This is a genomic window from Streptomyces sp. NPDC099050, assembly GCF_044759865.1.
Lineage (GTDB): Bacteria > Actinomycetota > Actinomycetes > Streptomycetales > Streptomycetaceae > Streptomyces.
In genome coordinates, this window is the sequence record NZ_JBIWAE010000014.1 from 57009 (window position 1) to 113468 (window position 56460).

At 72.5% G+C, this 56460-nt stretch carries 52 protein-coding genes and 1 pseudogene (2 of these 53 running past the window's edge); 29 read left to right on the forward strand and 24 right to left on the reverse strand.

The window, feature by feature from the left end; translation table 11 throughout:
• Positions 1 to 32, forward strand: the 3' end of a protein-coding gene (locus ACIQV3_RS23335; RefSeq protein ID WP_403714688.1) for a phytoene desaturase family protein. 1390 nt of this gene lie to the left of the window's left edge; 32 of the gene's 1422 nt are visible here — the last part of the coding sequence; the start codon falls outside the window, past its left edge; it ends in the stop codon at positions 30 to 32.
• 97 nt (positions 33 to 129) lie between these two features.
• On the opposite strand, the gene ACIQV3_RS23340 is transcribed toward ACIQV3_RS23335, so the two are convergent.
• From ACIQV3_RS23340 to ACIQV3_RS23350, 3 genes are all read right to left on the reverse strand, one after another.
• The gene (locus ACIQV3_RS23340) at positions 130 to 444 is read right to left on the reverse strand and encodes a hypothetical protein (protein WP_403714691.1); all 315 of its coding nucleotides are present in this window, start codon (positions 442 to 444) and stop codon (positions 130 to 132) included.
• A 129-nt stretch (positions 445 to 573) separates the two neighbouring features.
• Positions 574 to 1737, reverse strand: a complete 1164-nt coding sequence (locus tag ACIQV3_RS23345) for an aromatic acid exporter family protein (RefSeq protein ID WP_403714693.1) — start codon at positions 1735 to 1737, stop codon at positions 574 to 576.
• 10 nt (positions 1738 to 1747) lie between these two features.
• A complete protein-coding gene (locus tag ACIQV3_RS23350; protein ID WP_403714695.1) occupies positions 1748 to 2389 on the reverse strand; it encodes an anion permease in 642 nt (213 codons plus the stop codon).
• Positions 2390 to 2634: 245 nt separating this feature from the next.
• On the opposite strand from ACIQV3_RS23350, the gene ACIQV3_RS23355 reads away from it, so the two are divergent.
• From ACIQV3_RS23355 to ACIQV3_RS23380, 6 genes and pseudogenes are all read left to right on the forward strand, one after another.
• On the forward strand, positions 2635 to 3417 hold the full coding sequence (locus ACIQV3_RS23355; protein WP_403714697.1) for a MarR family winged helix-turn-helix transcriptional regulator: 783 nt from the start codon (positions 2635 to 2637) through the stop codon (positions 3415 to 3417).
• 347 nt (positions 3418 to 3764) lie between these two features.
• Positions 3765 to 3929, forward strand: a pseudogene (locus ACIQV3_RS23360) (cation/H(+) antiporter); the annotation flags it as partial.
• Between the two features lie 19 nt (positions 3930 to 3948).
• Entirely contained in the window at positions 3949 to 4479 is a 531-nt protein-coding gene (locus ACIQV3_RS23365) for a cation:proton antiporter (protein WP_403714699.1), read from the forward strand.
• Between the two features lie 41 nt (positions 4480 to 4520).
• Positions 4521 to 5030 (forward strand): O-acetyl-ADP-ribose deacetylase, encoded by a 510-nt coding sequence (locus tag ACIQV3_RS23370; protein WP_403714701.1) that lies wholly within the window; start codon positions 4521 to 4523, stop codon positions 5028 to 5030.
• Positions 5031 to 5383: 353 nt separating this feature from the next.
• The gene (locus ACIQV3_RS23375) at positions 5384 to 5710 is read left to right on the forward strand and encodes a hypothetical protein (RefSeq protein WP_403714703.1); all 327 of its coding nucleotides are present in this window, start codon (positions 5384 to 5386) and stop codon (positions 5708 to 5710) included.
• Between the two features lie 95 nt (positions 5711 to 5805).
• Complete coding sequence (locus ACIQV3_RS23380) at positions 5806 to 7068, forward strand: protein kinase (RefSeq protein WP_403714705.1); 1263 nt, start codon at positions 5806 to 5808, stop codon at positions 7066 to 7068.
• A gap of 468 nt (positions 7069 to 7536) precedes the next feature.
• On the opposite strand, the gene ACIQV3_RS23385 is transcribed toward ACIQV3_RS23380, so the two are convergent.
• Entirely contained in the window at positions 7537 to 7923 is a 387-nt protein-coding gene (locus ACIQV3_RS23385) for an ArsR/SmtB family transcription factor (protein WP_403714707.1), read from the reverse strand.
• Positions 7924 to 8016: 93 nt separating this feature from the next.
• Between ACIQV3_RS23385 and ACIQV3_RS23390 the strand changes: the two genes are divergently transcribed.
• From ACIQV3_RS23390 to ACIQV3_RS23415, 6 genes are all read left to right on the forward strand, one after another.
• Positions 8017 to 9990 carry a heavy metal translocating P-type ATPase gene (locus ACIQV3_RS23390; RefSeq protein WP_403714710.1) on the forward strand — a complete coding sequence of 658 codons (1974 nt, stop codon included), beginning with the start codon at positions 8017 to 8019 and terminating at the stop codon, positions 9988 to 9990.
• Positions 9987 to 10406, forward strand: coding sequence for a (2Fe-2S) ferredoxin domain-containing protein (locus tag ACIQV3_RS23395; protein WP_403714713.1), 420 nt, complete (start codon positions 9987 to 9989; stop codon positions 10404 to 10406). The genes ACIQV3_RS23390 and ACIQV3_RS23395 overlap by 4 nt, the downstream gene beginning before the upstream one ends.
• Positions 10407 to 10663: 257 nt before the next feature.
• The gene (locus tag ACIQV3_RS23400; protein ID WP_403714716.1) at positions 10664 to 11083 is read left to right on the forward strand and encodes a DUF6153 family protein; all 420 of its coding nucleotides are present in this window, start codon (positions 10664 to 10666) and stop codon (positions 11081 to 11083) included.
• A gap of 123 nt (positions 11084 to 11206) precedes the next feature.
• The gene (locus ACIQV3_RS23405) at positions 11207 to 11830 is read left to right on the forward strand and encodes a DUF305 domain-containing protein (RefSeq protein WP_403714718.1); all 624 of its coding nucleotides are present in this window, start codon (positions 11207 to 11209) and stop codon (positions 11828 to 11830) included.
• A gap of 156 nt (positions 11831 to 11986) precedes the next feature.
• Positions 11987 to 12508 carry a DUF4396 domain-containing protein gene (locus tag ACIQV3_RS23410; RefSeq protein ID WP_403714721.1) on the forward strand — a complete coding sequence of 174 codons (522 nt, stop codon included), beginning with the start codon at positions 11987 to 11989 and terminating at the stop codon, positions 12506 to 12508.
• A 415-nt stretch (positions 12509 to 12923) separates the two neighbouring features.
• Entirely contained in the window at positions 12924 to 13838 is a 915-nt protein-coding gene (locus tag ACIQV3_RS23415; RefSeq protein ID WP_403714723.1) for a CPBP family intramembrane glutamic endopeptidase, read from the forward strand.
• A gap of 4 nt (positions 13839 to 13842) precedes the next feature.
• Here the strand turns inward: ACIQV3_RS23415 and ACIQV3_RS23420 are convergent, their stop codons facing one another.
• The gene (locus ACIQV3_RS23420; protein ID WP_403714725.1) at positions 13843 to 14613 is read right to left on the reverse strand and encodes a maleate cis-trans isomerase; all 771 of its coding nucleotides are present in this window, start codon (positions 14611 to 14613) and stop codon (positions 13843 to 13845) included.
• Between the two features lie 171 nt (positions 14614 to 14784).
• On the opposite strand from ACIQV3_RS23420, the gene recQ reads away from it, so the two are divergent.
• Together recQ and ACIQV3_RS23430 are read left to right on the forward strand one after the other, a co-directional pair.
• The gene (gene recQ / locus ACIQV3_RS23425; RefSeq protein WP_403714728.1) at positions 14785 to 16872 is read left to right on the forward strand and encodes a DNA helicase RecQ; all 2088 of its coding nucleotides are present in this window, start codon (positions 14785 to 14787) and stop codon (positions 16870 to 16872) included.
• A gap of 210 nt (positions 16873 to 17082) precedes the next feature.
• Complete coding sequence (locus ACIQV3_RS23430; RefSeq protein ID WP_403714730.1) at positions 17083 to 19134, forward strand: SpoIIE family protein phosphatase; 2052 nt, start codon at positions 17083 to 17085, stop codon at positions 19132 to 19134.
• Between the two features lie 292 nt (positions 19135 to 19426).
• Here the strand turns inward: ACIQV3_RS23430 and ACIQV3_RS23435 are convergent, their stop codons facing one another.
• Both ACIQV3_RS23435 and ACIQV3_RS23440 read right to left on the reverse strand, forming a co-directional pair.
• On the reverse strand, positions 19427 to 22252 hold the full coding sequence (locus ACIQV3_RS23435) for a SpoIIE family protein phosphatase (protein WP_403714732.1): 2826 nt from the start codon (positions 22250 to 22252) through the stop codon (positions 19427 to 19429).
• Positions 22249 to 23253 carry a GlxA family transcriptional regulator gene (locus ACIQV3_RS23440; RefSeq protein ID WP_403714734.1) on the reverse strand — a complete coding sequence of 335 codons (1005 nt, stop codon included), beginning with the start codon at positions 23251 to 23253 and terminating at the stop codon, positions 22249 to 22251. The genes ACIQV3_RS23435 and ACIQV3_RS23440 overlap by 4 nt, the downstream gene beginning before the upstream one ends.
• Before the next feature lie 273 nt (positions 23254 to 23526).
• Between ACIQV3_RS23440 and ACIQV3_RS23445 the strand changes: the two genes are divergently transcribed.
• A complete protein-coding gene (locus ACIQV3_RS23445) occupies positions 23527 to 24114 on the forward strand; it encodes a cysteine hydrolase family protein (protein ID WP_403714957.1) in 588 nt (195 codons plus the stop codon).
• Between the two features lie 117 nt (positions 24115 to 24231).
• Here the strand turns inward: ACIQV3_RS23445 and ACIQV3_RS23450 are convergent, their stop codons facing one another.
• Positions 24232 to 25380 (reverse strand): glycerate kinase, encoded by a 1149-nt coding sequence (locus ACIQV3_RS23450; protein ID WP_403714736.1) that lies wholly within the window; start codon positions 25378 to 25380, stop codon positions 24232 to 24234.
• 144 nt (positions 25381 to 25524) lie between these two features.
• Between ACIQV3_RS23450 and ACIQV3_RS23455 the strand changes: the two genes are divergently transcribed.
• Genes ACIQV3_RS23455 through ACIQV3_RS23470 form a run of 4 tightly spaced genes read left to right on the forward strand, consistent with a single transcriptional unit; the run spans position 25525 to position 29047 of the window.
• Complete coding sequence (locus ACIQV3_RS23455) at positions 25525 to 27351, forward strand: BCCT family transporter (RefSeq protein WP_403714738.1); 1827 nt, start codon at positions 25525 to 25527, stop codon at positions 27349 to 27351.
• 37 nt (positions 27352 to 27388) lie between these two features.
• Positions 27389 to 27889, forward strand: coding sequence for an NUDIX domain-containing protein (locus ACIQV3_RS23460; protein ID WP_403714740.1), 501 nt, complete (start codon positions 27389 to 27391; stop codon positions 27887 to 27889).
• Between the two features lie 52 nt (positions 27890 to 27941).
• Positions 27942 to 28370 carry a hypothetical protein gene (locus ACIQV3_RS23465; RefSeq protein WP_403714742.1) on the forward strand — a complete coding sequence of 143 codons (429 nt, stop codon included), beginning with the start codon at positions 27942 to 27944 and terminating at the stop codon, positions 28368 to 28370.
• A gap of 2 nt (positions 28371 to 28372) precedes the next feature.
• Positions 28373 to 29047 (forward strand): CatB-related O-acetyltransferase, encoded by a 675-nt coding sequence (locus tag ACIQV3_RS23470; RefSeq protein ID WP_403714744.1) that lies wholly within the window; start codon positions 28373 to 28375, stop codon positions 29045 to 29047.
• On the opposite strand, the gene ACIQV3_RS23475 is transcribed toward ACIQV3_RS23470, so the two are convergent.
• The 11 genes from ACIQV3_RS23475 to ACIQV3_RS23525 form a co-directional block, all read right to left on the reverse strand.
• Positions 29044 to 29547: a methylated-DNA--[protein]-cysteine S-methyltransferase gene (locus tag ACIQV3_RS23475; protein WP_403714746.1), complete on the reverse strand. Its 504-nt coding sequence runs from the start codon at positions 29545 to 29547 to the stop codon at positions 29044 to 29046. The two genes, ACIQV3_RS23470 and ACIQV3_RS23475, sit on opposite strands and share 4 nt — an antisense overlap.
• A gap of 54 nt (positions 29548 to 29601) precedes the next feature.
• Complete coding sequence (locus ACIQV3_RS23480; protein WP_403714748.1) at positions 29602 to 31107, reverse strand: AlkA N-terminal domain-containing protein; 1506 nt, start codon at positions 31105 to 31107, stop codon at positions 29602 to 29604.
• Between the two features lie 225 nt (positions 31108 to 31332).
• Positions 31333 to 32115: a CDP-diacylglycerol--serine O-phosphatidyltransferase gene (pssA, locus tag ACIQV3_RS23485; protein WP_266912559.1), complete on the reverse strand. Its 783-nt coding sequence runs from the start codon at positions 32113 to 32115 to the stop codon at positions 31333 to 31335.
• Between the two features lie 73 nt (positions 32116 to 32188).
• Positions 32189 to 32845 carry a phosphatidylserine decarboxylase gene (locus ACIQV3_RS23490; RefSeq protein WP_266885018.1) on the reverse strand — a complete coding sequence of 219 codons (657 nt, stop codon included), beginning with the start codon at positions 32843 to 32845 and terminating at the stop codon, positions 32189 to 32191.
• Between the two features lie 185 nt (positions 32846 to 33030).
• Entirely contained in the window at positions 33031 to 34236 is a 1206-nt protein-coding gene (locus ACIQV3_RS23495) for an acyl-CoA dehydrogenase family protein (protein ID WP_403714750.1), read from the reverse strand.
• A gap of 4 nt (positions 34237 to 34240) precedes the next feature.
• On the reverse strand, positions 34241 to 34753 hold the full coding sequence (locus tag ACIQV3_RS23500) for a MaoC family dehydratase (RefSeq protein ID WP_266885014.1): 513 nt from the start codon (positions 34751 to 34753) through the stop codon (positions 34241 to 34243).
• Between the two features lie 79 nt (positions 34754 to 34832).
• Positions 34833 to 35807 carry an HpcH/HpaI aldolase/citrate lyase family protein gene (locus tag ACIQV3_RS23505; RefSeq protein ID WP_403714752.1) on the reverse strand — a complete coding sequence of 325 codons (975 nt, stop codon included), beginning with the start codon at positions 35805 to 35807 and terminating at the stop codon, positions 34833 to 34835.
• Positions 35804 to 37909: a protein meaA gene (locus ACIQV3_RS23510; RefSeq protein ID WP_403714754.1), complete on the reverse strand. Its 2106-nt coding sequence runs from the start codon at positions 37907 to 37909 to the stop codon at positions 35804 to 35806. Before ACIQV3_RS23510 ends, ACIQV3_RS23505 begins: the two co-directional genes overlap by 4 nt.
• Positions 37910 to 37940: 31 nt before the next feature.
• Positions 37941 to 39278, reverse strand: coding sequence for a crotonyl-CoA carboxylase/reductase (gene ccrA, locus ACIQV3_RS23515; protein WP_266885008.1), 1338 nt, complete (start codon positions 39276 to 39278; stop codon positions 37941 to 37943).
• A gap of 390 nt (positions 39279 to 39668) precedes the next feature.
• Positions 39669 to 40499, reverse strand: coding sequence for a TetR family transcriptional regulator (locus ACIQV3_RS23520; RefSeq protein ID WP_403714757.1), 831 nt, complete (start codon positions 40497 to 40499; stop codon positions 39669 to 39671).
• 187 nt (positions 40500 to 40686) lie between these two features.
• Positions 40687 to 42519 (reverse strand): 3-hydroxyacyl-CoA dehydrogenase family protein, encoded by a 1833-nt coding sequence (locus tag ACIQV3_RS23525; RefSeq protein ID WP_403714759.1) that lies wholly within the window; start codon positions 42517 to 42519, stop codon positions 40687 to 40689.
• A gap of 489 nt (positions 42520 to 43008) precedes the next feature.
• Between ACIQV3_RS23525 and ACIQV3_RS23530 the strand changes: the two genes are divergently transcribed.
• Complete coding sequence (locus ACIQV3_RS23530) at positions 43009 to 43578, forward strand: HEAT repeat domain-containing protein (protein WP_403714761.1); 570 nt, start codon at positions 43009 to 43011, stop codon at positions 43576 to 43578.
• 17 nt (positions 43579 to 43595) lie between these two features.
• Here the strand turns inward: ACIQV3_RS23530 and ACIQV3_RS23535 are convergent, their stop codons facing one another.
• From ACIQV3_RS23535 to ACIQV3_RS23545, 3 genes are all read right to left on the reverse strand, one after another.
• Entirely contained in the window at positions 43596 to 44111 is a 516-nt protein-coding gene (locus ACIQV3_RS23535; protein WP_403714763.1) for a RidA family protein, read from the reverse strand.
• A gap of 24 nt (positions 44112 to 44135) precedes the next feature.
• Positions 44136 to 45746 (reverse strand): alpha/beta hydrolase, encoded by a 1611-nt coding sequence (locus ACIQV3_RS23540; RefSeq protein WP_403714765.1) that lies wholly within the window; start codon positions 45744 to 45746, stop codon positions 44136 to 44138.
• Between the two features lie 123 nt (positions 45747 to 45869).
• Complete coding sequence (locus ACIQV3_RS23545) at positions 45870 to 46967, reverse strand: Rv2578c family radical SAM protein (RefSeq protein ID WP_403714767.1); 1098 nt, start codon at positions 46965 to 46967, stop codon at positions 45870 to 45872.
• Positions 46968 to 47076: 109 nt separating this feature from the next.
• Between ACIQV3_RS23545 and ACIQV3_RS23550 the strand changes: the two genes are divergently transcribed.
• From ACIQV3_RS23550 to ACIQV3_RS23575, 6 genes are all read left to right on the forward strand, one after another.
• On the forward strand, positions 47077 to 47907 hold the full coding sequence (locus ACIQV3_RS23550; RefSeq protein ID WP_403714769.1) for a hypothetical protein: 831 nt from the start codon (positions 47077 to 47079) through the stop codon (positions 47905 to 47907).
• Positions 47908 to 47981: 74 nt separating this feature from the next.
• Positions 47982 to 48425 carry an SRPBCC family protein gene (locus tag ACIQV3_RS23555; RefSeq protein ID WP_403714770.1) on the forward strand — a complete coding sequence of 148 codons (444 nt, stop codon included), beginning with the start codon at positions 47982 to 47984 and terminating at the stop codon, positions 48423 to 48425.
• A 171-nt stretch (positions 48426 to 48596) separates the two neighbouring features.
• On the forward strand, positions 48597 to 49430 hold the full coding sequence (locus ACIQV3_RS23560) for a M55 family metallopeptidase (RefSeq protein ID WP_403714772.1): 834 nt from the start codon (positions 48597 to 48599) through the stop codon (positions 49428 to 49430).
• A 25-nt stretch (positions 49431 to 49455) separates the two neighbouring features.
• Positions 49456 to 50841, forward strand: coding sequence for a M20/M25/M40 family metallo-hydrolase (locus ACIQV3_RS23565; protein WP_403714960.1), 1386 nt, complete (start codon positions 49456 to 49458; stop codon positions 50839 to 50841).
• Positions 50838 to 52976 carry a prolyl oligopeptidase family serine peptidase gene (locus ACIQV3_RS23570; protein WP_403714774.1) on the forward strand — a complete coding sequence of 713 codons (2139 nt, stop codon included), beginning with the start codon at positions 50838 to 50840 and terminating at the stop codon, positions 52974 to 52976. The genes ACIQV3_RS23565 and ACIQV3_RS23570 overlap by 4 nt, the downstream gene beginning before the upstream one ends.
• 33 nt (positions 52977 to 53009) lie before the next feature.
• Positions 53010 to 53249: a DUF1049 domain-containing protein gene (locus ACIQV3_RS23575; protein WP_403714776.1), complete on the forward strand. Its 240-nt coding sequence runs from the start codon at positions 53010 to 53012 to the stop codon at positions 53247 to 53249.
• A 47-nt stretch (positions 53250 to 53296) separates the two neighbouring features.
• On the opposite strand, the gene ACIQV3_RS23580 is transcribed toward ACIQV3_RS23575, so the two are convergent.
• Positions 53297 to 54049, reverse strand: a complete 753-nt coding sequence (locus tag ACIQV3_RS23580; RefSeq protein WP_403714961.1) for a hypothetical protein — start codon at positions 54047 to 54049, stop codon at positions 53297 to 53299.
• Positions 54050 to 54440: 391 nt separating this feature from the next.
• Here ACIQV3_RS23580 and ACIQV3_RS23585 point away from each other — a divergent pair, with 391 nt between their 5' ends.
• Positions 54441 to 55340, forward strand: a complete 900-nt coding sequence (locus ACIQV3_RS23585) for an arginase family protein (RefSeq protein WP_403714778.1) — start codon at positions 54441 to 54443, stop codon at positions 55338 to 55340.
• Positions 55341 to 55616: 276 nt separating this feature from the next.
• Here ACIQV3_RS23585 and ACIQV3_RS23590 read toward each other — a convergent pair whose 3' ends face one another.
• On the reverse strand, positions 55617 to 56168 hold the full coding sequence (locus ACIQV3_RS23590) for a DinB family protein (RefSeq protein WP_403714780.1): 552 nt from the start codon (positions 56166 to 56168) through the stop codon (positions 55617 to 55619).
• A gap of 124 nt (positions 56169 to 56292) precedes the next feature.
• On the opposite strand from ACIQV3_RS23590, the gene ACIQV3_RS23595 reads away from it, so the two are divergent.
• Positions 56293 to 56460: the 5' portion of a DUF5107 domain-containing protein gene (locus ACIQV3_RS23595; protein WP_403714782.1), read on the forward strand. 1803 nt of this gene lie beyond the right edge of the window; only the first 168 of its 1971 coding nucleotides appear in the window; it begins with the start codon at positions 56293 to 56295; the stop codon falls past the right edge of the window.

The window sequence follows — 56460 nt, forward strand, 5'->3', positions numbered from 1 at the left end:
TCTGGCGCCACCTGCGCACGAAGACGCCCTGAGGCCGTCCGGAGGCCGCCCTGAGACTGCCCCGGGGCCGCCCTGAGACTGTCCTGAGGCCGCCCCGAAGGCGGCCTCACCCCTCCGCGGACGCCGGGCTCACGCGGTCCTGACGTCGGCCGGGCGCCGGTGGCCGCAGTCGATCTCGTTGCCGGCGACGTCCGTGACGTATCCGTGGACCCCGTTGAAGTGCACCGTCACCGAACCGGGGCGGTAGTCCACCTGGAAGGCCTCGTTGCCGTGCGTCGTCCCGGGCCAGGGTTCACCTTCGGGGGATCCGACCGTCCACACCACGAAGGTCTCACCGGGCCGCAGCCAGTGATCGCTCCCGTAGCACTCCAGGACCAGCTCCAAAAGCTCGGGACCGTTGTTCCCGACCCGTAGCCGTGCCACTGGTACGTCCTGCGCTGCCACTTTTCCTCCCCCCCGCCCACGGCCCCGCCTGCCGCAGCAGGGTACGCGGGCACCGCTCGGCCCGAGCCCGGGCCTCCCCCCGGTCGCGGCACGGGGCAGGCCCTGAGGCCGGCCCGTGCGGGCCCGCGGCTAGCCGAAGGCGGCCTTGTGGGGGCCGATCGACGGGTCGAGTTCGTGGAGCATCTTCCGGGCGTCCTCCAGGATTCCGGCGGTGCACAGGACGCGCCAGTCCGCGTAGGCGGGGGACTGTGCCAGCGCGGTGTGCAGGAAGCCGGTCTCGGCCGCGCCCAGCAGCCCCGCCAGGCGGGCCCGCAGCTCGGGCGAGGGGGCGTCCTCCCGTACGTGTACGTCGGCCAGGTCGCCCAGCATCGCGGCGAGCGAGGCCAGTACCCCGTCCAGCCCGGCCGGGGCGTCGGCCCGCAGGGGCAGCAGGGGCTCTTCGTGCTGGGCCCAGTGCAGGGCGGGCGGGCGGCCTTCGCGGAAGGTCAGGTTGTACAGGCCGCGGGTGATCCCCCGGACCTGGTGCCCCACGTGGTCGAGGCACTGGGTGGCTTCGGCGAGCCGGTCCAGCCGGGGCCGCGCGAACCGGCCGCGCGGACGCCAGCGGATCGCGTCCTCGGCCTCGCGGACGGCCTGGCGCACCGCGTCGAGCTCCTTGGACAGCGAGCGCGCCCGGCGGACCCAGTCCCCGGTGCGCGCGGCCCAGTCCTCCTCGGCCAGGCCGCGGGCGATCTCGGCCAGCAGCGCGGCCATCTGCCGGTTCAGGCGGGCCAGTTCCTCACCGGCGCGGCGGGTGAAACCGGGGGCGGGCAGCGCGAGGCCGACCAACGTGCCGACGAGCACGCCGACGACGTTGTCCTCCAGCCGCGAGGCCCCGTACCCGAAGGAGGTGGCGGCGCCCATCACGAGCACGGCGGTCAGCGCGATCTGGTGCATCTGCGAACCGAGGTTCATCACGCGTCCCGCGTACATGCCGACCAGGACCACGAGGACGACGCTCACCGTGTTCGTGCCGATGGACGCGGTGGCCGCCACGCCGAGCAGGAAGCCGAACAGGATCCCGGCCGCCCGCTGCAGGCTCTTGCGCGCGGTGGCGAAGGGGGTGGTCTGCGCGGCCAGGATGGCGCCGACGGGCGCGAGCGAGGCCGAGTCGGAGTGCAGCAGCACCGAGGCGATCCACCAGGCGAGTCCCGCCGAGATCGCCGCGCGCACGACCATGCTTTCGTCGCCGAAGCCGGCGGTCATCCGGGACCGCAGGCCCTCCGCCGCCACCGTGCTGCCCGATACCTTCACTTTGGGGACCTTACGTGACGAGATGCGGAGCCGGGCTCAGGCGGTCGCGGTCGCGGTGGCCGTGGCCGTGGCGGGGGCCGTGGCAGGGCCGTGGCAGGGGGTGCGACCGCCTCCGGCGCGACGTTCCGCGCGGTGACGGCCGTACGGCGGGACCGGGCCAGAAGGCGAGGGCCGCGCACAGCAGCAGGGCGGCCGTGGTGTCCTGGCCCCAGGCACCCTGCTCCGTGAGCACGACGGCCAGGGCGGCGACGAGCCCCGCCGCGGGCAGCGTGAGGAGCCAGGACACGAGCATGGCCCGCACGGTCTTCCGGCTCAGGACCCCGCCGGGGGTGGCGCGCCCGGCCCCGGAGACGCTGCCGGTGACGGCGTGCGTGGTCGACACCGCGAAGCCCAGGTGCGAGGAGCCCGGCAGCACGGCCGCCGCGCTCGTCCGGGGCACGCAGCCCTGCCGCGGGCCGAGCCGGGTCAGGCCGGTGCCGAGCGTACGGATGATGCGCCAGCCGCACGTGTGGGTGCCCGGGGCCCTCGTGAGCCCCGCCGCCACGGTGGCCCACAGCGGGGTCCCGGACCCGGCGGGCAGGGAGCCCGCCGTGACCAGCGCCAGCATGATCACGCCCATGGTCTCCTGCCCGACGCCGGTGCCGTGCGCCATCGACACGAGGGCCGCCGCGAGCACCCGCCCGGCGCGGGCTCCGCGGCCCTCATCGGGTTCCGGGTGGTGCGGGCGGCGGGCGCGGTCGTGCTCCAGGCCAACGGCGTGGCCCGGGTGAAGACCGGCTCGCCCGCCGCACGGCTGCGGACCGTGCTCGGCGTGCAGGCCGCCGCCCAGGCCGTCGGGTTGGCGCTCTGCCCACCGTCGGGGCCGCGCTCGGCTGGCGCTGGACCTACTGGATCAACGTGCCCGTCGGGCTGATCGCCCTGGCCGCCGGCCACTACCTGCTCCCGCGCACCCGCGACCGGGGCCCCCGTACGCCGCTCCGACCGGGCCGGGGTCCTGTGGCTGACCACCGCCACGCCCCTGCCACCGCCACCGCCACCGCCGCCGGCCTGCTGGTCGCGCTCAGCTCCCTGTCGGGGCCCGCACCCCCGCTCGCCTGCGCACTCGGCGTACTGGGCCCGGGCCCGGGCCCGCTCCGTCCCCGGCCGCCGCGGCGGAGCGCGAGTAGCGTGGTGGACATGGCCTCCATGCCGGGCACGCCCGGCGCCCCGGACGCGCGGCCCGGCGCGGACTCGCCCGAAGCCCGGGCGCTGACCGCCGCCGTCACCCGCCTGCGCCGCGCACTGCGTGCCTCGATCCGTACGGAGTACCCCTGGGAGCAGCTCCCCATGGCCCAGGTGGAACTCCTCCAGGTCTGCGTCGACCACTCCCCGGTCCGCGTCAGCGAACTCGCCGCCCGCCAGCGCCTCGCGCAGTCCACGGTGAGCGGGCTCGTCGCCACGATGGCCACGAACGGGCTGGTGACCCGCGAGGTGGACAGCGAGGACCGGCGCGCCGCGGCCGTCAGCGCCACCGACGCCGGCCGGCTGCGGCTGGCCGCCTGGACCCGCGCCCATGAACGCCGCCTGGAACGGGCGCTGACGGCCCTGCCCGATGCCGACCGCACGGCGCTCCGCGAGGCCCTTCCGGCCCTCGCCCGCCTCGCCGCCCGCCTGGAGGAGGCGGACGGCAAGAGCGGGTAGGGGCGGATGCCGGAACGCGTGGAACGAGTCGGGGCCGCGGACCGGGGCGCAATGGCAGGTCCGGCATCCCTTCCGGGGAAGCATCCGTGCTTCGGAGCCGGTCCGTCACGTAGCCGACGAAGCTCCGGTTGTACCTGGCGAGGTTCCCAAGTCACCCCGAAATAACGGGGCTTCGACGTGTCGTCGGGCTGTCGCGGTATGTCTCATCACGTGCCACACGGCAAGTCGTGAGGAGCCTTCGTGATGATGGGTCGCTCTGTCCCCGTGCCCGGGGGCCCGCTGTGACCGAGTCCCAGGCCGTCCACCTCTTCCTGGGCCTGGCCGTGATCCTGGGTCTGGCCCGGGCGATGGGGGCGCTGGCCCGCAGATTCGGTCAGCCCGCGGTGATCGGTGAGATCCTCGCGGGGGTGCTGCTGGGGCCCACCCTGTTCGGCAGCCACCTCTCGGGCGTCATCTTCCCCGCCGAGGTCCGGCCCCTGCTGGGCGCACTCGCCGGAGTGGGTGTCGCGCTCTTCATGTTCGTTGTCGGCAGTGAGCTTCGACCTCGGCATCCTGCGCGGCGGGGGACGGGCCACCGTGTGGACCTCCCTCTGCTCGACCCTGCTGCCGCTGATGATGGGCGCCGCCCTGGCCTTGACGCTGGTGTCCTCGCATCACCAGGGCTCGTCCGTCGGCTTCGTACTGTTCTTCGCGGTCGCGATGTCCGTGACGGCGTTTCCCGTACTGGCGCGGATCATCGCCGACCGTGAACTGGCCAACACCCGCGTCGGTGCCATCGCCTTGGCCTGCGCCGCCATCACCGACCTGCTCGCCTGGACGCTGCTCGCCGTGGTGGCCGCCATTGCCACGGGCGAGCGCCTCGACTGGCGGCCGGCGCTCCTGGTGCCGTACGTGGCGCTGATGGTCACCGCGGTCCGCCCGCTGCTCCGCCGGGCGGCCCGGAAGGTCCCGGAGGACGCCCCGGGCGGCCGGACGGGCAGCAGGACCTCCCCGCCGCCCGGCCGGGAGCCGCGTATCGTCCCCTCGCAGAACCGCGAAGTGACCGACACGAAATCTCGCTGATCCCACGGCGCATGGCCGCGTCGGCGAAGGAAGGAAGCCCGGTGCCGCGCATCACGCTCGTCAGGGGCGACATCACCGCCGAGGAGGCCGACGCGGTGGTCAACGCCGCCAACTCCTCGCTCCTCGGCGGCGGCGGAGTCGACGGAGCGATCCACCGGCGCGGCGGCCCGGAGATCCTGGCCGCCTGCGAGGACCTGCGCCGTTCCCACTACGGCAAGGGCCTGGCGACGGGCCGGGCCGTCGCCACCACGGCCGGCCGGCTCCCGGCGGAGCACGTGATCCACACGGTCGGCCCGGTGTATCAGGTTTCCGGCGGCGATCCGTCGCTGTTGACCTCTTGCTACCGGGAGTCGCTGAAGGTCGCGGACGAACTGGGGGCGCGGACGGTCGCCTTCCCGGCCATCTCGACCGGGGCGTACGGGTGGCCGATGGAGGATGCTGCCCGCATCGCGGTGGAGGCGGTGCGTGGCGCTGAGACGGCCGTGGAAGAGGTGAGATTCGTCCTCTTCGACGAGTCGGCTTACGAAGCGTTCGCCGATCAGCTCCGCTGACCGGACATGGTTGCGACATACCCATCACGTCTGAGTCCCCGAGAATCGACATCCTGAGGCGGTACCTCCACAGAGGTGCCGCCTCAGGTGCTTCAGCCGTGGCGCCAACTGGATTCCGACGACCCATCATGTCGAGTGTGTCGCGATCCTTGAGCCCGTTGGAAAGGGGCTCTGACCTGCGGGTTAGGGCATTGTGCGCTGTGTGCGTTGTGGGTGATATCTTGACGCTGATTCGACGCTCGTGACGCACATTTGACGCACGCCGTCGGTGATGCCTGATGATTCGCCACGCGGATGGGCGCCTCCCGCGCAGATTGTGATCTTGGTGCGGGAGGTGCCCTTCTCGGTAATGGGTGACCGAGTCGGTCGGTGGCAGACCCGCGCTCTACCTTCTCTCTCCGAACACGTTCTGTGACGATTCGAGGGGGCTCGCGACTAGGCTCGGGCCACTGGTGGGTTTCCAGGGCGTCCTCGACGCCGAGGGGGTGCAGGTCGAACTCCTCGGCGACGACCAGCAGCTCGGCCTCGGTCGGTCGGTGCAGGTCGATCCACGCCACGCCCCCTTCCGCCTCGCGGAGCTTGCCGACGCCCGGATGCCCGCAGCCCGAACGCCTGCTGCCGTCAGCCGGGCCGGCCCTTGGGCGAACGGCGGTCTCTGTGGTGCCTCTTGGTGTCGGTAGGCTGAGGCCGCCGCGAAGTCCCGAGCGCGAGCTGATACTGCCGAGTGCGGGCCGCGTTTGTCCGGATCGCTCACGAGAATCGGGGTTGTACGCACGTGCTGGTGGCAGAGCGGTACCGGTTGGACGCCTCGATCGGCAGCGGTGGCATGGGAGAGGTCTTTCGGGCCTCTGACCAAGTGCTGCGCAGGCCGGTTGCCGTCAAGCTGCTGCTGGGGGGAGCCGTCGACCCGTTGGCGGGCGACCGCTTCCGCCTCGAAGCGCAGACTGCCGCGCGCCTGAGCCATCCCCATGTGGTGGGAGTCTTCGACTTCGGCTCCTGGGAAGACCGCTTCTACCTCGTGATGGAACTGGTCGAGGGTGCCAGCCTGGCCCAGGAACTGGAACGGGGCGGCCGGCTGTCGGCCGAGCGCGTGGCCGGTATCGCCGCACAGGCTGCTGCCGGACTGGCGGCAGCCCACGGGCAGGGCATCGTGCACCGTGACATAAAGCCCGGCAATCTCCTGACAGATGCCACCGGGACGGTCAAGATCGCCGATTTCGGCATCGCCAAGTTCGTCGACGACCCCTCCACGGCGCTGACCTCAACCGGTCAGATTCTGGGAACCGGCCTGTATCTGGCCCCTGAGCGGGCCCTGGGCCGGCAGGCGGGTCCTGCGTCCGACGTGTACTCGCTCGGCTGCGTGCTGTATCAACTCCTCGTCGGGAGAACGCCGTTCCAGTCCGACACCACGACGGGCGTGCTCTACCAGCACGTCGACGCAACTCCGGTGTCGCCACGACAGCTCGGCGTGGATCTGCCGGTCGCATTCGAGGCGTACCTGCTGCGGCTTCTCGCGAAGCAGCCGGAGGACCGTCCGACGGCACAGCACGTGGCCGAATGGTTCGCCACGGAATCGTGGCGGGGCCACACCGCTCCCCGTCCCTCGACGGCACCGCCGACCGCGTACGGGAAGGCGTCCACACCGCCGGCCGCGGCCGAGACGGCTCACATGCCTGCCCTGACCGCACCGCCGTCTACCGGCGGGCACCGGGCCCTGCCCGGACAGCCCCGCAGGATCACGGAGTCGATCCGGTCCATGCCGCGAGCAACAAGGTTGATCGCCGGAATGGTCGTCCTGGTCGCCGCATCCCTGATGGGAATGGTCTGGCTCTCACCCGAGGGCTCGAACAAGACTCCGCAAGCGGATCCGTCCGGCTCGGTCATCAGCCCGCCGCGCCCGTCGGCCTCCCTGCCCGCGCCTACGCCTACGCCTACGCAGTCGTCCGGCGAGCCGGAGGATGAACGTGAAGAGGGTGATGGCGAAGTCAGCGGCAAGGACCGGAAGAAGCAACACGGCAAGAAGGGTCGGGGAAACTAGGGCGGCGAAGGGCGCCTCGTTCGCCGTGAAGGCAGCGGGCGCCGGTTCACAGCTGCACGAAGAGGGTTTCGCCGCTGTGTTCGACAATCTTGTCGAAGCCGATCAGGTCGATAACGTCGAGTGGGCCCCACGGCGGCGGTTCGACACCGGCCGCTTCCAGCGCGTCACACGCTCCGGATGATGCGAACGGGCCGGCCCACCTTGACCAATGACGCGATGCGGGCTTCTCAGACCGGTAGGTATCCGGGTGGGGCAAGGCCAAGGCGGTACTGGGCGAGATCGCCCGCCGAACGTGGCCTGAGCCGCGGGAGCCACTACCGCACGCCGCATCCTCCACGAGGCCGCCGAAGCCACAAACCCTCTCAGTCTGATGAGGCTCTTCGGGATCACGGAGAAGACGCCATGCACTACCTCTCCGTCGCCCACTCCAAGTGCACGGTCAGGCTGCCCGGTTAGCCGGCGCGCCGGTCAGTCGGCGGTGACGGTCGTGGGCGCAGCGGCGGGGGAATCACGGATGCCCATGCGTAGGTGTTCTACGTGGTAGAGGGCTTGGTCGAGGAGCTCGGCGACGTGGTTGTCGTAGAGCGCGTAGACGATCGAGCGGCCGTGGCGTTCGCCGGTGACCAGGCCGAGGTTGCGCAGCAGGCGCAGCTGGTGGGAGCAGGCGGAGGCCTCCATGTCGACCGCCTCCGCGAGATCGCCAACCGAGCAGGGGCCTTCCTGGAGGCGGGCCAGGATGTGGAGCCGGGAGGGCGTGGCGAGGGCCTGGAGGGTGGCGGCCACGTCGGCGGTGCCGACGGCGTCGAGGCGCTCGCGGGTGGTGGCGCTGCTGGCGGTGCCGGTTCCGTGACCCATGCGGACATCATACCGATGACACCTGAAGACCTGTTCATGTGTTCCTGTATGGTGAGGGTGTTGCCCCATCCGCCCGTGAAGGGTTGCTTTGTCATGTCTGCTGTCCTCGACCAGCGGCCTGCGCCGCCCGCCGACCGGCTGCTCCCCGCGCCGCCGAAGCGGCGGACGCGGCTTCTGGCGCTGCCGGAGGCCCGGTGGGCGCTGGCCGCCCTGGTGCTGTTCCTGATCGCCCTTTCGCTCGATCTCCTCGGCGCGCCCGCGTGGTTGTGGGTCCCGCTGTACGCCGTCGTCTACATCACAGGCGGCTGGGAGCCGGGATGGGAGGGCCTGAAGGCCCTGAAGGACAAGACCTTGGATGTGGATCTCCTGATGGTCGTCGCGGCGCTCGGCGCCGCATCCATCGGGCAGGTCCTCGACGGGGCGCTGCTGATCGTCATCTTCGCCACCTCCGGCGCCCTTGAGGCCGTCGCGACGGCCCGGACCGCCGATTCGGTGCGCGGCCTCCTCGACGTGGCGCCGAGCACCGCCACCCGGCTCCTGCCGGACGGCGGGGAGGAGAGCGTGCCGGCCGACATCCTCACGGTCGGGGACGTCATCCTGGTGCGGCCCGGCGAGCGGGTAGGCGCCGACGGCCAGGTCCTCGACGGGACCAGTGACGTCGACCAGGCGACCATCACCGGTGAGCCGCTCCCGGTGGCCAAGCAGGTGGGTGATGAGGTGTTCGCCGGCACGGTCAACGGCACCGGCGCCCTGCGGGTACTGGTCGAGCGGGAGCCGGCGGACTCAGTGATCGCCCGGATCGTGAAGATGGTCGAGGAAGCCTCCGAAACCAAGGCCCCCACCCAGCTGTTCATCGAGAAGGTCGAACAGCGCTACTCGATCGGCATGGTCGTCGCGACCTTGGCCGTGTTCGCGGTCCCGCTCGCCTTCGGCGACGGCCTTCAGCCGGCCCTGCTCCGTGCGATGACGTTCATGATCGTGGCCTCGCCGTGCGCGGTGGTGCTGTCCACGATGCCGCCGCTGCTGTCCGCCATCGCCAACGCGGGCCGCCACGGGGTCCTGGCCAAGTCGGCCGTCGTCATGGAACGCCTGGGCCAGATCGACACCGTCGCGCTGGACAAGACCGGCACCCTCACCGAGGGCGCCCCGCAGGTCACCGACATCCGCCCCCACCCGGCCTCCGGACTGGACGAGCACGGGCTGCTGGCGCTGGCGGCCGCAGCCGAGCACCCCAGTGAGCACCCGCTGGCCCGGGCGGTCGTCCAGGCCGCCCGCGAACGCGGCCTCACGCTCGCCGCGTCCACCGACTTCGCTTCCGCCCCTGGATCGGGTGTCACCGCCACCGTCGGAGGCCGCGCCATCCGGGTGGGCTCCCCGGCCCTCGCAGCGGCCGGCGGCCAGGACATCGGCGGCGTGGTGCGGGCGCTGGAAGACGAAGGCCGCACCGCGGTCCTCGTCCTGCGCGACGACATCCCGGTCGGCGTACTCGGCATCGCCGACCGCCTGCGACCCGACGCCAAGGCGACGGTGGCGGCGCTCACCGAGCTGACCGGCCGGGCTCCTGTCCTGCTGACCGGGGACAACGAGCGCGCCGCCCGCCACGTAGCGGCGGAGGTGGGCATCACCGACGTCCGCGCCGGGCTCCTTCCGCAGGACAAAGTGGCCGCGGTCAAGGAGTGGGAGGCCGAGGGCCGACGGGTGCTGGTCGTCGGTGACGGAGTCAACGACGCCCCCGCGCTGGCCGCCGCGCACTCCGGCATCGCGATGGGCAAGGCCGGCTCCGACCTCGCGCTGGAGACCGCCGACGCGGTCGTCGTGCGCGACGAACTCGCCACCATCCCCGCGATCGTCGGCCTGTCCCGCAGAGCCCGCCGCCTGATGGTGCAGAACCTCGTCATCGCCGGGATCTTCATCACCGCGCTCGTGGCCTGGGACCTGATCGGGACCCTCCCGCTCCCGCTCGGAGTCGCCGGCCACGAAGGCTCCACTGTCATCGTCGGCCTCAACGGCCTGCGCTTGCTGCGCGAGCGAGCCTGGACGGGCTCCCTCGGCAAGGACTGCCCGTGAGCAAGCGCCCGCGCAGCCGCACGGCCGCCGCGACCGGGGCGTCCGGTGCCCGCTGCACGGTCACCGTCTGCCGGGGATGCTGCTGCGGCACCCCGGCCAAGGTCACCCGCCTCGACCACGAAGCCCAGCTCACCGACCTGCGCACCGCTCTGGCCGCAGTGGCGATGGTCCGGCGCACCGGCTGCCTGAACGCGTGTGAACGCGCCAACGTCGTCGTCATCCAACCCTCCGCCGAAGGCCGGAGGGCCGGCGGGCGCCCGGTGTGGCTCGGCGAGGTCAACGACCCCGGCGCCACCGCCGACATCGCCGCCTGGGTTGCCGAGGGCGGCCCCGGCCTGGCCGAGCCCCCGGGCGTCCTCGACTTCTACACCTTCCAGCCCTCACGCCGGGTAGGCGCTGAACTCCACGACGAATAGACACCTCCGTCTGCCCCACCGAGCCGAGCCCGCCAGACCGGGTGCCTCCACAAGGCCGCCTGCGAACCTGGGCTGGATTCTGGGTGCGCGCGCTCGCCACCTTCTGGAGGAGGGCGGACCGGGTCCCCGCGGGCACCGTTTCCGGTCTTGCTCGGGGAAGGCCACCGTTTCTGAGAATCATCGGCAGTGCCGTCAGGTGATCAGGGGCCTGGCCGCTGGGGTAGGCGCAGCTGAGGGCCGGATCGTACGATGACAGCATGACCAGCATGACCAGCACGATGCAGCCGTCGAGCCGCCGCCCTGCCGGGCGCGGCTTCGTGTTGTTGGTGCTGGCGGTGCTGGCCGGTGTGCTGGCCATGCACGGGCTCGGACCGGGACCTGCTCCCACGAAGGCGTCGGCGGTTGCCGTCGGCCACGTCACGGCGATGGCCCACGAAGAGGGTGCCCGGCAGGTGGTGGGCGCCTGCTCGCACACTGATGGCGGAATGAGCCACGCGGACCACGCGGACGCCACGTGCGCGGCCACAGGTGTCGGCGCCGGCTATGCGCCTCCCGTTCTGGCCGCGGCGTTCGATGCAGGGCCCGAACCCGTGGCTCTGCCCGGCGGCGCGGCGGGGACTCCCGAGATCGGGCGGGCGCCGCCCGATCTCGCCGAGCTGCAACTCCTCCGGATATAGGACCGCCCACACGGCACCTCCTTGCCCCGGCTTGAGCCGGCGGGGATGCCGTGCTCCGGCACGTCCTCATTCCGTATCGGCGCCCGCCCGCTCAGGGGCGGCGCATCAAGGAGTCGCACCACCATGAACAAGAACCTCATCCGCCGGACCGCCCTCGTCGCCGTCGCGGGCGCAGCCTCCCTCGTGCTCGCCGCGTGCGGGTCGAGCGACGACACCTCCGCCGGGCACGACGGCAGCAGCTCCTCTCCCTCGGCCTCCTCGTCCGCTCCGGCCTCTCAGGGGCAGCACAATGCGGCCGACGTCGCGTTCGCCAAGGGGATGATCCCCCACCACCGTCAGGCTGTGGAAATGGCCGACCTCGCTCCCACCAGGGCCGAGTCCGCCGAGGTCAAGAAGCTCGCCGACGAGATCAGGAAGGCGCAGGACCCGGAGATCAAGACGCTCTCCGGGTGGCTCACCTCATGGGGCGAGCAGGTTCCCGCCGAGGGAGCCATGGACCACTCCGCGCACGGCATGGCCGGGATGATGACGGCCGAGGAGATGGAGAAACTGAAGGACTCCTCGGGCAAGGCGTTCGACAACGCCTTCATGGAAATGATGATCAAGCACCACGAGGGTGCCGTGGCGATGGCGAAGACGGAAAAGGCCGAAGGTGCCTTCTCTGACGCCAAGACAATGGCCGACGCCATCATCACCTCACAGACCGCCGAGATCACCCGGATGAACAGCCTGCTCGGCAGGAGCTGACCACTCTCCGTGGAAGGGGTGTGCGGGGCCTTCGCGGCTCGGCGCACCCCTTCCTCATTCTCTGCTGACCCCCTTAACGAATACCCTGGGGGGGTATATGGTTGGTGTGGGCCTGCGGGAGCGGGGTCACACTGGACGGGATTGGGGATGACGGTCATGGACCACAGCACGCACCACGCAGCCGCCGCTCACGACCACAGCGCACACCAGGCGCACACGGCTCACAGCGGGCGCCAGATGGGCGGGGTGACCTGGGGGGCCGCCGCGAAGGCGACGCTGCACTGCCTGACCGGCTGTGCGATCGGTGAGATCCTCGGCATGGTCATCGGTACCGCTCTGATGTGGGGCAACGTCCAGACGATGGTCCTGGCGATCACGCTGGCGTTCGTCTTCGGCTACTCGTTCACGCTGTTCGCGGTCCGCAGGGCCGGTCTGGACTGGAAGAGCGCGGTCAAGGTGGCTCTGGCCGCTGACACCGTCTCGATCGCGGTGATGGAGCTCGTCGACAACGGCATCATCGCCCTGACACCCGGGGCGATGGACGCGCACCTGTCGGACGCGCTGTTCTGGACGGCGCTGCTGGGCGGCTTCGCCGTGGCCTTCGTGATCACGACTCCGGTCAACAAGTGGATGATCGGCCGCGGCAAGGGCCACGCCGTCGTCCACGCCTACCACTGACCCAGTCGTAAGGCGCCGCGCTCCGCCCCGGCCCACCTCACGGTGCGGCCGGGCGCGCTCGCGTGGAAGGGGCGTCGGACAGTGCCCCGGCGGCCACCCCGCCGCCACCGCCTGCTCCGACGCCCTGAATTTCTTCACCAGTGACGCCACTGCCCGCACCTGGAGGAAGACGCATCCGAGGTCCCCGGCGGCATCATCGGCCACGAAGGCGCGGATGAGATCGCCACGCAGACCTTCGGGTTACTCCTTCGACGAGCGGGCCCACGAGGCGTTCGCGGCAGCGGTGGAAGAGCCTGAGCCGGGGGGTAGGTCCCGTTAAGCCCGAATGGGGATCCCTGGTGCTTTTTGTTGCATTCCGTATGGGATTCTTCTCTGAAAGTCGGACAAGTCGACGACCGGGTGAGAAGGAGCAGCTGTGGGGGACGGTACGGACGCGATACGGGAGGGCCGGGGCCAGGAGCGGGGCCAGGACCAGGACCGGGGCCAGGACCAGGGCCAGGGCCAGGACCGGGGTCGGCCGGGAAGAAGGCTTTCGTGGCCCTGGTTCCTGGTCGTGGTGGTCGTGTACCTGGTGGTCATCCAGGGACTGGGACTCCTGGTCGGGCTGGACACCAGCTACTCCGACAGCGCCTTCCCCACCACCGAGTCACTGGTCCGCAACGCCCTGATCCCCATCGGAGCGTCGATCGTGTTCGGCGCGGCCCTCGTCACCTGGCTCGGCTGGTGGAGCGAAGTCCTCACCTACCGGGCGCCCGTGCGGCGCTGGGTGCGCTGGGTGCCGATCTCGATGCTCGTCGTCGCGCTGGTCGGCCTGAACTTCGGACACCTCGCCGACCAGAGCGTCTCCCTCGTGGCCTGCCTGCTGCTGCTCGGGCTGTTCGTCGGAGTCGGCGAGGAGCTCATGTTCCGGGGCATCGGCGTCCACGTCTTCCGCCGCGCCGGACTCACCGAGGGCAAGGTCGCCCTCTACTCCTCGCTCGTCTTCGGCCTCGCGCACGTCAGCAACGCCATCGGCGAGGGGCCGCAGGCCCTCGTGCAGGCCGTCCTGGTGTCCACCTCGGGCTACTTCTTCTATCTGTGCCTGCGCGTCGGCGGCACCATCCTGCTGCCGATGCTCGTCCACGGCCTGTGGGACACCAGCCTGTTCTCCAACCTGGTGGGAGACGAGCCCCAGGCATCCCTGGGCATGCTCCTGATCATCGTCCTCCAGGCCTCCCTGATCGTGGTGCTGCTCCTCAGGCGGCGCACGATCGAGCCCGCGCCCGTGCCCGACGCACCCGCCGCACCCGCCGTGCCCGCCGCACCCGCCGTCCCGCCCGTCGGGAGCTGACGGGCTAGCCGGCCGAGAACAGTCGGCCGTAGTCCGTGACGGGGGCCGTCGGGGTGCCCGCCGCGCGCAGGGCCGCCCACAGGAGGGTCTGGTTCGCGGTCAGGACCGGGCGTCCCAGGGTGGCCTCCAGGGCCGCGATCGCCCCGACGGCGCGGAAGCCGTTGCCGCCGATGACGACCGCGTCCGCCGTGTCGGGGACGTGCGCGGCCACCCAGTCGTGCAGGGCCCGCGGTCCGATGAGGGTCTGCCCGCTGGGCAGGCCGCAGGGGGCGGCGTACGGGACCTCGAAGCCGGTGTCCTCGTAGTAGCCCCGGCCCAGGTCGCTCAGTGTCTCGTCGAACCACGGCGGGTCCACCAGGGCGATCCGGCCGGCGCCCAGGACCCGCAGCGCCTCGACGGTGGCGGCGCAGGTGGCGACCACGGGCAGCCCGTGGGTGCGCTCGCGCAGCCGGTCCAGCATGTACCCCTCCCCGCGCGGGCCGATGACGTAGGCGGAGCTGGTGAAGGCGTAGGCGATCACCGACACGGGGGCAGCCGCCAGCAGCTCGGCGGCATCGTCCAGGTGCGGGGGCTCGGCGAAGGCCCGTACGGGGGCCAGCGGAATGGTGGAGTCGATCGCGCCGCCGCGTCCCATCGCCCGGAACGGCACCCGGGCGGTGTGCAGGCCCACGTCGGCGGGAGCCATGGCGCGCAGTTCGGACTCGGGGCCGACATCGGCGTGCGGGGTGAGGACGCCGAGGCGGACGCGCACGTCCCACCCGTCGGGCTGCCACATCGCGTGTTCCTCTCGGAGACCGGGGGATACGGGAGGTCTTCCACTGTGTCACCGGTCGGGCCGTCGAGGTGCCCGGCCGCGCCGCGTGCGGGGCCGAGCTGCCCTCCCGGATATCCACAGGGCCGGGCGGATCCGGGCGGATGTGTCCGAGGAGGTCGCTAGGCTTCTGGGATGACCACTTCGGAAGCAGCCGTCGAGATCCCCGACGCCCAGCAGGTGCTCCACCGCGTCTTCGGGTACGACTCGTTCCGCGGCGAGCAGCAGCAGATCATCGAGCACGTCGCCGGCGGCGGCGACGCGCTGGTGCTGATGCCCACCGGCGGCGGCAAATCGCTCTGCTACCAGATCCCGGCGCTGGTCAGAGCGGGTACCGGAGTGGTGATCTCCCCGCTGATCGCCCTGATGCAGGACCAGGTGGACGCCCTCAACGCGCTCGGGGTGCGGGCCGGGTTCCTCAATTCGACGCAGCTGTCCGACGACCGGCGCGCGGTGGAGCAGGCCTTCCTCGCGGGCGAGCTCGACCTGCTCTACCTGGCGCCCGAGCGGCTGCGCAGCGAAGGGACGCAGCGGCTGCTCGACCGGGGCACGGTCTCGCTCTTCGCCATCGACGAGGCGCACTGCGTCGCCCAGTGGGGCCACGACTTCCGGCCCGACTACCTCGCGCTGTCCATGCTGCACGAGCGCTGGCCGAAGGTGCCCCGGATCGCGCTGACCGCGACGGCCACCGAGGCCACGCACGCCGAGATCGCGGCGCGGCTCGGCCTGGAGGAAGCCCGCCACTTCGTGGCCGGCTTCGACCGGCCGAACATCCAGTACCGGATCGTGGGGAAGAACAACCCGGTCAAGCAGCTGCTGGAGCTGATCCGCACCGAGCACCCCGGCGACGCCGGGGTCGTGTACTGCCTCTCGCGCGCCTCGGTGGAGAAGACGGCGGCGGCCCTGGTCGAGCAGGGCATCGATGCCGTGCCCTACCACGCGGGCATGGACTCCCGGGCGCGCGCGGCGAACCAGTCGAAGTTCCTGCGGGAGGACGGGGTCGTGGTGGTGGCCACGATCGCGTTCGGCATGGGCATCGACAAGCCGGACGTGCGCTTCGTGGCCCACCTGGACCTGCCCAAATCGGTCGAGGGCTACTACCAGGAGACCGGCCGCGCGGGCCGCGACGGCGAGCCGGCCACGGCCTGGCTGGCGTACGGGCTCCAGGACGTGGTGCAGCAGCGCAAGATGATCGAGGGCTCCGAGGGAGACGAGGCGCACCGCCGCGCGCTGGCCGGACACCTGGAGGCGATGCTCGCGCTGTGCGAGACGGTCGGCTGCCGCCGGGTGCGGCTGCTGGCGTACTTCGGGCAGACCGGCGCGCCGGACTGCGGGAACTGCGACACCTGCCTGACGCCCGCCGAGTCCTGGGACGGGACGGTCGCGGCGCAGAAGCTGCTGTCCACGGTGTGGCGGCTGGCCAAGGAGCGGCGCCAGAAGTTCGGCGCCGGCCAGATCATCGACATCCTCCAGGGCAAGAAGACGGCCAAGGTCATCCAGTTCGACCACGACGGCCTCTCCGTGTTCGGCATCGGCGCCGACCTGGGCACCAACGAATGGCGCGGGGTCGTCCGGCAGCTGCTGGCGCTCGGACTGCTGGCGGTGGAGGGCGACTACGGCACGCTGGTGCTGACCGAGGCCAGCGGCGAGGTGCTGGGCGGCCGGCGGAGCGTCCCGATGCGCAAGGAGACGGCGCCGCCGGCCGGTTCCTCCCGCAAGGAGTCCGGGTCGCGCTCCGGGAAGGGCGGCCGGGTACCGGTCGACCTGCCGGCGGCCGCCGTGCCGGTGTTCGAGTCCCTCCGGGCGTGGCGCGCCGAGACGGCGCGGGAGCAGGGCGTGCCGGCGTACGTCGTCTTCCACGACGCGACGCTGCGGGAGATCGCGACGCGGCTGCCCGTGACGGTCGCGGAGCTGGGCACGATCAACGGAGTCGGCGAGGCGAAGCTCGCCAAGTACGCCGAGGGCATCCTGAAGACCCTGGGCGGCGAGCGGCCCGGGCCGGGCGCGGAGGGCGCGGAGGGCACGGAGGCGGAGACCGCGGCCGCCCCGGCTACGGCCGCCGCCCCGGCCCCCCGGGCGGCCGCCGCCGCCCCTGCGGCGGTCCCGGCCGTGCCCGCCCAGACGCAGACCCAGACCCAGACCCAGCAGGCCCCTCGGGCGGAGGAGTCGCTCTTCGGCCCGGAGGACGAGGACATCGACCCGCCCTGGGACGACTGGGAGTAGACGACTGGGAGTAGACGATGGGGAGCAGGCGACGGGGAGCAGGCGACTGGGACGAGCCGACGGGGAGCGGGCGGCGGAGAGCGGACGGCGGGGGAGCGGTGGCCCGGTTGCCGCGATTCCGCCCCGTCCGGCCCGACACAGCGCCGGTCGGCTGAGGCTCGGATAGGGTGAATCGGTAGGAATCGGGCCCCCTGGGGTGAGGTCGGCGCATTGGACACGTACCAGGAGACGAGCGAGGTACCGGACCAGCCGGTGGCTGCTGTCGGGTACGCGGGCGTACTGAGCGAGCTGCTGCCGATCGCCCTGTGGCGGGAGGACGCCGACGGGCTCGTCGTCGAGTGGTCGCTGGCCGCCCAGGACCTGCTCGGCCACCGCCCCGAGGACATCCTCGGCCGGCCGGGCTCCGACGTGCTCGTCCCCGACGCCAACCACGAGCTCGCCGACCAGCTGACCCGCCGGGTCCAGGCCGGGGAGACGGTCGTCGGCACCCTGCCCGTGCGCCACCGCGACGGACATCAGGTCGCCATGGAGATGTGGATCCTGCCCTCCCCGGATCCGCAGGGGCGCACCGGTTCCATGCTCATCGCCGTGGAGACCTCCGAGGTCCTGCGGATGCGCGATTCGCTCGCCGCGCTGCAGAGCCTGTTCACCCAGTCGCCGATCGGCCTCGGCACCCTCGGCCCCGACCTGCGCTTCCTGCGAGTCAACGACGCCCTCGCCCGGATGAACGGGGTGTCCGCCGCCGAGCACGTGGGCAAACGGCTCACCGAGGTCGTGCCCGGGGTCAACGCCGCCGCGCTCGAGCGGCTCATGCGCAAGGTGCTGGAGTGCGGCTCCGCCGTCGTGGACGTCCGCCGCACCGGCCGCACCCCCGCCGACCCCGACCACGACCGGACCTGGTCCTGCTCCTACGCCCCGCTGCTGGACGGCTCCGGGCGGCGGCTCGGCCTGATCGCCTCCCTCATCGACATCACCGACGGGCAGCGCGCCCAGGCGGAGGCGGAGCGGGCCCGCAGCCGGTTCGCCCTGCTCTCCGAGGCCGGAACCCGCATCGGCACCACGCTGGACCTCAGGCAGACGGCCCAGGAGCTCGCGGAGGTGCTGGTGCCGCAGCTCGCCGACTCGGCCGACGTACAGCTCCTGGAAGCCGTACTGGACCCGGACGAGGCGGGCGCGTCCACCCGGGGCCTGCTGCGCCGCCTGGCTTCCCTCTTCCCGGACCCGGCCGCGCCCACCGCCAAGCTGGTCGCCGGGCAGACCTTCCAGATCCCGGCGCACACCGCCTACGAGCAGGTCATTACCGAGGGCGTGGCGATGAACCTCTTCACCGCCGACATCCCGGCCCTGATCAAGGACCCGCGCGCGGCCGCGCTGCGCGCGTACCTGGCCACCCTCGGCTGCGCCCGCATGGTGCCGCTGGTGGCCCGCGGGAGGGTGCTCGGGGTGGTCGTGGTGACCCGGGTGCGCGGGCGCGAGGTCTTCGACCACGAGGACTGCGTGCTGATCGACGAGGTGGTGGCCCGGGCGGCCCTGAACATCGACAACGCCCGGATGTACACCACCCAGCGCGCGGCGGCCCTGACGCTGCAGCGCAGCCTCACCAACAACGCGCTGCCCGAGGTCGCCGGCCTGGAGCTGACCGGCCGCTACCTGCCGGCCAGCGACCACGACGTCGGCGGGGACTGGTTCGACGTGATCGAGCTGCCGGACGGCCGGACCGGCCTGGTGATCGGCGACGTGATGGGCCACGGCATCCACGCGGCCGCGGTCATGGGCCAGCTGCGCACCGCCGTACGGACCCTGGCGCGGCACCAGGTGACTCCGGAGGAGATGCTCCGCTCGCTGGACGCGGTCGTGGCCGACCTCGGCGAGGACGAGATGGCCACCTGCGTCTACGCCGTCCACGACCCGGTGACGGGCGCGTGCGTCATCGCCCGCGCCGGCCATCCGCCGCCGGCCGTGGTCACGGCCGCCGGGGCCGTGACCTTCCTGGACGGCCCGCCGGGAACCCCGCTCGGCACGGGTGGACGGGAGTTCCGCACGGAGGAGGTCCGCCTCGACCCGGGCAGCCTGCTCGTGCTCTACACGGACGGCCTCATCGAGTCCCGGGACCGGGACCTGGACGAGGGGATGGCGGGACTGGCGGGGGCCCTGAGGGGCGCGGGGGAGCCGCTGGAGGCCCTGTGCGACGCGATCCTGGAACGCCTCCTCCCGGAGGCCCCGCAGGACGACGTGGCGGTGCTGCTGGCACGGACCCTGTGAATGGCTGGTCGGGCGGCGCGCCGCTGTCGCAGGAGGAGCTGGGCGCCGTGCTCGACGGCCTGCTGGAGGACGCGGAGCGCGGCGAGTACGTCCCCTTCGTCGTCATCCACCTCGAAAGCGGCCGGGCCGCCGGCTGGACCACGTACATGGACAAGGCGTCCTGCGCCGCCACCGCCGACGTCACGACGGCACCTGGCGCGACACCGTGTACTTCTCCCTGCTGGCCGGCGAATGGCCGCGGGCGAAGGCCCGGCTTGCCGCGCGGCTCTAGAACGGGTGTCACGGCCTTCCGCTACCAGGCCAGGTCCTCCAGGGCCTCCAGGTCCACGACGGCCGGGGGCGACGGCTCCGCCCCGCCCGTCAGGGGCAGTTCCGCCCAGATCACCTTGCCGCGGTCCGTGTAGCGGGTGCCCCAGCGCTCGGCGTACTGGGCGACGAGGAACAGGCCGCGCCCGCCCTCGTCGGTCGTGGCCGCGTAGCGCAGGTGCGGTGAGGTGCTGCTGCCGTCGGAGATCTCGCAGATCAGCGTGCGGTCCCGGAGCAGCCGGACCCGGATCGGCGGGGTCCCGTAACGGATGGCGTTGGTGATCAGCTCGCTGAGGATGAGCTCGGCGGTGAAGGTGACCTCCCCCAGGCCCCACGCGGTGAGCTGCGCGGAGCCCGCCCGGCGGACCCGGGACACGTCCGAGGGGTCCGGGAGCACCTCCCACTCCGCGATCCGGTCGGCCGGGAGGCGCCGGGTGTCGGCGATGAGCAGGGCGATGTCATCGCTCGGCGCCGGGAACAGCAGCGAGGCCAGTACGTCGGAACAGGCCTGGTCGGGGCTTCGGTCCGGCCGGGACAGGGCCTCGGTCAGCAGGGCGATGCCGGTGTCGAAGTCCCGGTCGCGGTCCTCCAGCAGCCCGTCGGTGAACAGTACGAGCCGGCTCGCCTCGGGCAGCCGCAGCTCCACGGCCTCGAAGGGCATCCCGCCGACGCCCAGCGGCAGCCCGATCGGCAGCTCGGGGTACTCGACCCGGCCGTCGGGCAGGACCAGGGCCGGGCCGGGGTGACCCGCGCTGGCCATGGCGCAGTGGCCGGACACCGGGTCGTACACCGCGTACAGGCAGGTGGCGCCGGTGACGCCCGCGGACTCGCCGTCCCCGGCACCCTCGTCGGCCGAGGACTCGTCCTGGTCGATCCGGTCGATCAGCTCGTCGAGGTGGCCCAGCAGCTCGTCGGGCGGCATGTCGAGCGTGGAGAAGTTGTGCACGGCGGTCCGCAGCCGGCCCATGGTGGCGGCGGCGTGCACCCCGTGCCCCACCACGTCGCCGACGACCAGCGCGACCCGGGCCCCGGCGAGCGGGATCACGTCGAACCAGTCCCCGCCCACCCCCGCCTTAGCCGGCAGGTACCGGAAGGCGACGTCCACTGCGCTCAGATCGGGCAGCACCCGCGGCAGCAGACTCCGCTGGAGGGTCACCGCCACCGCGTGCTCGCGCGTGAAGCGGCGGGCGTTGTCGATGGAGACCGCGGCCCGCGCCGCCAGCTCCTCGGCGAAGGACAGGTCCTCCTCGTCGAAGGGCTCGGGGGTGTCGGCCCGCCAGAAGTTGGCCATGCCGAGAACCACCCCGCGGGCCTGGAGCGGTACGCAGACCAGCGAGTGCAGCCCGTAGTCCAGGGCCACCCGGGTGCCGTCCTGGTCCTGGGCCCGCCAGCCGAAGGCGGCGTTCAGATCGGCCGCGAGGACCGCCCGCCCGGCGTCCAGGGCCGCGGCCATCGGCGCGGTCGGCACCACGAAGCGGATGACGTCGCCCACCGGCTGGAGCGGGGAGTCCACGCGGATCCCGCTGATGGCGGCCCGGCGCATCTCGGTGTGCGTGCCGCTGCCGGGCTCCTCGCCGCGCAGCACCGGCTCCAGCAGCTCGACCGTGGCGAAGTCCGCGAACCGCGGGACCGCGACCTCGGAGAGCTCCTCGGCGGTGCGCACCACGTCCAGGGTGGTCCCGATGCGCACACCGGCGTCGTAGAGCAGCTGGAGGCGGTCGCGGGCGACCGCGGCCCGGCCGGAGAGCGCGGCGAGCTCGGTGGAGTCGCGCAGGGTGGTCACGGTGCCCGTAGGGCGGCCCCCGTAGGGCTTGGTCGGGCGTACGTTCACGGCGAGGAGCCGGTCGCCCGCCCGGTGGACCTCGTCGGTGGCGGCCCGCCCGGATGCCAGCAGCGCGGCCGTCGGCGGATCGAGGCCGAGCTCGCGCACGTGGCGCAGCTCGGCGTCGGCGGGCAGGTCGAGGAGGCGGCGGGCCTCGTCGTTGGCGAGCAGCAGCCGGCCTTCGGCGTCGATGATCAGGACGCCCTCGCGGACGGCGTGCAGAACCGCCTCGTGGTGTTCGTTCATCCGGGTCATCTCGGCCTCGCCGAGGCCCCGGGTCTGGCGCCGCAGCCGGCGGCTGACGAGGGCCGCGCCGCCGGTGCCCAGGAGCAGGGCGCCCGTGGCCGCGCCGAAGAGCAGGGGCAGCTGGCCCTCGACCCCGTCGCCGACGTTCGCGACCTCGATGCCGGTGGCGACCAGGCCGACCACCGCGCCCGTGGAATCCCGTACGGGGACCACGGCGCGGACCACGTCGCTCGGCTTGCCCTCGAACGTCTCGGTGAAGGGCTGCCCGGCCGCGGCGCGGGAGAGGTCGCCGGTGGCGCGCTGTCCGATCAGCTCGGGGCGGGAGTCGGTGTACCGGATCCCGTCGGTGGTCATGACGGCGATGAAATCGACGCCCGAGGCCCGGCGGGCGCCCTCGGCCAGCGGCTGGAGCTCGGCGGTCGGGTCGGCGGACTCGAGGGCCGCCGGGAGGCCGGGGGCGTGCGCGAAGGCCTCGGCGGCGGCGAGGGAGCGGTTGCGGGCGTCGCGCCGGCTGTCGTACCGGGCCTGGAAGAACAGGGTCGTGGCGGCGGCCGTGATCAGCACCAGCACGAGGACCGCTTGCAGGGCGAAGACCTGGCCGGCGACGCTGCGGGCGCCGAGCGAGAGGTGCGCGAACAGCCGGGAGCGTCCGGGCCCGGTTCCGGGTGGGGACCCGTCCTCGGGCGGGGGCCTGTCCTCGGGCGCTCCTCCGGAGCCCCCGGCTGGGCCAAAACGTCCGGTCATGAGCCATTTCTAACACTGTCGGCGGGGTTTGGGGGAGGCCCCGGGGGTCCTGGTGCGGTAGCGGCCGCACGGTACGCGCGAGGACTCGTGCCGACGTACGAGGTGAAGTGCTGGCGGAAGGTGACCTCGCTGGCGAATCCGGCCCGCCGGGCCACCTCGGTGACCGGGTGATCGGTGCGCTCCAGCAGTTTGCGGGCTTCGTCCAGACGGTGGCCCAGGAGCCATTTTTGCGGGGTGGTGCCGGTCGCCGCGGCGAAGTGCCGGGCGAAGGAACGCGGCGACATCCCGGCCCACCGGGCCAGGGTGGCCACGTCCAGCGCCTCGTGCAGCCGCCCGAGCGCCCGCTCCCGTACGAGGGCCAGCGCCTCGGCGGTCCGGTCGGCGAGCGGGGTCGGGCGGTCCAGGTACTGGGCGTGCTCGCCGGTCCGGAAGGGGCCGGTCACCATCGCGCGGGCGATGGCCGCGGCCGCCTCGGAGCCGTGGGCCTCGCGGACCAGGTGCAGGCAGAGGTCGATGCCGGAGGCGACTCCGGCGGAGGTCCACAGCCCGTCGTCCCCGACGTAGAGCGGGGCCTCCTCGACCCGTACGGCGGGGTACCGGCCGGCCAGTGACGGGGCCAGCGACCAGTGCGTCACGGCCCGGCGGCCCGCCAGCAGCCCGGCCTCGGCGAGGATGAAGGCGCCCGCGCACAGGGCGGCCACCGCGATGCCCCGGGCGTGGGCGTCCCGCAGGGCGGCGAGGACCGGCTCGGGCGTCGGGTCACCGGGCCGGTCCAGCGCGGGGACCACGACGAGGTCGGCGCGGGCGAGCCAGTCGAGCCCGCGGTCCGGGGTCAGGGAGAGCCCGCCGGGGAGCGGGATCGGGCCGGTGTCGAGGGCGCACCGGCGCAGCTCGAACGGCGGTACCCCGCGGTGGCCGCGGTCGTGCCCCCAGACCTCGGTGATGACGGCCAGGTCGAAAGCGCGGATGCCGGGCTGGGCGACGATCGCGACGCGGTGCATGGCCGAGAGTCTGCCACGGAGGCCCGCCGGAAGGGGAGGGCCGAGCCCCCGGCGGATGCAGCCGGGAGGCCCCCGACCTGGGGCGGAGCCCCCGCCGGACCTCGCCGGGCCCGGACTGCCACAGTGGCAGGATCCCATCGGTTCCCGGTCCGGGCGGTACTGGTCCGAGGGGGAGGAGACGCCCAGGATGAGGCCATGACGAACGAGACCGCACCTGAGACCGCGACCACCACCGCCACTGCCGCCGCCGCCGATGCCGCCACCGCCACCGCCATCGAGATCGCCGCGAACAGCGCCCTCCTGGTCATCGACGTCCAACAGGGCTTCGAAGACGCCGACTTCTGGGGCCCGCGCAACAACCCGGCCGCCGAGGCGAACATCGCCGCGCTGATGGACGCCTGGCAGGAGACCGGCCGCCCGGTCGTGCTCGTGCAGCACGCCTCCCGCACCCCCGGCTCGGTCCTCGCGCCGGACCGGCCCGGGTACGCCCTCAAGGACTTCGTCGCCGAGCGGGCCGGCGGGGCGGCCCTGCACGTCACCAAGTCCGTGAACTCCTCCTTCTACGGCACCCCGGACCTCGCCGACTGGCTCACCGCCCGGGGCGTCGGACAGCTCGTCGTCTCCGGCATCCAGACGAACATGTGCGTCGAGACCACGGCCCGGATGGCCGGGAACCTGGGCTACGAGGTGCTCGTGCCGCTCGATGCCACCCACACCTTCGACCTCGCCGCCGAACCCGGCCCGGACGCGCCCCGGCTGACGGCCGACCAGCTCGCCACCGCCACCGCGGTCAACCTCCAGGGCGGCGGCTTCGCCCGCATCGTCACCACGGCTCAGCTCCTCGCGGCGGCCAAGGCTTAGGCCGTCTCTTCCGGATCTTGCCGGCCCCCGTGGGAGAACGTCCGGGGCCCCCGCACACGCCGGCGGCCCGGACCCCCCGTCAGGGGATCCGGGCCGCCGGACAGGGCGGACGCCTCGTCAGAGCACGTCGCCCGCGATGTTCTCAGCCACCCGCTCCAGCAGCGGCCCCGCGTTCGGGATGCTCACCGCCGGGTCCGGCTCCAGGTCCGTGAGCGGGTACGCCCGCTGGATCCCGGCGGCCTCGAGGGCCTCCTGCGTGAGCAGCAGGCGGCCGCAGACCGCGACGACCGGCTTGCCCGCGGCGCGAGCCGCCGCCGCGACACCGGCCGGAGCCTTGCCGTGGAGCGTCTGCTCGTCCAGCGAACCCTCACCGGTGATCACCAGCGTGGCCCGCTCCAGCGCCGGCGCGAAGCCGAGCACCTCCAGCATCAGCTCGATGCCGGGACGGAACGACGCACCGAGCAGCAAGGCCCCGTAGCCGATGCCGCCCGCTCCGCCCGCGCCGGGCGAAACCGCCGCCTCGGCGGCCAGGGAACCGATCGACTTCTCCAGGACCACCGCGAAGTGCGCCAGCGCCGCGTCCAGCGTCGCCACGTCCTCGGGCGACGCCCCCTTCTGCGGGCCGTAGACCGCCGGAGCGCCCTTGGGACCCGTCAGAGGGTTGTCCACGTCGCTCGCCAGGACGAGGTCGATCTCCTTGATGCGGGGGTCGACGCCCGACAGGTCGGCCGAGGCCAGCCCGGCCAGCGCGCCGCCGCCCGGACCGACGGGTTCACCGTTCGCATCCAGGAACACCGCGCCCAGCGCGGCCAGCATGCCCGCGCCGCCGTCGGTGGTGGCGCTGCCGCCCACACCGAAGACGATCGAGCGCGCTCCCGCGTCGAGTGCGGCCTTCAGCAGTTCGCCGGAGCCGTAGGTGGTCGCCGTCAGCGGGGCGAAGACACCCGCGGGCAGCAGCTGGAGACCCGAGGCCTCCGCCATCTCGACCACCGCGGTGCCCTCGCGCAGCGCGAAAGCGGCCGTGACCTGGTCACCGAGCGGTCCGGTGACCCGTACCTCCCGGCGTTCGAAACCGGCCGCCACGGCGGCCGCGACCGTACCGTCGCCGCCGTCCGCGACGGGGAGGGTCTCGATCTCCACGCCCGGTACGGCCTTGCGCAGGCCGGCCGTGACCCGCTCCGCGACCTGAACGGCCGTGAGCGAGCCCTTGAATTTGTCCGCGGCGATGAGCACGCGCGCGGTCTCAGTTACTGCTCCGTCCGTCACCTTGCTAATCCCTTGCTATCGAACAGTGCAGTCGCGCCTCCCATGAGCCTATCCGGAGGATCCTCCTATGCCCATGCGTGGCCTGGGCCACACACGGCGCGGCATGCCCCTAAATAGGGATATACGCCTGCATAGTGTGGCCGCATGAGCACGGATTCACTGGAACAGCCACGTCCGGATTCCCCAGGTGGCGGCTCCGAAGGCCCCGGCCACGGGGCTGACGGGGCGGGGGCGGACGGCACGCCCGACCGTACGGTCGTCGTCATCGGAGTGGTCTCCGTCCTGGCCGTGGTCGCGTGGGCGGCCCTCGGGAAGAGCTCCTTCGACTCCGCGTCGAGCAGCGCGCTGGCCTGGGTGCTGAGCAACTTCGCGTGGCTCTTCGTGATCGCCGCCGATGTGTTCCTCGTCATGTGCGTCGTGCTCGCCATCAGCCGCTTCGGCCGGATCCGCCTCGGCAAGGACGACTCGGAGCCGGAGTTCACGAACCTCGCGTGGATCGCGATGATGTTCAGCGCCGGCATGGGCATCGGGCTGATGTTCTACGGGGTGGGCGAGCCGCTCACCCACTACCTGAACCCGCCCCCGGCCTCGGGCGCGGCGCCCGGCACCGGCGACGCCGCCCGCGCCGCCCTCGACTACTCCTTCTTCCACTGGACCCTCACCCCCTGGGCGATCTACGGCATCGCCGGCCTCGCCCTCGCCTACGCGACCTTCCGCAAGGGCCGCGGCAACCGCCTCAGCTCCGCCTTCGTCCCCCTCATGGGCGAGGAGCGCGCCAACGGCTGGCAGGGCAAGGCCATCGACCTGCTCGCCGTCTTCGCGACCGTCTTCGGCACCGCGACCAGCCTCGGCCTCGGCGCCCTCCAGGTGGCCAAGGGGCTCAACATCACGACGGGGATCGAGGACTCGACCACGGTCGAGCTGATCATCATCGGATCCCTGTCGGCGGCCTTCGTGCTCTCCGCATTCTCCGGGCTGCACAAGGGCGTCAAATGGCTCAGCACGATCAACATCGTGCTCGCCGCGGCCCTGATGACCTTCGTCTTCCTCCTCGGCCCGACGGTCTACATCCTCGACGTGATCCCGGCGAGCATCGGCGGCTACCTGCACGAACTGCTCCCGATGGCCACCCGCACCGGCGCCTTCACCGACAGCGAGTGGCTCGGCGCGTGGACGATCTTCTACTGGGCGTGGTGGCTCTCCTGGGCGCCCTTCGTCGGCACCTTCATCGCCCGCATCTCGCGCGGCCGCACCATCCGCGAGTTCCTCGTCGGCGTGCTCCTGGTGCCCAGCGGCGCCACCGTCGTCTGGTTCTGCGTCATGGGTGGCACCGCGATCCGCCTCGACTCCACCGGTGTCGCCGACATGGCCGCCAAGGCCGAGGAGGGCACCGAGGCCACGCTCTTCGCGATGCTCGATGCCCTCCCGCTCGGCACGGTCACCTCGTGGATCGCGATGCTCCTGGTGATGACGTACTTCGTCACCAGCGCCGACTCCGCCTCCCTCGTCATGGGCTCCCTCACCAGCCGCGGCTCCCTGCACCCGCCGACCTGGCTCGTGGTCACCTGGGGCGTGCTGATGGCCTCCGTGGCCGCCGTGCTCCTCGTCGCGGGCGGCCTGAAATCCCTCCAGACGGCCACCATCCTGGTCGCGCTGCCCTTCGTGGTGGTGATGCTGCTCCTGTGCTGGGCCCTGGTGAAGGAGCTGCGGGAGGACCCGGGCGCGGGCCCCGTCCGCCATCACCCCCTGCACGGAATGCGGGACGCGGTCAAGGCCATGGTCGGCGACGCCATCACCGAACAGGGCCCGGCCCGCCACCCCCGCCTGCGCCGCGTGGCGGAGTCGAGGAGCCGCGACCGCGAGGACGGCACCGGCGGCGGAAGCGGCGGCGGCACAGGTGGCGGAACCGGCGGCGGAAGCGGCGGCGGCACGGGTGGCGGAACCGGCGGCGGGTCCACCCCGGAAGGGTGATCCCCGCGGGCCCGGGGCGGCTGGGTAGGGTTGCGCGGTGACCACCACCGATGACTACGCCACCTACATCGCGAGCCTGCCCCGGGTGCTGGCCGGCGCGGCCGCCCTCTTCCGGGACGCCGAGGGCCGGGTGCTCCTCGTCGAGCCCAACTACCGGGAGGGCTGGGCCCTGCCGGGCGGCACCATCGAGTCGGACACGGGGGAGTCCCCGCGTACGGCCGCCCGCCGGGAGAGCGCCGAGGAGATCGGCATCGACGTACCGCTCGGCCGGCTGCTCGCCGTCGACTGGTCGACCGCCCCGGGCCGGCCCCCGCTCGTCGCGTACCTCTACGACGGCGGCGTGCTCGACGCCGCACAGCTCGCCTCCATCAAGCTCCAGGAGGAGGAGCTGCTCTCGTGGCGGCTCGTGGATCCGGCCGAGCTGACGGACCATCTGCTCGGCTCCCTGGGCCTGCGCACCCAGGAGGCGTACCGCGTGCTGCGGTCCGGCGAGGGCACCGTGGAGCTGGAGAACGGCCGCGGGCCGCAGGCCTCGTAGCCCCTTCCGCTCGTTATTCCGTGCCTACACCGAGCAGGACAGAATTCAGCAGATGATCACGATGTACGCCTGGCCCAGCACCGCCGACGGGCCCGACGCCCTGCCCATGGTCCACTTCACCACCGACCAGCAGGAGAGCGGCGAGGTCACCCCCGAGGGGGTGCCGGTCTGGATGTTCGACACCGCGATCCGCGACGGCGGCTGGGCGCAGTTCACCGACTTCGAGGCCTGGTCCGTACCGGCCGAGGGCTGGCAGGCCTTCTACCGCCGCGAGGACGACGTCCTCGCCGTCACCGGCCCCGGCGCCTGCGAGGGCTGGTACCAGGGCGGCCTCGGCGCCGACGCCGACTGGGTCGGCGCGGCCGCCGCGCAGCAGAGCGTGGTCCTGCTCGCGGCCCCCGTCCAGCACCCGTCCCTGTACGCCTACGCGGTCGAGGCCGGCGCGGCCTTCGCGCTGCTCGTCCCGCTGGTGGTCGTCTAGCCGTGAGTTCCCTCCCCTTGCCCGCGGACCCGACGGTGCTCCACCCGGTTCCCGGGCAGCCGCGCGTGGTCCTGCTGAAGCCGCTGGTGACCTCACCGCTGATCGAGGTGGGGGAGTACTCCTACTACGACGACCCGGACGACCCCACCGCCTTCGAGACCCGCAACGTGCTCTACCACTACGGGCCGGAGAAGCTGGTCATCGGGAAGTTCTGCGCACTGGGCACCGGGGTCCGCTTCCTCATGAACGGCGCCAACCACCGGATGGACGACCCCTCCACCTTCCCGTTCCCCATCATGGGCGGGTCCTGGGCCGAGCACTTCGACCTGCTCGCCGGCCTGCCCGGCCGGGGCGACACCGTCGTTGGCAACGACGTCTGGTTCGGCTACGACGCGATGGTCATGCCCGGGGTACGCATCGGGCACGGCGCGATCATCGCCGCCGGGGCCGTGGTCGTGGACGACGTCCCCGACTACGGGATCGTCGGCGGCAACCCGGCCACCCTCATCCGCACCCGCCACACCGACGAGGAGATCGCCCGCCTGCTCGCCCTGGCCTGGTGGGACTGGCCCGTGGAACACCTCACCCGGCACGTCCGTACCGTCATGTCCGGCACGGTCGCGGACCTGGAGGCCGTCGCACCGGGGGCCCGGTCCGATCGGCAAGACACCCCTTAGAGCTGCTCGGCCCCGGACTCGAAGGCCAGCAGGCGCACCTTGCGGTCGATGCCGCCGCCGTAGCCGGTCATGGAGCCGGAGGCCCCGATGACGCGGTGGCACGGCACGATGATGCCGACCGGGTTCTTCCCGTTGGCCAGGCCGACCGCGCGCGAGGCGTTCGGCTTGCCGAGCTTGGCGGCCAGCTCCCCGTAGGACCAGGTCTGCCCGTAGGGGATCCGTACGAGCTGCTCCCACACGCTGCGCTGGAACTCGGTGCCCTCCAGCCGGACCGGCAGGTTGAAGTCGGTGAGCTCCCCGGCGAAGTACGCGGTCAGCTGCCGCATCACCTCGGGGAAGGGCGCCTCACCGGCCGCGACGCGCTCCCCGAAGGCCTCCTCGGCCGGGCGGTGGCGCTGCCCGGTCATGTAGAGGCCGCAGAGGACCCCGTCGGCGGCGACGAGGGTGAGCGGCCCGTAGGGGCTGTCCACGACGGTGTGCTGCTTGGTACTGCTGCTCATGATGCTCGTACTCCTCGGAAGTCGGTGGGGTCGGGGTCGGGACCGGGGTCGGGGTCAGGCCGGCAGGACGTTGATGGCGTGGTCCTCCGTGGCCCACAGGTACTGCACGGCGTACGCGCGCCAGGGCCGCCAGCGCGCCGCGCGGGCCGTGAGCGCCGCGGGCGTGGAGGGCAGCCCGAGCCCCTTCGCCGCCCGCCGGATCCCCAGGTCGGCCGGGATGAAGGCGTCCGGATCGCCCAGGGCCCGCATCGCGATGATCTCGGTGGTCCACGGCCCGAACCCGGGCAGCGCCCCCAGTCGTGCGCGGGCCGCCTCCCAGTCGCTGTCGATCCCGAGCGGGAGCGAGCCGTCGGCCAGGGCCGAGACGAGCGTGGTGAAGGTGGTGCGCCGGCTGCGCGGCAGGGCGAGGGACTCCGGGTCCATCCCGGCCAGGGCCTGCGAGGTGGGGAACAGGTGCGTCAGCCCGCCCTCGGGGTCGGGATCGGCCACCGGCTCGCCGAGGGCGCGCACCAGGCGGGCCGCGTGCGTACGGGCCGCCGCGGTCGACACCTGCTGGCCGAGGACCGCCCGTACGGCGAACTCCTCCGCGTCGACGGTACGCGGCACCCGGCGGCCGGGAGCCTTGGCCACGAGCGGGGCCAGCAGCGGGTCGGCGCTCAGCTGTTCGTCCACGGCCTCGGGGTCCGCGTCGAGGTCCAGGAGCCGGCGGCAGCGGCTGATGGCGATGGTCAGGTCCCGCAGGTCGGTGAGGGCGAGGCGGCAGCCGATGTGGTCGGGCCGCGGGGTGAGGGAGACGACGCCGGTGCCGTACGGCAGCCGCAGCGTGCGGCGGTAGGCGCCCGCCCGCCACTCCTCGATCCCGGGGACGGCGGTCGCGGCGAGGTGGCCGAAGAGGTTGTCGGGGGTGAGCGGGGCGCGGAAGGGCAGCCGCAGGCTGATGGTGCCGGGCACCTGGGCGGCTCCGGCTGCGGCGCCGGCTTCCGGGGCGGCCCCCCGGCGCGCCGCCCGCGCCCGGAGCTCGCTCGGGGCCAGGGCGAAGACCTCGCGGACGGTGTCGTTGAAGGTCCTGATGGAGGAGAACCCGGCGGCGAAGGCGATGTCGCCCATCGGGAGCCCGGAGGTCTCGATCAGCAGCCGTGCGGTCTGCGCGCGCTGGGCCCTGGCCAGGGCGAGGGGCCCGGCGCCGAGCTCGGCGTTCAGCTGGCGCTCCACCTGCCGGGAGGAGTACCCCAGCCGCGTGGCGAGCCCGGTGACGCCCTCGCGGTCGACCACGCCGTCCTGGATGAGGCGCATGGCGCGTGCGACGGCGTCGGCTCGGGCGTTCCACTCGGGGGAGCCGGGCGAGGTGTCGGGCCGGCACCGCTTGCAGGCCCGGTACCCGCCCTGCTGGCAGGCGGCGGCGCTGGGCAGGAAGGTCATGTTCTCGACCTTGGGCGGTACGGCGGGGCAGCTGGGGCGGCAGTAGATCCCGGTGGTCCTGACGGCGGTGAAGAACCATCCGTCGAACCGCGCGTCCTTCGACTGGACGGCCCGCACGCAACGCTCCGTATCGGTGTACATGGCTCCCATCCTCCCGGGCGACCGCCCCCTGGGCTGGCGGTTTTCCGACACCAAGCCTATGCGGGCTTCGCCTCCGGCCCGGGTGCTGTTTCCCCCTCCGGGTGCCCGCGGGGGTGGGCGCCCGGCTGCGCGTGCGCCGCTCCCGCGGGCGGAGGGCCCCCGCATGCGGAAGGGCCCCCGGTTGCCTGGTGGCGGCCGGGGGCCCTTGCGTGCGTGCGGCGGAGGCTACGGGGCCTGGGTGGCCCTCGCCTCGCGGCGGTTGTGGCGGAACGTGTTCGCGCGACGGGTCGTCGCGAACAGCGGGATGGTCGCCGCCAGAGCGATCTGCAGCGCGCAGCCGGTCTGGAGCAGCAGCCCGCCGCCCGGCGCGTCGAACGCCCACGCGGCCAGCAGACCCATCGCCGCGACGATCCAGCTCAGCATCGCCACCGCGAGGACACCCCGAGGCTTGGGGTACTCGACCCGGCTCACCATCAGCCAGGCCACGCCGACGATCGCCAGCAGGGTCGGGATGAACGGCAGCTCCAGCAGCACGATCGAGACGACCGTCAGCGCACCGAAGGGGCTCGGCATGCCCTGGAACATGCCGTCCTTCATCGCCACGCAGCTGAATCTCGCGAGGCGCAGGACGACCGCCAGCAGGACCACGATCGCCGCCAGTGCCGACATCTTCTGCACGGCGTCGTCGGCGACCATGCCGTAGACGAGCACGAAGTACGCCGGAGCCAGGCCGAAGCTGATCAGGTCGGACAGGTTGTCCAGCTCCGCGCCCATCGGCGAGCTGCGCAGCTTGCGGGCCACGATGCCGTCGAAGAGGTCGAAGACCGCGGCGAGCAGCATCAGTATCACGGCGGTGGCCGCGCTGCTGCGGGCCATGCCCGACTCGCCGCTGCCGGTGAGGTGCGGGATGAGGATCCCGGTGGTGGTGAAGTACACCGCCATGAATCCGCACGTCGCGTTGCCGAGGGTGAGGGTGTCCGCTATCGACAGCCGCAGTGACAGCGGCATGTCGTCCTCGGTGGACTCCTCCTCGGCCGCCTCCGGCACCCAGCCGGTCGCCGGCGTCGCCGGGGTTTCAGGTTCAGTCACGGTCAATTCGGGTCACCCCCGCGGTGGTGGCCTGTCCGACCTCGACCGCGACCTCGACGCCCTCGGGGAGGTAGATGTCGACGCGGGAGCCGAAGCGGATCAGACCGATGCGTTCGCCCTGCTCCACCTTGGTACCGGCCGGCAGGTACGGGACGATGCGACGGGCGACGGCGCCGGCGATCTGCACCATCTCGATGTCGCCGAGTTCGGTGTCGAAGTGCCAGACGACGCGCTCGTTGTTCTCGCTCTCCTTGTTGAACGCCGGAACGAATCCACCGGGGACGTGCTCCACGGACGTCACCGTGCCCGCGAGGGGCGCGCGGTTGACGTGGACGTTCAGGGGGCTCATGAAGATCGCGACGCGGGTGCGCCCGTCCTTCCACGGCATGATGCTCTGCACCACACCGTCGGCGGGCGAGATGACCCTGCCCTGCGTGATCTCACGCTCGGGGTCGCGGAAGAACCACAGCATGCCCGCCGCGAGCGCGGTGGTGGGCACGGCCACGGCCGCCCAGCGTCCGGACTTGCGGGCCCGGACGAGGCTGACGGCGGCGGTGGCGACGGTCGGCAGAAGCCACGGCGATGCTCCGCGCGCGAGGCGTCCACCGAGGAGGCCGACGCGAGGTGCAGAGGTTTGGCTGTGGGGCATGGATGACCTTCGTAGCGGGTGATGCCGCGCCGCAAACGGGGGGACGGGACGGCGGCTTTACTGGAATGCTATCGGTTGCGCGCAACAACTGGGCAAGCCAGAAGCCGAGTCGATGGCCGTGAGCCAGTGACTGCTAGTGACCCTTTCGCGGGAAACCACTGGATGATTTACCCCAAAAGGGACTTTCAGCCCTGGAGCCGGTACTCCTCGAGCAGGCGTCGCCCGATGATCATTTTCTGGATCTCGGCGGTACCTTCACCGATGAGCAGCATGGGCGCCTCGCGGTAGAGGCGCTCGATCTCGTACTCCTTCGAGAAGCCGTAGCCACCGTGGATACGGAACGCGTCCTCCACCACCTCCTTGCAGTACTCGGAGGCGAGGTACTTCGCCATCCCTGCTTCGAGGTCGTTTCGTTCCCCGGAGTCCTTTTTGCGTGCTGCATTGACCATCATCGCATGGGCAGCTTCGACCTTGGTAGCCATCTCGGCCAGCTTGAACTGGATCGCCTGGTGCTCGGCGATGGCCTTGCCGAAAGTATGACGTTGCTGGGCATACGAGACACCCAGCTCGAACGCACGCTGTGCGACGCCGCAGCCACGGGCCGCCACGTTGACGCGGCCGACCTCGACCCCGTCCATCATTTGGTAAAACCCTCGGCCGGTCTCCCCGCCGAGGACCCGATTGGCCGGAATGCGCAGTCCGTCCATGATGAGCTCGGTCGTGTCGACGCCCTTGTAGCCCATCTTGTCGATCTTGCCCGGGATGGTCAGGCCGGGCCGGACCTCACCGAAGCCGGCCTCCTTCTCCACGAGGAAGGTCGTCATCGACTTGTGGGGCGCGGTGCCCTCCGGGTGTCCTTCGTCACTGCGCACCAGAACGGCCACCAGCGTGGACGTGCCGCCGTTCGTCAGCCACATCTTCTGGCCGTTCAGGACGTACTCGTCGCCGTCCTTCACCGCCTTCGAGGTGATGGCCGACACATCGGAGCCGAGCCCCGGCTCGGACATCGAGAACGCGCCGCGCACCTCGCCCAGCGCCATCCGCGGAAGGAAGTGCTCCCGCTGCTCCTGCGTCCCGTGCTGCTTGAGCATGTACGCCACGATGAAGTGCGTGTTGATGATGCCCGAGACGGACATCCAGCCGCGCGCGATCTCCTCGACGCACAGCGCGTAGGTGAGCAGCGACTCACCCAGGCCGCCGTACTCCTCCGGGATCATCAGGCCGAAGAGGCCGAGTTCCTTGAGGCCGTCGACGATCGCTTGCGGGTATTCGTCCCGGTGCTCCAGCTCGGTCGCGACCGGGATGATCTCCTTGTCTACGAACTCCCGGACGGTCTTGAGGATGTCCCTCTGGTCGTCCGTCAGGCCGGCGGTCTGGGCAAGTCGGCTCATGGTTCTACTTCCCCTGTTCCTTCAGCGTGGGGCGGCCGGGCTGCTCGCCGCCGCGCTCCTTGATGTACGTCTCGGTCGGCACCATCACCTTGCGCCGGAAGACGCAGACGAGGGTGCCGTCCTGCTTGTAGCCCTTGGTCTCCACGTAGACGATGCCGCGGTCGTTCTTCGACTTCGACGGGGTCTTGTCGAGGACCGTGGTCTCGCCGTAGATCGTGTCGCCGTGGAAGGTCGGCGCCACGTGCCGCAGCGACTCGATCTCCAGGTTGGCGATGGCCTTGCCGGAGACGTCCGGCACCGACATGCCCAGCAACAGGGAGTAGATGTAGTTGCCCACGACGACGTTCTTGCCGAAGTCGGTGGTGTTCTCCGCGTAGTTGCTGTCCATGTGGAGCGGGTGGTGGTTCATGGTCAGCAGGCAGAAGAGGTGGTCGTCGTACTCGGTGACCGTCTTTCCGGGCCAGTGCTTGTAGACGTCGCCGGGGGTGAACTCTTCGTAGGTGCGGCCAAACTGCATGGTGACCCCTCCGGGGTGCTCGCCCGGGCCCTGCGGGCCCGGGACGGGGGATGGGTGCGCCCGACGCTGCGGGATCGCCTCAGGCGGACGGGGCCTCGAACTTCGAGGTCCGGCGCATGCCCGCCGCGCGGCCCTTGCCGGAGATGACCAGCGCCATCTTGCGGCTGGCCTCGTCGATCATCTCGTCGCCGAGCATCGCCGAGCCCTTCTTGCCGCCCGCCTCGGAGGTGCACCAGTCGTACGCGTCGAGGATCAGCTCGGCGTGGTCGTAGTCCTCCTGCGAGGGGGAGAAGACCTCGTTGGCCGCGTCGACCTGGCCGGGGTGCAGCACCCACTTGCCGTCGAAGCCCAGGGCCGCCGCGCGCCCGGCGACCTCGCGGTAGCCGTCGACGTTCTTGATCTGGAGGAAGGGGCCGTCGATCGCCTGGAGGTCGTGCATGCGGGCCGCCATCAGGATCCGCATCAGGATGTAGTGGTAGGCGTCCGCGCCGTAGCCGGGCGGCTGCATGCCCACGACCAGGGACTTCATGTTGATGGAGGCCATGAAGTCGGCCGGCCCGAAGATGATGGTCTCCAGCCGCGGCGAGGCGCCGGCGATCGCGTCGACGTTCACCAGGCCCTTGGCGTTCTCGATCTGCGCCTCGATGCCGATCTTGCCGACCTCGAAGCCCATCGTCTTCTCGATCTGCGTCAGGAGGAGGTCGAGGGCCACGACCTGCTGGGCGTCCTGGACCTTCGGCAGCATGATGCAGTCGAGGTTCTGGCCGGCGCCCTCGACGACCGTGATCACGTCGCGGTACGTCCAGTGCGTGGTCCAGTCGTTGACGCGCACCACGCGGGTCTTGCCGGTCCAGTCGCCCTGGTTCAGCGCGTCCACGATCGTGTGGCGGGCGCCTTCCTTGGCGAGCGGGGCGCAGGCGTCCTCCAGGTCCAGGAAGACCTGGTCGGCCGGCAGGCCCTGGGCCTTCTCCAGGAACCGGGGGTTGGAACCCGGCACCGCGAGGCAGGAGCGGCGCGGCCGCAGCCGGTCGACCGGGGAAGGGGGCGTGGTCATGCGGGGACCTCCGTGCTTGCAAGGGTGTCAAGGCTGTCAGGGTTGATGATCTCGTCGGTGTCGCCGAGCGGGTGCAGCTTGTTGGCCCGGCGGATCTCGTCGACGATTTTGCCGATGATCTCCGTGATGCCGAAGTCCTTCGGGGTGAAGACCGCCGCCACCCCGGCCTCCTTGAGCGCCACGGCGTCGGCATTCGGAATGATGCCTCCGAGGACCACGGGGATGTCACCCGCCCCCGCCGCGCGCAGGCGTTCCAGCACGTCCGGGACGAGCGCGCTGTGCGAACCGGACAGGATGGACAGTCCCACGCAGTGCACGTCCTCGGCCAGCGCCGCCGAGGAGATCTCCTCGGGGGTCAGCCGGATGCCCTGGTAGACCACCTCGAAACCGGCGTCGCGGGCCCGTACGGCGATCTGCTCGGCGCCGTTGGAGTGCCCGTCCAGGCCGGGCTTGCCGACCAGCAGGCGCAGCCGGCCGGAGCCCAGCTCGTCGGCCGTACGGGAGACTTTCGCGCGGACGAGGGCCATGGGGGTCCCCTCCTCGGCGGTCACGGCCACCGGGGCCGAGGAGACCCCGGTCGGAGCCCGGAACTCCCCGAACACCTCGCGCAGGGCGCTCGACCACTCGCCGGTGGTGACACCGGCGCGGGCGCACTCCAGGGTGGCCTCCATCAGGTTCTCGTCCCCGGCGGCGGCCTCCTTCAGCCGGTCCAGGGCCTGCATGACGCTGGGGAAGACGAACGGGTCGCCGCCGCCCTGCCGGTCCGAGGACTCCTGGCGCTCGGCCTTCCAGCGGCCGATGCGCTCGACGGTCTGGGCCTCCAGTGCCCCGTCCACCGTCATGATGGCGCCGTCCAGGTCCGCGGTGAGCGGGTTCTCCTCGGTCTGCTGGAAGCAGTTGACGCCGACGATCTTGTCCTGGCCGTCCTCGATCCGGGCCCGCCGCGCGGCGTGCGAGGAGACCAGCTCGCCCTTGAGGTAGCCGGACTCGACGGCCGCCATCGCGCCGCCCATGTCCTGGATCCGGTCGATCTCGGCCAGGCACTCGGCCACCAGGGATTCGACCTTGGCCTCGATCACGTGCGAGCCGGCGAAGATGTCCTCGTACTCCAGCAGGTCGCTCTCGTGGGCCAGGACCTGCTGGATGCGCAGCGACCACTGCTGGTCCCAGGGCCGGGGCAGGCCCAGCGCCTCGTTCCAGGCCGGCAGCTGCACGGCGCGGGCGCGGGCGTCCTTGGAGAGCGTCACCGCGAGCATTTCCAGCACGATCCGCTGGACGTTGTTCTCGGGCTGCGCCTCGGTCAGGCCCAGGGAGTTGACCTGGACCCCGTACCGGAAGCGGCGCTGCTTCTCGTTCTCGATGCCGTAGCGCTCGCGGGTGACCTTGTCCCAGATGCGGCCGAAGGCGCGCATCTTGCACATCTCCTCGATGAAGCGGACGCCCGCGTTCACGAAGAAGGAGATCCGGGCGACGACCTCGCCGAACCGTTCCTCCGGGACCTGGCCCGAGTCGCGCACCGAGTCCAGGACCGCGATGGCCGTGGACATCGCGTACGAGATCTCCTGGACGGGCGTGGCTCCGGCCTCCTGCAGGTGGTAGCTGCAGATGTTGATCGGGTTCCACTTCGGGATGTGGTTGACCGTGTACGCGATCATGTCCGTCGTGAGGCGGAGCGAGGGCCCGGGCGGGAAGACGTGCGTCCCGCGCGAGAGGTACTCCTTGACGATGTCGTTCTGAGTGGTGCCCTGGAGCAGGGCGATGTCCGCGCCCTGCTCCTCGGCGGCCACCTGGTAGAGCGCCAGCAGCCACATGGCGGTGGCGTTGATCGTCATCGAGGTGTTCATCTGCTCCAGGGGGATGTCCTGGAACAGCCGCCGCATGTCGCCCAGGTGGGAGACCGGGACCCCGACCCGGCCGACCTCGCCGCGGGCGAGGATGTGGTCGGGGTCGTAGCCGGTCTGCGTCGGCAGGTCGAACGCGACCGACAGGCCGGTCTGGCCCTTGGCGAGGTTGCGGCGGTACAGCTCGTTGGACGCCTCGGCCGTGGAGTGGCCGGCGTACGTCCGCATGAGCCACGGACGGTCCTTCTGGCGCTCTGTCATCTCAGGCTGTCCCTTTGGCCTTTGAGGGGTCTCAGATGTTGCGGAAGCGGTTGATGGCGTCGAGGTGCGTGGCGCGCATCTCGTGGTCCCGCACGCCGAGGCCTTCCTCGGGGGACAGGCAGAGCACGCCGACCTTGCCCTGGTGGAGGTTGCGGTGGACGTCGTAGGCGGCCTGGCCGGTCTCCTCCAGGGAGTAGACCCGCGAGAGGGTGGGGTGGATCTTGCCCTTCGAGATCAGGCGGTTGGCCTCCCAGGCCTCGCGGTAGTTCGCGAAGTGCGAGCCGATGATCTTCTTCAGGGACATCCACAGGTAGCGGTTGTCGTACTCGTGCATGTAGCCCGAGGTCGAGGCGCAGGTGGTGATGGTGCCGCCCTTGCGGGTGACGTAGACGCTCGCGCCGAAGGTCTCGCGGCCCGGGTGCTCGAAGACGATGTCGATGTCCTCGCCGCCGGTGAGCTCGCGGATGCGCTTGCCGAAGCGCTTCCACTCCTTCGGGTCCTGGGTGTGCTCGTCCTTCCAGAACTTGTAGCCCTCGGCGTTGCGGTCGATGACCGCGGTGGCGCCCATGGCCCGGCAGATGTCGGCCTTCTCCGGGGAGGAGACCACGCAGATCGGGTTGGCGCCGCCGGCCAGCGCGAACTGGGTGGCGTACGAGCCGAGCCCGCCGCTGGCGCCCCAGATCAGGACGTTGTCGCCCTGCTTCATGCCGGCGCCGTTGCGGGAGACCAGCTGGCGGTACGCGGTGGAGTTGACCAGGCCGGGGGAGGCGGCCTCCTCCCAGCTGAGGTGGTCGGGCTTGGGCATCAGCTGGTTCGACTTGACCAGGGCGATCTCCGCCAGGCCGCCGAAGTTGGTCTCGAAGCCCCAGATGCGCTGCTCGGGGTCGAGCATCGTGTCGTTGTGGCCGTCCGAGGACTCCAGCTCGACCGACAGGCAGTGCGCGACAACCTCGTCGCCGGGCTTCCAGGCGTTGACGCCGGGACCGGTGCGCAGGACGACGCCCGCGAGGTCCGAGCCGATGATGTGGTACGGCAGGTCGTGGCGCTTGGTGAGCTCCGAGAGGCGCCCGTAGCGCTCCAGGAAGCTGAAGGTGGAGACCGGCTCGAAGATCGAGGTCCACACGGAGTTGTAGTTGACCGAGGACGCCATGACGGCGACCAGGGCCTCGCCCGGGCCCAGCTCGGGGAGCGGGACCTCGTCGAGGTGCAGGGACTTGCGGGGGTCCTTCTCACGGGTGGTGAGCCCGGCGAACATCTCCGCCTCGTCCTTGTGCACGGTGATCGCGCGGTACGAGTCGGGGAGCGGCAGGGCCGCGAAGTCGGCGGCCGTCGCGGCCTGCGACTGGATCGCGTCCAGAATGTCCTTCACGGTGATGCCTCCGGCCGTGCGCTGATGAGGGTGCGCTGAGGTAAACGGGGTGCGTTGAGCGGTAGAGCGATGTGTGAGGGGCGCCGTCGATTCGGCTGGGGTGGAGCTGCGCGTTGCCTGTGGTGGGGCGGTGCGGGGGGCCTGGTGACGCAGGCATCCGGGGCGCGTTCCGTGCCGAGTGGGCGGGATCGCGGGGACATCCGGACGAGATTCAACGTATGGCACCCCGTGTCACTCAGCAAGGCACCGCGTGCCAAAACTTTCTCTCATTTGCCGATTGACCTGCACGGATGAGCGATGATCGATCAGAGTTACCCGCGAGTAGGGGCAACTCGGACAAACGAAAGCGGCCGCCCCCGGAACGGGAGCGGCCGCTGTGACGTGTGTCGCCTACTTGTTTCTGAGCGCCTCTTCGATGGTCCGCATGACCTCGTCCAGCGGAGCGTCCGTACGGGCCACCGCCACCAGTACCTCGCCCTGCGTACGCACCGTGGCCGGCGGGGCGACGGGTTCCGGCGACGAGGGCGCCGAGCTCAGCGTGCGCCCCGCGCCGATCCCCGAACCGAAGGTCTTGCGCACGATCGAGAAGGCGTGGTCGAGCTGCGCCTCCACGTCGCCCTGCCCGCCCGCCCGCAGCCAGCGCCGCAGCACGTGGTTGTGGGCCGTGACCACCGCCGAGGCGGCGACCTCCGCCAGCAGCGGGTCGTCGTTGCCGTCGTGGTGGTCGGTCTCGTCGAAATGGGCCAGCAGGTAGCGGGTGAAGAGCCGCTCGTAACGGGCGACCGAGGCGATCTCCCGCTCCCGCAGCGCCGGCACCTCGCGGGTCAGCCGGTAGCGCTCCACCGACACCGCCGGCGAGGCGGCGTACATCTTCATGACTTCCTTGATCCCCCGGCACACCGTGTCGAGCGGGTGCTCGTGCGCCGGGGCCACGTCGAGGACGGCCTCGGCGCGGGTCAGGGTGTCGTCGTGGTCCGGGAAGATCGCCTCTTCCTTGGACCGGAAGTGCCGGAAGAAGGTCCGGCGCGCGACCCCGGCCACCGAGGCGATCTCGTCGACCGTGGTGGCCTCGTACCCCTTGTTCGCGAAGAGCTCCATGGCGGCCGCCGCGAGCTCGCGGCGCATCTTGAGCCGCTGCGCGGCCGCCTTGGTACCGGCCGGGGTCTCCGGGGCGTCGGAGACCGCCGAGGCGCGGGGTGAGGTCTTGGCGGGCTGGGACATAGAGCGAAAGTACTTCATTCGCGCGGGAGAGCGCTCCCGAGGGGGGCGGGACGGGGATGGATGCGGGGGAGGGCCGGCACTGGGCACACAGTGCTCCTCGGGAGGGTGTGTCCGCCGTGAGGGTCCGGCGGACCCGAGCAGCCCTCCCCACGCATCCTGCTCTTGGGGCTCCTGCGCCTGCCGCGGATTACCGGCGGGGGGCGTACTCACGGAATCCGCGGCCGGTCTTCCGGCCCAGGCAGCCCGCCGCGACCAGGTGCTCCAGCAGCGGGGACGGGGCCAGGCCCGGGTCGCGGAACTCCTTGTGCAGGACCTTCTCGATGGCCAGCGACACGTCCAGGCCGACCACGTCGAGGAGCTCGAAGGGGCCCATCGGGTAGCCGCCGCCCAGCTTCATCGCCGCGTCGATGTCGTCGATTCCGGCGTAGTGCTGCTCGACCATCTTGATCGCGTTGTTGAGGTACGGGAACAGCAGCGCGTTCACGATGAAGCCCGCCCGGTCCCCGCAGTCCACCGCGTGCTTGCGGACCTGACCGCAGATGCCGCGGACCGTGGCGTGCACGTCGTCGGCGGTCAGGACGGTCCGGACCACCTCGACCAGCTTCATCGCCGGGGCCGGGTTGAAGAAGTGCATGCCGATCACGTCCTCGGGACGCGAGGTCGCACGGGCGATCGCGATCACCGGGAGGGAGGAGGTCGTGGTGGCGAGCACCGCACCGGGCTTGCAGGCCTTGTCCAGCGCCCGGAACAGCTCCTGCTTCACCTCCAGGTCCTCGGCGACGGCCTCCACGGCCAGGTCCACGTCCGAGAACGCGTCCAGCGAGCCCGCCGCCGTGATCCGGCCCACGGTGGCGGCGGCGGCCTCCGCCGTCAGCCGGCCCCGGTCCACCGCCCGGCCCAGCGACTTTGCGATCGCGGCCTTCGCCGCGTCCGCCTTCTCCTGGCTGCGGGCCGCCAGCACCACGGGGAAACCGGCCTGTGCGAAGACCTGCGCGATGCCGCTCGCCATCGTGCCCGAACCGGCCACGCCGACCGAGTTCACCGGACGGCTCGCCCGGACCAGCTCCCCGTCCGGCGGGGTCTGCAGGTCACGGACGACGACCTGGCTGCCCGGGGCCTCGTACGTGTAGAACCCGCGCCCGGACTTCTGCCCGGTCAGGCCCGCCTCGGCGAGGTGGCCGAGGATCGGGGCGGGAGCGTGCAGCCGGTCGCCCGAGGCCGTGTACATGGCCTCCAGGACGGTACGGGCCGTGTCCACGCCGATCAGGTCGAGCAGCGCCAGCGGGCCCATCGGCAGACCGCAGCCCAGCTTCATCGCCGCGTCGATGTCCTCGCGGGAGGCGTACCGCGACTCGTACATGGCGGCGGCCTGGTTGAGGTAGCCGAACAGCAGGCCGTCGGCGACGAAGCCCGGGCGGTCGCCGACCGCGACGGGCTCCTTGCCGAGCTCGCGGGCCAGCGCGGTGACCGCCTCGACGGCCGGCGGGGCCGTCAGCACGCTGGAGACGACCTCGACCAGCTTCATCGCCGGGGCCGGGTTGAAGAAGTGCAGGCCGACCACGCGCTCCGGGCGCTGCGACTCGGCGGCCATCCGCGTCACCGACAGGGCGTTGGTGCCGGTCGCCAGGATCGCGGTGGGCCGGACGATCGCGTCGAGCTCGCGGAAGATCCGCTGCTTGAGCTCGTAGGACTCGGGGACCACCTCGATGACCAGGTCGGCGTCGGCGGCGGCGCCCAGCTCGGAAAAGGTGCGGAAGCGGGCGAGCACCGCCTCGCGCTCCTGCTCGGTGAGCTGCTCCTTGACGACGGAGCGGGCGGTGGCCGCCGCGAGGGCCGCGGTGGCCCGGCGGGCGGCGGCCTCGCTGACGTCGATGCCGATGACCTCGCGGCCGGCCCGGGCGAGGACCTCGGCGATGCCGGAGCCCATCGTGCCGAGACCGACGACGGCGATGGTCTGCAGGGCGGGGCGGACGGGCTGGGAGGAGGGGGAGGGCTGACCGGACGTGGACGGAAGGTCCATCGCGGGACTCCAGTGGAAGAGGGTGACGACTGAGGGGGCGCGCGGAGCACGGCGCGCGCGGAGGCCGTACGGGAATCCGTGCGGAAGGGCACGCTCGGGAGCACGCGGAAACCAGTGCGGAAGGCCGTGCGGAAAGCGTGCGGAGGAGCCCGGGGCTCCCGGATGACCGGGGATCGCGGCGCGGCCGGGGAACCCGGCGGAACCAGGGAACCCGGCAGCAAGGAGCCGGTGGGGCACAAGCGGCGGAGCCCTGTCCCGGGGTCACGCCGTGAGGTGGTGCGGAAGTCGTGCAGAACCGACTGGTACGAGGTGGCTGCGTCACCAGGCCGCCCTCGTACGTGTTGTAGGGACAGTAACCCGTCCCCAACTGGTCCGCCAGAGCGTGCAGATGTGACCTGTACCGCCCAAATGTACCGATCATCGATCATCGATCAACCGGCTGTTCGAAGGCCCGGCCCGATCGGCGGGACACCCCCTAAGGTGGCCGGGGTGAACGACGTGTTGGAACGCCTGCGGGCGGAAGCGGCGCAGGAGCCGGAGTACGAGGCGCGGTACGCGGCGCTGCTCGCGGCGGACGCGGACGGCCTGGCGGCCTCCCTGACCTCCGCGGGTCTGCCGCTGTGGGCCCGCGAGCTGGCCGCGTACCGGCTGGGGCTGGCCGGCGACCGGCGCGCCTTCGAGTCCCTGGTCCTGCTGCTCAACCACCGGGACCCGCCGCGCTGCGAGGCGGCCGCGCAAGCGCTGGCCGTCCTCGGGGACCCGCGTACCGCCCGCGCGGCGGCGGCGCTGGCCACCAACGAACTGCGCACGGCCTACGCCCTGCACCCGGTCCGGCTGCTGGCGGCGCTGCGCGCCCCGGAGTCCGCCCCCGCGCTGATCCGCACGCTGTCGAGGCTGCTCGCGCCGCACGACCCGTACTGGCGGGTGGCCCTGGCCTGTGTGGAGGGGCTGGGCGCGCTGGCGGACGAGCGGGCCCGGGAGGTCCTGACCCGGGCCCAGTCGCACCCCCGGCTGGCCGTGGCCGCGACGGCGGCCCTGCGGGGGCTGAGCGTCGGCTAGGCCCGCACCCCCGAGCCTCAGCCGGCGAAGCCGGTCTTGAAGCCGGTCCCGAAACCGGCCCGGGAGCCGGTCCGGAAACCGGACTCGTCCTCGGCGTCGGGCCCCGACCCGGGCCCGGTCCGCTCCGGCAGGACCGCGAAGGCCTCGATCTCCAGCAGCAGTTCGGGCCGGAACAGCGCCGCCACCTGGACCGCAGAGGAGGCCGGGAGGCGGTCCGGGGCGATCACCTCGTCGCGGGCCTCCCGTACCGCCGGGAGGTGGGCGATGTCCGTGACGAAGTACGTCAGCTTCACCACGTCCTCGAAGCCGGCCCCGGCCGCGGCCAGGCACAGCCGCAGGTTCTCGAACACCTGCCGGGCCTGGGCGGCCGGGTCGCCCTCCCCGACCAGCTCGCCCTTCTCGTCGAAGGCGCACTGCCCGGACACGGCGACGAACCGGCCCGTGCCCCAGACGACGTGGTGGTAGCCGGTGCCCGGGGCGACGCCCTCGGGCGCGGCGATGCGGGTGAGGTGGTTGTCCTGTGAGGTGGTCATGGGCACGATCTTGCCCGCCCCGCGTCAGCCCCGGAAGCCCAGCAGGCCGTGGAGCGCCGCGCCGCCCGCCGACGGCGGGACCGCGCGGGTCGCCGGGATCGGGGTGGGGGCGGGCTGTGCGGGGCAGACGGCGTCCGCGGCCTTGCCCGTCAGCAGGTACGAAGCCAGCTTCTCGTCGAGGCATTTGTTGCCGCTCAGGGCGATGCCGTGGTTGCCGCCGCCCTCCTCGACCACCAGCGCCGAGCCCGCGAGCTTGCGCCGCATGCTCACCGCGCCCTCGTACGGGGTCGCCGCGTCCTCGGTCGCCTGGAAGAGGAGCGCCTGCGGGAGCGCCGAGTTGGTGACGTCCGGTGCCTGGAGCGGCTCGCCCGGCCAGAAGGCGCACGGGGCGTTGTACCAGGCGTTGTTCCAGGTCATGAAGGGCGCCTTGGCGTGCGTGCGCCACATGTCGGCCCGCCACTGGTTCCAGTTCCTGGGCCAGGCCGAGTCCCGGCACTGCACGGCCGTGTACACGCTGTAGCTGTTGCCCGCCGAGGGCTCCACCGCGCCGAACTTCTCGTACGCCGAGACCAGCGGCTTCGGGTCGCCCTCCACCGCGTACGCGGCGAAGGCCGTCGCGAGGTGGGGCCAGTAGCCGTTGAAGTAGCCGCCCGGCATGAAGGTGTCCTCCAGCTCCGCCGGGCCCACCTTGCCGCCCGCCGGCGCCGTGCGCAGCGCGGTCCGCATCTCGTACCAGCGGGCCTCGACGGCGGCCGGGTCGGTGCCCAGGTGGTACGTGGCGTCGTACCGGGCCACCCAGGCCAGGAAGGCCTTGTGGCGGGAGTCGAAGGCCTGGTCCTGCGCGAGGTTGTCCTCGTACCAGACCCCGGCCGGGTCGACGACGGAGTCCAGGACCAGGCGGTGCACGCGGTCGGGGTGGAGCTTGGCGTACACCGCGCCCAGGTAGGTGCCGTAGGAGTAGCCGAAGTAGCTGAGCTTGTCCGCGCGCAGTGCGGTGCGCAGGACTTCGAGGTCGCGGGCCGCCGAGACGGTGTCGATGTACGGGAGGACGTCGGCGTGTTTGGTCTGGCAGGACTCGGCGAAGGACTTCACCCGCTCCAGGTTGGCCCGCTCGGTCTCCTCGTCCAGCGGTACGGAGTCCGGCCGTACGGGGGTGAAGTGGCCGGCGCCGCAGTCCAGGGCGGGCTCGCTCTTGCCGACGCCCCGGGGGTCGAAGCCGATCACGTCGAACTGGGCCGCGAGGTCCTTGGGCAGTGCGGAGGCGATGAAACCGGCCAGCGTGCGGCCGCTGCCGCCGGGCCCGCCGGGGTTGACCAGCAGCGGGCCCTGGGAGCGGGCGGCCGTGTGGGGGACCCGTGTCAGGGCCAGGGAGATCTGCCGGCCCGCCGGGTTCTCGTGGTCGAGGGGGACCTTGAGGGAGGCGCACTGGAGCGTCGGGTAGCGGGAGGTCGCGCAGTTGGACCACTTCAGGGCTTCGGTGGCCGGGGCGGCCGGAGCCACCGCTGCCGGGGCCGCGGCCGTGACCGGACTCGCCAGGGCGGCGGCCATGGTGGACACCGCGAGCAGGACGGCGGCGCGCCGCAGGGCGGGACCGGGCTTGCTCTTCTTCATCGGGCGCAGCATCGGGTGCAGCATGGGGCCTCCCAGCCGAGGGTTCTGGGCGGAATCGTCCCGGAACCTGCGCTCGGAAGGGGGGATTGGGGCCCCGATTGGCCCGATGTGATGACCCTTCAGTCGGTCGTACGGTCGTACGGGCGCTCAGAGCAGGCTGAGCTGGGTCGGCCCGGGCGCGGGCGCGGCGCCTTCCGGCCGCTCGGGTACGACGATCCGCCGGGCCGGTCGCGGGCCGCCGGGGCCTCCGGGGCCGATGCCGAATTCGGCGGCGAGCTCGTGGACTTGGCGGGTGATCATCCGCTGGTACCAGGTCGGCGCGTACGAGCCGCCCGCGTACATCCGCTCGTACCGCTCGACCAGGTGGGGGTGGTGCTCGCCCAGCCAGGCCGTGAACCACTCGCGGGCGCCGGGGCGCAGATGGAGTACCAGGGGTGTCACGGAGGTCGCGCCCGACTCGGCGACGGCCCGGACGGTGGCCCGCAGCTGCTCCGGGGAGTCCCCGAGGAAGGGGATCACCGGGGCCATCAGCACCCCGCACTCGATGCCGGCGTCGGTGAGGGTGCGGACGGCCTGCAGCCGGGCGGCGGGGGAGGGGGTGCCGGGTTCGACCGTGCGCCACAGGGCGGTGTCGGTGAAGCCGACGGAGACGGAGATCCCGACGTCGGCGACGGCCGCGGCCTGCTGGATGAGGGGGAGGTCGCGCAGGATCAGCGTGCCCTTGGTGAGGATAGAGAAGGGGTTGGCCCGCTCGCGCAGCGCCTCGATGATCCCGGGCATGAGCCGGTACCGGCCCTCCGCGCGCTGATAGCAGTCGACGTTGGTGCCCATCGCGATGTGCGCGCCGGTCCATCGGGGCGAGGCGAGTTCACGGCGCACGAGCTCGGGGGCGTTGGTCTTGACGACGATCTGGGAGTCGAAGCCGATACCGGTGTCGAGGTCGAGGTAGCCGTGCGTCTTGCGCGCGAAGCAGTACACGCAGGCGTGACTGCATCCCCGGTACGGGTTCACGGTCCACTCGAACGGCATGCGGGAGGCGCCGGGGACCCGGTTGAGGAGGGAGCGGGCGCGGATCTCGTGGAACGTGATCCCGCGGAACTCGGGGGTGTCGAAGGTGCGGGTGACGACGGCGTCCGCTCCGAAGAGCGCGGCGGGGCCGTCGGTGCCGGTGGGTCGGCGCCCGGGTGCCCCGCCCTTGGTCCGATCGGTCCGGCCGGACTCGTTGCTCAGATTGTCCCAGCGCATGGTGCGCCTCCCTCGGTAGCTCGCCCAGAGAATAGGACAAACGTTCCCATGATCGTGCGGGGGCGAAATCGCCTTGCCCGCCCCGCGCCGCTCGTGGAAGGTTCCGGCCATGAGTGTGATGCGCATGGTGGTGTGCCTGCCGGGAGCGGCCCGGGACGGGCTGCGGGAGGCGATCGGCGAGGTGATGGCCCCGTTCGAGCAGTGCCGCGGCGCGCACTGGCGGTTCGACAACTGGGACAGCTGGGCCATCAGGGGCGGCACCGACCGTGAAGGCTTCCGGGTCCTCCCCGGCCGCGCGGACGATCCGCGGCTCGTCGCCGAGGACCCGTTGTCCGACGGCACCGTGCGGTCGGCCGAGCCCGGCTGGTGCGCCGGAGGGCCCCGCGAGGCCCTGGACCTGGCGGCGATCCGCACCGACGCGGGCGAACTGGCCGGCGCGGCCTGGGACGCGTGGCACCGGCTGGCGCCGAGCCACCCGCCCTTCACGCCGTTCCTCCAGCCGTCGGGCGCGCCCTGGCCCGACCTCGACGCCTACCGGGCCGGGCGCCGGGCCCACGCGGCGGCCTGGGAGGCCTTCGCCGCGCAACCGCTGCTCGCCGCCCACGAGGACGCCGTACTGGACCTGATGGCCACCCGTCGCGGGTACTCGACGGACGGCCTCCTGGGCACGCTGCCCTACGGCGCCCCCGCCCTGTGCACCCGTGAGGAGTACGTGGCACGCCGGACCTCCGGCGCATGCCTCGTCAGGAACGTGCTGACGCTCGACGGCTGGTGGTGCGAGGCGGGGGACGATCCCGTCCACGCGGGCTGCGAGCCGCCGCCCGACTGCCCGCACCCCCGGCCGTTCCCGCAGGCGCCCGTCGCCCGGAACGCGGCCGACCGCTACCTGGAGGCGCTCCCCGGGGACACTCTCCTCGTCTGGCTCCGCGTCCACTACTGACCCGGATTTGGGCGCCCGCCCCGGAGGTGGTTGGCTTCGCGGTGACGAGCGAACACAACTGCTGGAGGAACGCCATGGCGCAGGTCGAGGCCACCACGGAACGCATCATCGGGGCGGACGCGGAGACCGTGTTCGACGCGCTGGCCGACTACACCGGGACCCGGGGCAAGGTGCTGCCCGAGCACTTCAGCGAGTACGAGGTGCGCGAGGGCGGCGACGGCGAGGGCACCCTCGTCCACTGGAAGCTCCAGGCCACGAGCAAGCGGGTCCGCGACTGCCTGCTGGAGGTCACCGAGCCCACCGACGGCCAGCTCGTGGAGAAGGACCGCAACTCCACCATGGTCACCACCTGGACCGTCACCCCGGCGGGCGAGGGCAAGTCCAAGGCCGTCGTCACCACCGTGTGGAACGGCGCGGGCGGCATCGGCGGCTTCTTCGAGCGCACCTTCGCGCCCAAGGGCCTCGCCCGCATCTACGACGCGCTCCTCGCCAACCTGGCCGCCGAAGTCAACGGCTGAGCAAGGTCGTTGCCGGTGAGCCCGGGGGGCCGGGCCTCACCGGATCGGGTGAAACGAGCCCGCCCGGGGCCGCGCCCGCGCCCCGGCGCGCCCCGGGCGTGGCCCCGGGGTCCGGCAGGGGCCGGAGGGCTAGGGTGGGGCCCTGAGCGCTACCGACCGCCAGGGGGCCCGATGAAGATCCTCATCTCCGCCGACATGGAAGGTGCCACCGGCGTCACCTGGCCCGCCGACGTGCTGCCCGGGACCCCCCAGTGGGAACGCTGCCGGACCCTGTTCACCTCCGACGTGAACGCCGCCGTCCTCGGGTTCTACGACGCCGGCGCCGACCGGGTCCTCGTCAACGAGGCCCACTCGACCATGCGCAACCTGCTGCTGGAGAAGCTCGACGCGCGCGTCGAGATGCTGACCGGCCGCCACAAGTCCCTCTCCATGGTGGAGGGCGTCCAGCACGGGGACGTCGACGGCATCGCCTTCGTCGGCTACCACACGGGCGCCGGCGCCGAGGGCGTGCTCGCCCACACCTACCTCGCCAACTCCATCACCGGAGTCTGGGTCAACGGGACCCGTGCCAGCGAGGGCGTGCTCAACGCGCACGTGGTCGCCGAGTACGGGGTCCCGGTCGTCCTCGTCACCGGAGACGACCTGACCTGCGCCGACGCCGCCGGATACGCCCCGGACGCGGTGACGGTCGCCGTCAAGGACCACGTCTCGCGTTACGCCGCCGTCTGCCGCACCCCGGCCCGCACGGCCGCCGACATCCGGGCCGCCGCCAAGGAGGCCGCGGCCCTCGCCGTCCGCCACGAACCGGTGCGCGGGGGGCCGTTCGCCGTGGAGGTGGAGTTCGACGCCGAGCACCTGGCGATGGCGGCCACGGTCGTGCCCGGGGTCGAGCGGGCGGGTGAGCGTAGGGTCGGATACACCAGCGGGACGATGTACGAGGGTATCCGGACCTTCAAGGCGGTCACCACGATCGTCTCGGCAGCGGTGGAGGAGCAGTATGGCTGACATGTCCGTGCCGGGCGGGAGCACCATGCCGGGCGGGAGCACCGTGCCGGGCGGGAGCACCGTGCCGGGCGCCCATGCCCCCGTCGGCGGCACCCCCATCGACCGGGTGGCCCTCGACGAGGCCGTCGAGTTCACCTCCGGCCTGATCCGCATCGACACCACCAACCGCGGCGGCGGCGACTGCAGGGAACGCCCGGCCGCCGAGTACGTCGCCGAGCGGCTGGCGGACATCGGCCTGGAGCCCGCGCTGCTGGAGCGCACCCCGGGCCGCACCAACGTGGTGGCCCGGATCGCGGGCACCGACCCCACCGCCCCCGCCCTCCTGGTCCACGGCCACCTCGACGTGGTCCCGGCCGAGGCCGCCGACTGGAGCGTGGACCCCTTCTCGGGCGAGATCCGGGACGGGGTGGTCTGGGGCCGCGGCGCCGTCGACATGAAGAACATGGACGCGATGGTGCTGGCCGTCGTACGGGCCTGGGCGCGGGCCGGAGTGAGGCCGCGGCGGGACGTCGTGATCGCCTACACCGCCGACGAGGAGGACAGCGCGGTCGACGGCTCGGGCTTCCTCGCCGACCACCACCCGGAGCTCTTCGAGGGCTGCACCGAGGGCATCAGCGAGTCCGGGGCCTTCACCGTGCACGCCGCGCCCGGACAGGCCCTCTACCCGATCGCCGCCGGCGAACGCGGCACCGCCTGGCTGAAGCTCACCGCCACGGGCACCGCCGGGCACGGCTCCAAGCCCAACCGGGCCAACGCGGTCAGCCGGCTCGCCGCCGCCGTCGCCCGCATCGGCGAGCACGACTGGCCGGTCCGTCTCACCGACACCGTCACCGCCTGCATCACCGAACTCGCCGCGCTCCAGGGGATGTCGGTGGACCCGCGGGCCCCCGGATTCCAGCTCGACCAGATCCTCAACAAGCTCGGCCCGGCCGGCGCCCTGGTCGAGGCCACCGTCCGCAACAGCGCCAACCCGACCATGCTCAGCGCCGGTTACAAGCTCAACGTCATCCCCGGCACCGCCACCGCCTACGTGGACGGCCGGACGCTGCCCGGGGGCGAGGCCGAGTTCATCGCCACCCTCGACGAGCTCACCGGCCCCGACGTGCACTGGGAGTTCCACCACCGGGAGGTGGCCCTCGAAGCCCCCGTGGACGGGCGGACGTACGGGATCCTGCGCGAGTCCGTCGAGGCCTTCGACCCCGAGGGTCACGTGGTGCCCTTCTGCATGGCGGGCGGCACCGACGCCAAGCAGTTCTCGCGGCTCGGCATCACCGGCTACGGCTTCTCCCCGCTCAAGCTGCCGCCCGGCTTCGACTACTGGTCGCTCTTCCACGGAGTGGACGAGCGGGTGCCCGTCGACGCCCTGCACTTCGGGGTCCGCGTCCTCGACCGAGCCCTGCGCGCCCTGTGACGCCCCCGCTGAAGACCCCGCGCGGCGACGGCACCGCGCCCTACGGCAGCTGGCCCTCGCCGATCGGCGCCGCGCTCGCCGCCTCCCTCGACGGGAGACCCGAGTACGTCGGCGCGATCGGCGCCGAGGTGTGGTGGACGGTGCCCCGGCCGGCCGAAGGCGGCCGTCGCGCCCTGGTCCGCCGGCCCGCGGACGGCGGGCCCGCCGTCTGCGCGCTGCCCGCGCCGTGGAACGTGCGCAGCCGGGTCACCGAGTACGGCGGCCTGCCCTGGGCGGGTGCCGAACGGCCCCTGGGCGGGCCGCTGGTGGTCTTCGTACACTTCGCCGACCAGCGGCTGTACGCGTACGAGCCCGACGCGCCCGGCAGCCCCGAGCCACGGGCGCTGACCCCGCTCTCGGCGGTCGGCGGCGGGCTGCGCTGGGCCGACCCGGTGCTGCGGGGCGGCGAAGTCTGGTGCGTGCTGGAGGAGTTCACCGGGACCGCGCCGACCGACGTGCGCCGCGTACTGGCCGCCGTACCGCTGGACGGGTCGGCCGCCGAAGACCGGTCGCTCGTAAGGGAGTTGACCGACGACCGGTACCGGTTCAGCACCGGGCCCCGGGTCTCCCCGGACGGGCGGCAGGCGGCCTGGCTGGTGTGGGACCACCCCCGGATGCCGTGGGACGGCACCGAGCTCCGGCTCGCCGAGATCACCCCGGACGGCCGGCTCGCGCAGGCCCGTACCGTGCTCGGCGGACCGGAGGAGGCCGTCGCGCAGGTCGAGTGGACCACCGGCGGAAGCCTCCTCGCGGTCAGCGACCGGGGCGGCTGGTGGAACCCGTACCGGGTGGACCGGGGGACGGGCGAGGCCGTCAACCTGTGCCCCCGGGAAGAGGAGTTCGGCGGGCCGCTGTGGAAGCCCGGCCTGCGCTGGATCGCGGCGCTCCCCGACGGACTGGTCGCCGTCCTGCACGGCCGGGGCTCCTCGGTGCTCGGCGTGCTCGACCCGGAGAGCGGGGACCTGGTCGACGCGGCCGGGCCGTGGACGGCCTGGCAGCCCACGCTCGCCGTCAGCGGCAGCCGGGTCTACGGGGTCGCGGCCAGCCCGCGCAGTGCGTACGAGGTGGTGGAGCTGGACACGGCCACCGGGCACGCCCGGGTGGTGGGCGGCCGCGGCTGCGAGGCGGCGGAGGCGGGGGGCGGGGCCGGGGACGGGACCGGGACCGGGGTCGGCGACGGGGTCGGGACCGGGGTCGGCGACGGGACCGGGGCCGGGACCGGGGCCGGGGTCGGCGGGGCGGACCCCGCGGACCGGGCGGACCCCGCCTACTACCCCGAGCCGCAGAGCAGGACCTTCTTCGGCCGGGGCGGCCGGGAGATCCACGCCCACGTCTACCCGCCGCACCACCCCCTGCTGCGCGCCCGGGCCGACGAACTGCCCCCGTACGTGGTGTGGGCGCACGGCGGCCCCACCGACCACGTGCCGCCCGTACTCGACCTGCACATCGCCTACTTCACCTCCCGCGGCATCGGCGTCGTCGAGGTCAACTACGGCGGCTCCACGGGCTACGGCCGCGCCTACCGGGAACGGCTGCGCGAACAGTGGGGCCTGGTCGACGTCGAGGACTGCGCCTCCGTGGCGCGGGCCCTGGCAGCCGAAGGCACCGCCGATCCGGACCGGCTCGCGATCCGGGGCGGCAGCGCGGGCGGCTGGACGGCCGCGGCCTCGCTGGCGTCGACCGGTCTGTACGCGTGCGCGGCGATCATCTATCCGGTCCTGGAACTGGCCGGCTTCGCCGCCGAGACCCACGACCTGGAGTCCCGCTACATCGACGGCCTGGCAGGACCCCCGCAGACCCTGGCCCTGCGCAGCCGCGAGCGCTCGCCGGTGGCCCGCGCCGACCGGATCACCGCGCCGTTCGTCCTGCTCCAGGGCCTGGACGACCCGGTCTGTCCGCCCGCCCAGGCGGAGCGGCTGCTGGCCGCGATGCGCGGGCGGTCGGTGCCGCACGCGTACGTCGCCTTCGAGGGCGAGGGGCACGGCTTCCGGCGCGCGGACACGATGGTCCGGGCCCTGGAGGCGGAGCTGTCGCTGTACGCGCAGGTGTTCGGGTTCGAGCGGGCGGACATCCCCCGTTTGGCCCTGTCCGACTGAGCCCCCGGGCCGCGGCGCCCGGACGATGGGGCCATGAGCTCCCACACGTCCAAGAGCCGCGGCAAGGGTCGCGGGCAGATCACCCCGGGCCGCGCGGGCATCGTCGCGCTCGCGGTGCTCACCCTGGTGTTCATCTTCGAGAACACCCGCTCCACCAAGATCCGGCTGCTGATCCCGCAGGTGACGATGCCGCTGTACGTCGCCCTGCTGATCGCGGCGGTGCTGGGAGGACTGTGCGGCGCGTACTTCGCCCGGCGGCGCAGGCAGCGCTAGGGCCTGTCGTCACACTCCCGCCTGTCGGCCGTCGTCGCAGGCCGGGCTCAGTCCGAGTGGACCCAGACGCGGAGCGGGCCGATGGCGGTGAAGCCGTGGCGCAGTGCCGTGTCGAGGTCGTCCCCCGACTCGTAGCCGACGACCGCCAGGCCCGGCCAGAGCGAGGCGATCAGGGCCAGCGCGCCCGTCCAGGCCTCGTCGTCCGGGGTGCCGTCGGCGCTGAAGACGTTGGAGATGCCGACCACCTCGCCGGTGCGGTTGACGGCGGCTCCGGCGAGGATCCGCCCCCCGGCGTCCCGCCCCGCGAGGAAGGCGATCCGCGGGGTCCCCCCAGCCTGCGCCTCCTCCGCCTGCGCCTCCTCCTCCTCCTCCTCCGCGTCGAGCAGCCCCGGGTGGAACAGTCCGGTGCTCTCCTCGCCGTCCCAGGCCGTCTCCCACGCCTCCAGCTCCGCCGGGCCGCAGACCCGGCTCCACGCCAGCGCCGGGGCGGCGCCGGGAGCGGACGCCGGGCGGTGGATCCACTGGGCGCCGAAGAGGACCTCGAAGCCGGCCGGAGCCAGGTCGAGCACGGCGAAGCTGTCCTTGACGGAGGCGCCCGGAGCGCCGGTGTCGATTCCGGCGATCAGGGCGGCCGTGCCGGTGTCCCGGGTGAGGGTGACGGCGTCCGGGTAGTAGAGCGGGGTCCGGCGCGGGCTGCTCCAGGCCCGGTCGGTGAACCCTCCGTCACGGCAGACCGCGGCGCACCACGCGGCGTTGTTGTACGCGGCCGCGCGGAGCAGCTCTTCGGTGTTCGGGGTGATGATCACTTCGGGATCCTGTCACAGGCCCCGGTGTGGGGCGATGCGGTAATTCCCGTACCTCGTGGAGGGCGCGCGGGCCGGGCCGGGCCGGGACCGGGCGAAGGGAGACGCCGGGCGGGGACACCCCTCGACCGCCCCGTGTTGCCGCCCAGCAGGAGGGCGGCGACGGCTTCGGCGCGGACCGTGCGCTCGGGCCCCCGGTGTCCTCTTCGGGCGGGATCGTCCTGGTTCAGCACCGCCACGGGCTACGAGTGGTTCATGGGTGCCGCGTGTGGGCGAAATGATCCCGAGGTACCGGTGTGATCCCGCCGGCGCCCGGCCGCACCGCGAACCGGGCCGGTCGCGGCCGAAATCCCTCCTCCCGGGGCCCCGCATCGCACAGGATGAGTGCATGCGAACCCTCGTGCTCCTCGACGCGCCGTCCAACCTCGGGCTCCGCCCCCCGGCCCCGGGCGCTGTTCCCGGCGTCTACAAACTGGCCGGGGCCCTGCGCGAACAGGGGCTGCTGGCCCGGCTCGGCGCGCGCGAGGGCGGGGTGGTCGTCCCGCCGCGCTACGACCGCGGGGACTGGAAGGAGGGCGACGGGGTGTTCCACGCCGGGCCGCTGGCCGCCTATACCGTCGCCCTCGCCGACCGGATCGAGGGCCACCTGCGCTCCGGGGAGTTCCCCGTCGTGCTCGGCGGCGACTGCTCCATCCAGCTCGGCGCCTCCCTGGCCATGCGGCGCCTCGGGCGGTACGGCATCGCCGCGATCGACGGCTCGGCCGACTTCCGTCACCCCGGCAACGAGGCGGTGAACGGGCCCGTCGGGGCGGCCGGCGGCGAGGAGCTGGCGCTCGCCACCGGCCGTGGTCAGGCGGACCTCGCGGACCTGGAGGGCCTGGGGCCCTACGTGCGCGACGAGGACGTCCGGCTCTTCGGGCTGCGCGACGGGGACCCGGACCTCCCCGAGCTGCGCGCCGCCGGGATCTTCGCCGCCACGGTGGGGGCGATCCGTGACCGCGGCGCCGGGCCGGTGGCCCGTACCGCCCTGACGGGGCTGCAGCCTCCGGCCACCGCCGGGTTCTGGGTCCACCTGGACGCCGACGTACTGGACCCGTCCGTGATGCCGGCCGTCGACAGCCCGGACCCCGGCGGCCTGATCCCCGACGAACTCGCCGAACTGCTCGGCGTGTTGATCAGCTCCCCGCGCTGCGTCGGACTCAACGTCACCATCTACGACCCGGACCTGGACCCGGACGGGCGCGCGGGCGCGCTGCTCGCCGACCTGGTGGCAGGGGCGTTCGCGTAGGCCGGACCGCCGGTCCGGATCCCCGGTCCGGATCCCCGGTCCGGATCCCCCAGGTTTCGATCCCACCGGGCCGGGGGGGGGGCCCGGGCGGGGGGGGGGGGCGGCCCGCCCCCCCCCCCCCGCGCCCCCCCCCCCCCCCCCCCCCCCCCCCCCCCCCCCCCCCCCCCCGCCCCCCCCCCCCGGGGGGTGGGCCCCCGGGGGGGGGGCCCCCCCGGCCGCGGCCCCCCCCCCGGGGGCCCCCCCCGGGGGGGGCCCCCCCCGCCCCGGCCCGGCGCCTCAGATCCCGATCGCGCCGTCGATCCGCTCGCGCAGCAGGTCCGCGTGGCCGTTGTGCCGCGCGTACTCCTCGATCATGTGGATCAGTACCCAGCGCAGCGAGACCTCGCCCCGCCACGCGTCCTTCCCGGACACCTCCAGGTCCGGGGCCCGCCGCGTGAAGGCCTCCGCGAACCCCACCTCCGCCCGCCAGGCCTCCCAGGCTTCCCGGATCACCCAGGGCGCGGACACCGCGCCGTCGAAGTCCCCGTCGGGGGAGCCCGCGGACCAGAACAGGAGCGGGACCTCCTGCCCGTCCAGCACTTGACGGAACCAGCGGCGCTCGACGTCCGCGAGGTGGCGGACCAGGCCCAGCAGCGACAGCGTGGACGGCTCCACCGACCGCTCGGCCAACTCGGGCCCCAGATCAGCGCACTTGAGACGGAGCGTCGCGCGCTGCGCCCCCAGCATGTCGACGAGCATCGCCCGTTCGTCGCCCGTCGTCGGCCCCGTGAACCGGCCCCCGGACTCTTCCCCGTCGAAGAACTGACCTCTTCTGATCACGTCGCTCATGACCTCCATGATCGGACAACGGCCCGCGCGCGAGAAGGCCGCGAGAAGGTTTTGCGTAATCCTGACCGGTGGTGATCGGCCGAATCCCTGTGCACCGGCGGCCGTGGCGTGTTCCATTTCCCTCATGGCCACCACCGTCCGCCGCTCCGTACTGACCCTTCCCGCGGCCCCGTTGGGTCCCGAGAACCCACTGCCCGCCCTCCGCGCGCCCGGCGGGGTGCACACGCTGGACGAGCGCTCGCGCGAGGGAATCCCGCGCGACATGGCACGCCAGATCGGGTACGAACCACTG

Bases quoted from the DNA above. Each gene is read 5' to 3' on its own strand.
- ACIQV3_RS23350 (WP_403714695.1), bottom strand. From the start codon at position 2,389: ATGGCGCACGGCACCGGCGTCGGGCAGGAGACCATGGGCGTGATCATG.
- ACIQV3_RS23385 (WP_403714707.1), bottom strand. From the start codon at position 7,923: ATGGGTCACGGAACCGGCACCGCCAGCAGCGCCACCACCCGCGAGCGC.
- ACIQV3_RS23390 (WP_403714710.1), top strand. From the start codon at position 8,017: ATGTCTGCTGTCCTCGACCAGCGGCCTGCGCCGCCCGCCGACCGGCTG.
- ACIQV3_RS23400 (WP_403714716.1), top strand. From the start codon at position 10,664: ATGACCAGCATGACCAGCACGATGCAGCCGTCGAGCCGCCGCCCTGCC.
- ACIQV3_RS23405 (WP_403714718.1), top strand. From the start codon at position 11,207: ATGAACAAGAACCTCATCCGCCGGACCGCCCTCGTCGCCGTCGCGGGC.
- ACIQV3_RS23410 (WP_403714721.1), top strand. From the start codon at position 11,987: ATGGACCACAGCACGCACCACGCAGCCGCCGCTCACGACCACAGCGCA.
- ACIQV3_RS23420 (WP_403714725.1), bottom strand. From the start codon at position 14,613: ATGTGGCAGCCCGACGGGTGGGACGTGCGCGTCCGCCTCGGCGTCCTC.
- recQ (WP_403714728.1), top strand. From the start codon at position 14,785: ATGACCACTTCGGAAGCAGCCGTCGAGATCCCCGACGCCCAGCAGGTG.
- ACIQV3_RS23435 (WP_403714732.1), bottom strand. From the start codon at position 22,252: ATGACCGGACGTTTTGGCCCAGCCGGGGGCTCCGGAGGAGCGCCCGAG.
- ACIQV3_RS23440 (WP_403714734.1), bottom strand. From the start codon at position 23,253: ATGCACCGCGTCGCGATCGTCGCCCAGCCCGGCATCCGCGCTTTCGAC.
- ACIQV3_RS23455 (WP_403714738.1), top strand. From the start codon at position 25,525: ATGAGCACGGATTCACTGGAACAGCCACGTCCGGATTCCCCAGGTGGC.
- ACIQV3_RS23465 (WP_403714742.1), top strand. From the start codon at position 27,942: ATGATCACGATGTACGCCTGGCCCAGCACCGCCGACGGGCCCGACGCC.
- ACIQV3_RS23475 (WP_403714746.1), bottom strand. From the start codon at position 29,547: ATGAGCAGCAGTACCAAGCAGCACACCGTCGTGGACAGCCCCTACGGG.
- ACIQV3_RS23480 (WP_403714748.1), bottom strand. From the start codon at position 31,107: ATGTACACCGATACGGAGCGTTGCGTGCGGGCCGTCCAGTCGAAGGAC.
- pssA (WP_266912559.1), bottom strand. From the start codon at position 32,115: ATGCCGCTGTCACTGCGGCTGTCGATAGCGGACACCCTCACCCTCGGC.
- ACIQV3_RS23490 (WP_266885018.1), bottom strand. From the start codon at position 32,845: ATGCCCCACAGCCAAACCTCTGCACCTCGCGTCGGCCTCCTCGGTGGA.
- ACIQV3_RS23495 (WP_403714750.1), bottom strand. From the start codon at position 34,236: ATGAGCCGACTTGCCCAGACCGCCGGCCTGACGGACGACCAGAGGGAC.
- ACIQV3_RS23500 (WP_266885014.1), bottom strand. From the start codon at position 34,753: ATGCAGTTTGGCCGCACCTACGAAGAGTTCACCCCCGGCGACGTCTAC.
- ACIQV3_RS23505 (WP_403714752.1), bottom strand. From the start codon at position 35,807: ATGACCACGCCCCCTTCCCCGGTCGACCGGCTGCGGCCGCGCCGCTCC.
- ACIQV3_RS23510 (WP_403714754.1), bottom strand. From the start codon at position 37,909: ATGACAGAGCGCCAGAAGGACCGTCCGTGGCTCATGCGGACGTACGCC.
- ACIQV3_RS23520 (WP_403714757.1), bottom strand. From the start codon at position 40,499: ATGTCCCAGCCCGCCAAGACCTCACCCCGCGCCTCGGCGGTCTCCGAC.
- ACIQV3_RS23525 (WP_403714759.1), bottom strand. From the start codon at position 42,519: ATGGACCTTCCGTCCACGTCCGGTCAGCCCTCCCCCTCCTCCCAGCCC.
- ACIQV3_RS23535 (WP_403714763.1), bottom strand. From the start codon at position 44,111: ATGACCACCTCACAGGACAACCACCTCACCCGCATCGCCGCGCCCGAG.
- ACIQV3_RS23540 (WP_403714765.1), bottom strand. From the start codon at position 45,746: ATGCTGCACCCGATGCTGCGCCCGATGAAGAAGAGCAAGCCCGGTCCC.
- ACIQV3_RS23545 (WP_403714767.1), bottom strand. From the start codon at position 46,967: ATGCGCTGGGACAATCTGAGCAACGAGTCCGGCCGGACCGATCGGACC.
- ACIQV3_RS23550 (WP_403714769.1), top strand. From the start codon at position 47,077: ATGAGTGTGATGCGCATGGTGGTGTGCCTGCCGGGAGCGGCCCGGGAC.
- ACIQV3_RS23555 (WP_403714770.1), top strand. From the start codon at position 47,982: ATGGCGCAGGTCGAGGCCACCACGGAACGCATCATCGGGGCGGACGCG.
- ACIQV3_RS23560 (WP_403714772.1), top strand. From the start codon at position 48,597: ATGAAGATCCTCATCTCCGCCGACATGGAAGGTGCCACCGGCGTCACC.
- ACIQV3_RS23565 (WP_403714960.1), top strand. From the start codon at position 49,456: ATGCCGGGCGGGAGCACCGTGCCGGGCGGGAGCACCGTGCCGGGCGCC.
- ACIQV3_RS23575 (WP_403714776.1), top strand. From the start codon at position 53,010: ATGAGCTCCCACACGTCCAAGAGCCGCGGCAAGGGTCGCGGGCAGATC.
- ACIQV3_RS23585 (WP_403714778.1), top strand. From the start codon at position 54,441: ATGCGAACCCTCGTGCTCCTCGACGCGCCGTCCAACCTCGGGCTCCGC.
- ACIQV3_RS23590 (WP_403714780.1), bottom strand. From the start codon at position 56,168: ATGAGCGACGTGATCAGAAGAGGTCAGTTCTTCGACGGGGAAGAGTCC.